Source organism: Ruegeria sp. YKSE079, assembly GCF_059612845.1.
Map to the genome: position 1 here is coordinate 1 of NZ_JBXWRJ010000030.1, position 48,583 is coordinate 48,583.

Annotated in this window: 52 protein-coding genes, 1 tRNA gene, 1 pseudogene and 1 riboswitch; of the genes and pseudogenes, 24 read left to right on the forward strand and 30 right to left on the reverse strand. The window is 60.6% G+C overall.

Going from position 1 to position 48,583, the window contains the following annotated elements; genetic code table 11:
- Nucleotides 1-451 precede the first annotated feature (451 nt).
- Nucleotides 452-733 (forward strand): hypothetical protein, encoded by a 282-nt coding sequence (locus AC2FMY_RS20380; RefSeq protein WP_496807966.1) that lies wholly within the window; start codon nt 452-454, stop codon nt 731-733.
- Between the two features lie 89 nt (nt 734-822).
- Entirely contained in the window at nt 823-1,455 is a 633-nt protein-coding gene (locus AC2FMY_RS20385; protein ID WP_496807967.1) for an exopolysaccharide biosynthesis protein, read from the forward strand.
- A gap of 33 nt (nt 1,456-1,488) precedes the next feature.
- Here the strand turns inward: AC2FMY_RS20385 and mgtE are convergent, their stop codons facing one another.
- The 3 genes from mgtE to AC2FMY_RS20400 form a co-directional block, all read right to left on the reverse strand.
- Nucleotides 1,489-2,862: a magnesium transporter gene (mgtE, locus tag AC2FMY_RS20390; protein WP_496747136.1), complete on the reverse strand. Its 1,374-nt coding sequence runs from the start codon at nt 2,860-2,862 to the stop codon at nt 1,489-1,491.
- Nucleotides 2,863-2,936: 74 nt separating this feature from the next.
- Nucleotides 2,937-3,302: an SPW repeat protein gene (locus AC2FMY_RS20395; RefSeq protein WP_480749029.1), complete on the reverse strand. Its 366-nt coding sequence runs from the start codon at nt 3,300-3,302 to the stop codon at nt 2,937-2,939.
- 26 nt (nt 3,303-3,328) lie between these two features.
- Nucleotides 3,329-3,577: an EF-hand domain-containing protein gene (locus tag AC2FMY_RS20400; protein WP_480749028.1), complete on the reverse strand. Its 249-nt coding sequence runs from the start codon at nt 3,575-3,577 to the stop codon at nt 3,329-3,331.
- Nucleotides 3,578-3,847: 270 nt separating this feature from the next.
- Here AC2FMY_RS20400 and AC2FMY_RS20405 point away from each other — a divergent pair, with 270 nt between their 5' ends.
- A complete protein-coding gene (locus AC2FMY_RS20405; protein ID WP_480749027.1) occupies nt 3,848-4,693 on the forward strand; it encodes a LysR family transcriptional regulator in 846 nt (281 codons plus the stop codon).
- 62 nt (nt 4,694-4,755) lie between these two features.
- Here the strand turns inward: AC2FMY_RS20405 and AC2FMY_RS20410 are convergent, their stop codons facing one another.
- From AC2FMY_RS20410 to AC2FMY_RS20440, 7 genes are all read right to left on the reverse strand, one after another.
- Nucleotides 4,756-5,124 (reverse strand): SET domain-containing protein-lysine N-methyltransferase, encoded by a 369-nt coding sequence (locus AC2FMY_RS20410; RefSeq protein ID WP_480749026.1) that lies wholly within the window; start codon nt 5,122-5,124, stop codon nt 4,756-4,758.
- A gap of 2 nt (nt 5,125-5,126) precedes the next feature.
- Nucleotides 5,127-7,388: a GNAT family N-acetyltransferase gene (locus AC2FMY_RS20415; protein ID WP_496807968.1), complete on the reverse strand. Its 2,262-nt coding sequence runs from the start codon at nt 7,386-7,388 to the stop codon at nt 5,127-5,129.
- A 1-nt stretch (nt 7,389) separates the two neighbouring features.
- Nucleotides 7,390-8,370 (reverse strand): D-alanine--D-alanine ligase family protein, encoded by a 981-nt coding sequence (locus AC2FMY_RS20420; protein WP_496807969.1) that lies wholly within the window; start codon nt 8,368-8,370, stop codon nt 7,390-7,392.
- Nucleotides 8,367-9,371, reverse strand: a complete 1,005-nt coding sequence (locus AC2FMY_RS20425; protein WP_496807970.1) for a D-alanine--D-alanine ligase family protein — start codon at nt 9,369-9,371, stop codon at nt 8,367-8,369. The genes AC2FMY_RS20420 and AC2FMY_RS20425 overlap by 4 nt, the downstream gene beginning before the upstream one ends.
- A complete protein-coding gene (locus AC2FMY_RS20430) occupies nt 9,365-10,663 on the reverse strand; it encodes a KamA family radical SAM protein (protein ID WP_496747127.1) in 1,299 nt (432 codons plus the stop codon). The genes AC2FMY_RS20425 and AC2FMY_RS20430 overlap by 7 nt, the downstream gene beginning before the upstream one ends.
- Nucleotides 10,664-10,794: 131 nt before the next feature.
- Nucleotides 10,795-11,757, reverse strand: a complete 963-nt coding sequence (locus AC2FMY_RS20435; protein WP_496747126.1) for a calcium/sodium antiporter — start codon at nt 11,755-11,757, stop codon at nt 10,795-10,797.
- Between the two features lie 133 nt (nt 11,758-11,890).
- Nucleotides 11,891-12,325: a CBS domain-containing protein gene (locus tag AC2FMY_RS20440; RefSeq protein ID WP_496807971.1), complete on the reverse strand. Its 435-nt coding sequence runs from the start codon at nt 12,323-12,325 to the stop codon at nt 11,891-11,893.
- A gap of 381 nt (nt 12,326-12,706) precedes the next feature.
- On the opposite strand from AC2FMY_RS20440, the gene AC2FMY_RS20445 reads away from it, so the two are divergent.
- On the forward strand, nt 12,707-13,258 hold the full coding sequence (locus tag AC2FMY_RS20445) for a dihydrofolate reductase family protein (RefSeq protein WP_496807972.1): 552 nt from the start codon (nt 12,707-12,709) through the stop codon (nt 13,256-13,258).
- Nucleotides 13,255-13,812: a TetR/AcrR family transcriptional regulator gene (locus tag AC2FMY_RS20450; RefSeq protein WP_480749018.1), complete on the forward strand. Its 558-nt coding sequence runs from the start codon at nt 13,255-13,257 to the stop codon at nt 13,810-13,812. The genes AC2FMY_RS20445 and AC2FMY_RS20450 overlap by 4 nt, the downstream gene beginning before the upstream one ends.
- A 33-nt stretch (nt 13,813-13,845) precedes the next feature.
- Here the strand turns inward: AC2FMY_RS20450 and dxs are convergent, their stop codons facing one another.
- Genes dxs through AC2FMY_RS20480 form a run of 6 tightly spaced genes read right to left on the reverse strand, consistent with a single transcriptional unit; the run spans nt 13,846 to nt 19,078 of the window.
- Nucleotides 13,846-15,774, reverse strand: coding sequence for a 1-deoxy-D-xylulose-5-phosphate synthase (gene dxs / locus AC2FMY_RS20455; protein WP_496807973.1), 1,929 nt, complete (start codon nt 15,772-15,774; stop codon nt 13,846-13,848).
- A 14-nt stretch (nt 15,775-15,788) separates the two neighbouring features.
- Entirely contained in the window at nt 15,789-16,655 is an 867-nt protein-coding gene (locus AC2FMY_RS20460) for a polyprenyl synthetase family protein (RefSeq protein WP_496807974.1), read from the reverse strand.
- A complete protein-coding gene (locus AC2FMY_RS20465) occupies nt 16,655-16,897 on the reverse strand; it encodes an exodeoxyribonuclease VII small subunit (protein ID WP_480749015.1) in 243 nt (80 codons plus the stop codon). Before AC2FMY_RS20465 ends, AC2FMY_RS20460 begins: the two co-directional genes overlap by 1 nt.
- Nucleotides 16,894-17,820 carry a histone deacetylase family protein gene (locus AC2FMY_RS20470; protein WP_496807975.1) on the reverse strand — a complete coding sequence of 309 codons (927 nt, stop codon included), beginning with the start codon at nt 17,818-17,820 and terminating at the stop codon, nt 16,894-16,896. The genes AC2FMY_RS20465 and AC2FMY_RS20470 overlap by 4 nt, the downstream gene beginning before the upstream one ends.
- Before the next feature lie 47 nt (nt 17,821-17,867).
- Nucleotides 17,868-18,569 (reverse strand): response regulator, encoded by a 702-nt coding sequence (locus AC2FMY_RS20475; protein WP_480749013.1) that lies wholly within the window; start codon nt 18,567-18,569, stop codon nt 17,868-17,870.
- Nucleotides 18,566-19,078, reverse strand: coding sequence for a MarR family winged helix-turn-helix transcriptional regulator (locus AC2FMY_RS20480; RefSeq protein ID WP_496747113.1), 513 nt, complete (start codon nt 19,076-19,078; stop codon nt 18,566-18,568). Before AC2FMY_RS20480 ends, AC2FMY_RS20475 begins: the two co-directional genes overlap by 4 nt.
- 156 nt (nt 19,079-19,234) lie before the next feature.
- Here AC2FMY_RS20480 and AC2FMY_RS20485 point away from each other — a divergent pair, with 156 nt between their 5' ends.
- Nucleotides 19,235-20,101 (forward strand): branched-chain amino acid aminotransferase, encoded by an 867-nt coding sequence (locus tag AC2FMY_RS20485; protein WP_480749011.1) that lies wholly within the window; start codon nt 19,235-19,237, stop codon nt 20,099-20,101.
- Between the two features lie 60 nt (nt 20,102-20,161).
- Here AC2FMY_RS20485 and AC2FMY_RS20490 read toward each other — a convergent pair whose 3' ends face one another.
- Entirely contained in the window at nt 20,162-21,307 is a 1,146-nt protein-coding gene (locus AC2FMY_RS20490) for a M24 family metallopeptidase (RefSeq protein ID WP_496747111.1), read from the reverse strand.
- Between the two features lie 208 nt (nt 21,308-21,515).
- On the opposite strand from AC2FMY_RS20490, the gene AC2FMY_RS20495 reads away from it, so the two are divergent.
- Entirely contained in the window at nt 21,516-22,466 is a 951-nt protein-coding gene (locus AC2FMY_RS20495) for an AraC family transcriptional regulator (RefSeq protein ID WP_480749075.1), read from the forward strand.
- Between the two features lie 109 nt (nt 22,467-22,575).
- A complete protein-coding gene (locus AC2FMY_RS20500; RefSeq protein ID WP_480749009.1) occupies nt 22,576-22,941 on the forward strand; it encodes an SPW repeat domain-containing protein in 366 nt (121 codons plus the stop codon).
- 61 nt (nt 22,942-23,002) lie between these two features.
- Here AC2FMY_RS20500 and AC2FMY_RS20505 read toward each other — a convergent pair whose 3' ends face one another.
- The 6 genes from AC2FMY_RS20505 to AC2FMY_RS20530 all read right to left on the reverse strand — a co-directional run bounded on the left by AC2FMY_RS20505 (nt 23,003) and on the right by AC2FMY_RS20530 (nt 27,303).
- Entirely contained in the window at nt 23,003-23,308 is a 306-nt protein-coding gene (locus tag AC2FMY_RS20505) for a hypothetical protein (protein WP_496747108.1), read from the reverse strand.
- A 33-nt stretch (nt 23,309-23,341) separates the two neighbouring features.
- Nucleotides 23,342-23,941, reverse strand: coding sequence for a cob(I)yrinic acid a,c-diamide adenosyltransferase (gene cobO, locus AC2FMY_RS20510; protein ID WP_496747106.1), 600 nt, complete (start codon nt 23,939-23,941; stop codon nt 23,342-23,344).
- A gap of 58 nt (nt 23,942-23,999) precedes the next feature.
- Nucleotides 24,000-24,935 (reverse strand): DMT family transporter, encoded by a 936-nt coding sequence (locus tag AC2FMY_RS20515; RefSeq protein WP_496747104.1) that lies wholly within the window; start codon nt 24,933-24,935, stop codon nt 24,000-24,002.
- Nucleotides 24,936-24,989: 54 nt separating this feature from the next.
- Nucleotides 24,990-25,652, reverse strand: coding sequence for an HD domain-containing protein (locus AC2FMY_RS20520; RefSeq protein WP_496747102.1), 663 nt, complete (start codon nt 25,650-25,652; stop codon nt 24,990-24,992).
- Nucleotides 25,636-26,736 carry a chorismate synthase gene (gene aroC / locus AC2FMY_RS20525; protein WP_496747100.1) on the reverse strand — a complete coding sequence of 367 codons (1,101 nt, stop codon included), beginning with the start codon at nt 26,734-26,736 and terminating at the stop codon, nt 25,636-25,638. The genes AC2FMY_RS20520 and aroC overlap by 17 nt, the downstream gene beginning before the upstream one ends.
- A 126-nt stretch (nt 26,737-26,862) precedes the next feature.
- The gene (locus AC2FMY_RS20530) at nt 26,863-27,303 is read right to left on the reverse strand and encodes a 6,7-dimethyl-8-ribityllumazine synthase (RefSeq protein ID WP_496747096.1); all 441 of its coding nucleotides are present in this window, start codon (nt 27,301-27,303) and stop codon (nt 26,863-26,865) included.
- Nucleotides 27,304-27,379: 76 nt separating this feature from the next.
- A riboswitch (FMN riboswitch) is annotated at nt 27,380-27,527 on the reverse strand.
- A 54-nt stretch (nt 27,528-27,581) separates the two neighbouring features.
- On the opposite strand from AC2FMY_RS20530, the gene AC2FMY_RS20535 reads away from it, so the two are divergent.
- Nucleotides 27,582-28,193 carry an FMN-binding negative transcriptional regulator gene (locus AC2FMY_RS20535; protein ID WP_496747091.1) on the forward strand — a complete coding sequence of 204 codons (612 nt, stop codon included), beginning with the start codon at nt 27,582-27,584 and terminating at the stop codon, nt 28,191-28,193.
- A gap of 19 nt (nt 28,194-28,212) precedes the next feature.
- Here the strand turns inward: AC2FMY_RS20535 and AC2FMY_RS20540 are convergent, their stop codons facing one another.
- Nucleotides 28,213-28,659, reverse strand: coding sequence for a c-type cytochrome (locus AC2FMY_RS20540; protein ID WP_480749001.1), 447 nt, complete (start codon nt 28,657-28,659; stop codon nt 28,213-28,215).
- A gap of 507 nt (nt 28,660-29,166) precedes the next feature.
- Here AC2FMY_RS20540 and petA point away from each other — a divergent pair.
- The 14 genes from petA to AC2FMY_RS20610 all read left to right on the forward strand — a co-directional run bounded on the left by petA (nt 29,167) and on the right by AC2FMY_RS20610 (nt 41,017).
- Nucleotides 29,167-29,727: a ubiquinol-cytochrome c reductase iron-sulfur subunit gene (petA, locus tag AC2FMY_RS20545; RefSeq protein ID WP_480749000.1), complete on the forward strand. Its 561-nt coding sequence runs from the start codon at nt 29,167-29,169 to the stop codon at nt 29,725-29,727.
- Nucleotides 29,728-29,739: 12 nt separating this feature from the next.
- Complete coding sequence (gene petB, locus AC2FMY_RS20550; protein WP_496748574.1) at nt 29,740-31,071, forward strand: cytochrome b; 1,332 nt, start codon at nt 29,740-29,742, stop codon at nt 31,069-31,071.
- 18 nt (nt 31,072-31,089) lie between these two features.
- The gene (locus AC2FMY_RS20555; RefSeq protein ID WP_480748998.1) at nt 31,090-31,881 is read left to right on the forward strand and encodes a cytochrome c1; all 792 of its coding nucleotides are present in this window, start codon (nt 31,090-31,092) and stop codon (nt 31,879-31,881) included.
- Nucleotides 31,882-32,082: 201 nt separating this feature from the next.
- A complete protein-coding gene (locus tag AC2FMY_RS20560; RefSeq protein WP_480748997.1) occupies nt 32,083-32,334 on the forward strand; it encodes a PepSY domain-containing protein in 252 nt (83 codons plus the stop codon).
- Between the two features lie 6 nt (nt 32,335-32,340).
- Entirely contained in the window at nt 32,341-32,916 is a 576-nt protein-coding gene (locus tag AC2FMY_RS20565; RefSeq protein WP_496807976.1) for a cytochrome b/b6 domain-containing protein, read from the forward strand.
- The gene (locus AC2FMY_RS20570; RefSeq protein WP_496807977.1) at nt 32,913-33,434 is read left to right on the forward strand and encodes a helix-turn-helix transcriptional regulator; all 522 of its coding nucleotides are present in this window, start codon (nt 32,913-32,915) and stop codon (nt 33,432-33,434) included. Before AC2FMY_RS20565 ends, AC2FMY_RS20570 begins: the two co-directional genes overlap by 4 nt.
- A 105-nt stretch (nt 33,435-33,539) precedes the next feature.
- Nucleotides 33,540-34,199: a TetR/AcrR family transcriptional regulator gene (locus AC2FMY_RS20575; RefSeq protein ID WP_496807978.1), complete on the forward strand. Its 660-nt coding sequence runs from the start codon at nt 33,540-33,542 to the stop codon at nt 34,197-34,199.
- The gene (locus AC2FMY_RS20580; RefSeq protein WP_496807979.1) at nt 34,196-35,500 is read left to right on the forward strand and encodes a phenylacetate--CoA ligase family protein; all 1,305 of its coding nucleotides are present in this window, start codon (nt 34,196-34,198) and stop codon (nt 35,498-35,500) included. The genes AC2FMY_RS20575 and AC2FMY_RS20580 overlap by 4 nt, the downstream gene beginning before the upstream one ends.
- The gene (locus AC2FMY_RS20585; protein ID WP_496807980.1) at nt 35,497-36,258 is read left to right on the forward strand and encodes an enoyl-CoA hydratase/isomerase family protein; all 762 of its coding nucleotides are present in this window, start codon (nt 35,497-35,499) and stop codon (nt 36,256-36,258) included. The genes AC2FMY_RS20580 and AC2FMY_RS20585 overlap by 4 nt, the downstream gene beginning before the upstream one ends.
- Before the next feature lie 113 nt (nt 36,259-36,371).
- Nucleotides 36,372-37,046, forward strand: a complete 675-nt coding sequence (locus tag AC2FMY_RS20590; protein WP_480748991.1) for a phosphatidylserine decarboxylase — start codon at nt 36,372-36,374, stop codon at nt 37,044-37,046.
- Between the two features lie 12 nt (nt 37,047-37,058).
- The gene (pssA, locus tag AC2FMY_RS20595; RefSeq protein WP_480748990.1) at nt 37,059-37,814 is read left to right on the forward strand and encodes a CDP-diacylglycerol--serine O-phosphatidyltransferase; all 756 of its coding nucleotides are present in this window, start codon (nt 37,059-37,061) and stop codon (nt 37,812-37,814) included.
- A 1-nt stretch (nt 37,815) separates the two neighbouring features.
- The gene (locus AC2FMY_RS20600; protein ID WP_496748603.1) at nt 37,816-38,457 is read left to right on the forward strand and encodes a class I SAM-dependent methyltransferase; all 642 of its coding nucleotides are present in this window, start codon (nt 37,816-37,818) and stop codon (nt 38,455-38,457) included.
- 104 nt (nt 38,458-38,561) lie between these two features.
- Complete coding sequence (locus tag AC2FMY_RS20605; RefSeq protein WP_496807981.1) at nt 38,562-39,176, forward strand: FecR domain-containing protein; 615 nt, start codon at nt 38,562-38,564, stop codon at nt 39,174-39,176.
- On the forward strand, nt 39,170-41,017 hold the full coding sequence (locus AC2FMY_RS20610) for a CHASE2 domain-containing protein (RefSeq protein WP_496807982.1): 1,848 nt from the start codon (nt 39,170-39,172) through the stop codon (nt 41,015-41,017). Before AC2FMY_RS20605 ends, AC2FMY_RS20610 begins: the two co-directional genes overlap by 7 nt.
- A gap of 82 nt (nt 41,018-41,099) precedes the next feature.
- Here the strand turns inward: AC2FMY_RS20610 and mtaB are convergent, their stop codons facing one another.
- Both mtaB and dapF read right to left on the reverse strand, forming a co-directional pair.
- Nucleotides 41,100-42,356 (reverse strand): tRNA (N(6)-L-threonylcarbamoyladenosine(37)-C(2))-methylthiotransferase MtaB, encoded by a 1,257-nt coding sequence (mtaB, locus tag AC2FMY_RS20615; RefSeq protein WP_496807983.1) that lies wholly within the window; start codon nt 42,354-42,356, stop codon nt 41,100-41,102.
- Nucleotides 42,353-43,195 carry a diaminopimelate epimerase gene (gene dapF, locus AC2FMY_RS20620; RefSeq protein ID WP_496748480.1) on the reverse strand — a complete coding sequence of 281 codons (843 nt, stop codon included), beginning with the start codon at nt 43,193-43,195 and terminating at the stop codon, nt 42,353-42,355. The genes mtaB and dapF overlap by 4 nt, the downstream gene beginning before the upstream one ends.
- A gap of 207 nt (nt 43,196-43,402) precedes the next feature.
- Between dapF and AC2FMY_RS20625 the strand changes: the two genes are divergently transcribed.
- Nucleotides 43,403-43,478 (forward strand) — tRNA-Lys (locus AC2FMY_RS20625).
- A 556-nt stretch (nt 43,479-44,034) separates the two neighbouring features.
- On the opposite strand, the gene gyrB is transcribed toward AC2FMY_RS20625, so the two are convergent.
- The 4 genes and pseudogenes from gyrB to AC2FMY_RS20645 form a co-directional block, all read right to left on the reverse strand.
- Nucleotides 44,035-46,452, reverse strand: a complete 2,418-nt coding sequence (gene gyrB / locus AC2FMY_RS20630; protein ID WP_480748959.1) for a DNA topoisomerase (ATP-hydrolyzing) subunit B — start codon at nt 46,450-46,452, stop codon at nt 44,035-44,037.
- Between the two features lie 132 nt (nt 46,453-46,584).
- Complete coding sequence (locus tag AC2FMY_RS20635; RefSeq protein ID WP_480748958.1) at nt 46,585-47,205, reverse strand: LysE family translocator; 621 nt, start codon at nt 47,203-47,205, stop codon at nt 46,585-46,587.
- Complete coding sequence (gene recF, locus AC2FMY_RS20640) at nt 47,202-48,302, reverse strand: DNA replication/repair protein RecF (protein ID WP_496745400.1); 1,101 nt, start codon at nt 48,300-48,302, stop codon at nt 47,202-47,204. Before recF ends, AC2FMY_RS20635 begins: the two co-directional genes overlap by 4 nt.
- Nucleotides 48,303-48,361: 59 nt before the next feature.
- Nucleotides 48,362-48,583 (reverse strand): annotated as a pseudogene (locus tag AC2FMY_RS20645) (DNA polymerase III subunit beta); the annotation flags it as partial.

The window sequence follows — 48,583 nt, forward strand, 5'->3', positions numbered from 1 at the left end:
TGATCGAATGGCCAGTTTTCTCGCCGCGTTGCGGCAGCCGAAAATTCAGCTACCGCAGAAACCCCCCGCGCTGCGAGCGCGTGCAGCATGAAAACACAATGGCCGGGTTGGCCTCTTTCGCGGCCATTAGATCGGTCGCAGCATTCTTGAGTTCAATGTTCAAAAGAACGGCAGCTTTCGCGAGCCCGGCAGAGAGCCGACGCAAACGCAGCGAAAGTCAGCTTCCCGCCCTGCAGTAAAAACACTGCGTCTCGCGCCAAGACTCTCTTTTCTTGAAAATAGACCAGCACGCATTCACAACGCGTTTAAATATTCTCTGATCCGCGCCGTCTGGCCTCTTGTGATGGCCGGGCGCCGCTCCATATCTGGTGGGTCGGGTGCGAGGCTCCGCCCGGCTGCCGCAAGCGCGAACACGCGCGCCCAGGGCTTCCTCCTCTGACGGAAGCAATACATGCGCTCATTTCTTGCATTTGTCGTCGCCGGTTCGCTGGCGGCCCCCGCCGTGGCGGACGAAACCGAGGGACTAATCCTGAGTTTCGACCGGGTCGATCGAATTCTTGTCATGACGGACCTGACGGTCTGGGAATTGCCTGAGACGGTCGAAACCCCGGCGGATCTTGGGCGGGGCGACCGCATCCAGATCGAATACGCCACCGCCGGCGAAGACGGCCTGACCGCCATCACCGCGATCGACCGGCTGGCCGTGGCTGTCGTGAAGGATTCGGACGGCTGAGGCCGATTTTGACCCGTGCGCAGATTTTCCGCCGGCCATGGGGCAAGCCCCGGCGGGGGAACGGCGGTGCCGGATATGGTGCAGAGTGAATGCCCAGGCTTGAGACGGTCGAAGCGCTGTTGGTGCGCCGCCCCGGTCGGCGTTTGTCGGAGGTGCTGCGCGATCTCGATGCCGGCGAGGGGCCGCGCATTTCGGTCGGGGATATCGTAAGCGCCCTGCGCGACCGGAGTTTCGCGCCGCTGATGGTCATCTTTGCGGCGCCGAACGTGTTGTTGTTCATCCCCGGTTCGTCGGTCTTTACTGCCGTGCCCCTGATGTTTCTGGGAATTCAGCTGGTTCTCGGGCGTCCTGACGTGTGGCTGCCGCGATTCGTGGCCGACCGTTCGATCGAGCGGGCCGCGTTTGGCCGCATCGTCGCGGTATCGGTTCCCTATGTCGAGCGGATCGAACGCCTTGCCAAACCCCGGTGGTGGCCGACCTCGTACCTTGTTGCGGAACGGGTGATCGGGGTTGCGACGCTGGCCCTGTCGGTGTTCCTGTTCCTGCCCATTCCGTTCGCCAACGGGTTACCCGCGCTGTCGATCATCATGCTGGCGCTGGGTCTGAGCGAACGCGACGGCTATTGGTTCATGTGCGGTTTGCTGTTGAGCGCGGTTACAAGCGTATTTGTGGTGGGGATCGTTTCGGTTGGTGCGCTGGCGGTTCTGGGGCTTGTCATGTGAGGCAGGTGCCTGATGCGGCATTTCCCGGATGGGTCATCCGATCAGCCAGGGCATCATGACCGTTGCCAGGCTGAGAACGAAGAAGAACCCCGCCATGTCGGTGATCGTGGTCAGCAGCGGCCCGCTGGCAACGGCCGGATCCTGCCCGATGCGTTTGAGAAGCAAAGGCACGACACCGCCGATCGAGACGGCCAGCATCGTGTTCAGCGCCAGCGCCAGGCCTATGACCAGCCCCAGCGCGGGGACGCCCTTCCAGATCCAGGCAACGATGCCGATGAGGACGCCAAGGGCGATGCCGTTGATGACGCCCACCGATATTTCCTTGAGCCAGACCCGGAAAACGTCGATCGGCCTGATCAGGCCAAGGCTCAGCTCGCGCATGGTGACGGCGACGGCCTGATTGCCGGAACAGCCGCTCATGTCGGACACCATCGGCAGAAAGACCGCCAGTGCGATGACGGCTGCCAGAGTCGATTCATAGGCGGCGATGACGCTGGCCGCGATTATGTTGAGCACGATGTTGGCCGAGAGCCATGCCAGCCTGCGCCGGGATCTGAGCCATACGGGCATCGAGCGCAGCTCGTCTCCGACGACGCCCTGACGTTTGAGGCTTTCGGTCTCGGCGCGTTCCAGCATCGCCTCTGCCACGGCAGAGCGGGACACCACGCCGACCAGCGTGCCGTTTTCGTCGACCGCAGGCAGGCCGAGAAAGGAATGCAGGTCGAACAGGTCTTCCAGAACATCGAGCCGGGTTTCGACCGAAACTGATATCGGCGGGATCATGATGGATTGCAGCGTGGCGCTGCGTTTGGCAGTCAACAGGCCGCGCAATGACACGACGCCGGTCAGTTTGCCGTTGGCATCGGTGACATAGGGGTGCTGGCCGCGATAGCGTTCGAACTCGTCTTCTGCGGCGACGATATCGCGAAGGACCTTGCCCACCGTGTCGGCCTCGAGAAAGCAGAAGGCCTCGGCCATCATCAGGCCACCGGCGGTATCGTCTTCGTATTCCGCAAGGCGGCGTATGTCGGCGGCGTCGTCTTCGTCCAGCTCGGACAGGATCGCTTCGGCGTCTTCGGTATCGAGCTCGCCGATCACATCGGCCTGAATATCGCTGTCGAGAACGTCGAGAATTTCGGCCGCGCGTTCGGGTTCAAGGCTTTCGACGAGATCGACCGCCAGCTCGTTCGGTGCCTGCTCGACGAGCTCGGCCGCAAGCTCGACCGGAACAAGCGTGAGGACGCTGTGGCGGATTTCGCTTGGCAGCAAAAGCAATTCACGCAGCCCCTCACTGCGAGATCGCTGACGCAGCAAATCAGTCACCAGATCGGTATCGCCGTTCGCTGCGGCAGCTCCAATGTCGGGGCCAAGCGCTTGGTCGGGAGTTTCCAGTTCGTCCGTTTCCATGTCGGGTACTTTGTGTTTATTGGATAGATCGGCGCGAACTCAGGATACGGGGCGGCAGCCCGCCCCGCAATTATTCAGGCATAGCTTCGCCTGTGGCGGGCCGTCAAAAGTTCGGCTATCGCAACCGATACGATGGCAACCCCGGCAATGCCGGCATTGGTCGTTGCAACGGTCATGTCCGCAAAGCCGAAGATCCATGGGTCGATCACGGTTATGATGCCCAAGGCCATGCCAAGGCCGATGCGGACCCAGTGGTGGTATCGGGTGTTCAAACCGGCGACGACAAGGGCAAGAAAGCCCATGGACATCGTCGCGAGCGTGGCCTGATCGGATGTCCCGGCAGACAGGCTGGCCGCGTTGAACAGGACGAACGGGGACAACAGCAACCAGATGCCTGCGGCCGTCAGGAACTGACCAAGAAAATGAGTTGTTTGGCGCATGGGGTGATCACTCCACCGATCCGGCGTTACAGGTTGGTTTTTGGATCGGGCAGGATTTCGGCACCGATCGCCGCCAGGAATTCTTCGTCGTTGATGAATCCATCCTCATCCAGGTCGATCTCTCCGAACAGCTCTTCGGTGACATCGGGATAGAACGTTTGCAGTTCCGCAAAAGAGGCCATGCCATCGCCATCGGTGTCAATTTCCGCTGGCATTGCGAAGCCTGACGTTGCCATCAGCGCCGCGAGCAAGGCGCCAATCGAAACTCGGCCCATTGTATTCTCCATGTGCTGGGACGCCCCAAGATGACGATCCCCGGTAAAGTCCAAGTCGGTAGCGAGGGTTTCGGTGCGGGAGTCAGCCTGTCGGCATGAGCACCCGACACCGTCACGGCGGAACCAAGTTGATCCAGTGGCAGAAGGTATGGATCGCGTTCCGGAGATGTGACGGCCCCCAACCGCTACGGTGCATATATGGCTGCTGCGCATCCCTTTGAAAAACGAATTTATATTGACGCATCTATCGGATAGGCAAATAGATAGGGAATGGATATCGAGTTGGCGCGCACCTTTCTGGCGGTAGTCGAGACCGGCAGTTTCTTTGATGCTGCCAACAAGGTTCATGTGACGCAATCGACCGTGAGCATGCGCATTCGATCATTGGAAGATCAGCTTGGCCGACCGGTCTTTGACCGCGGCAAATCCGGTGCGACACTGACCCCTGCCGGGCGACGGTTTCAGAGGCATGCGCAGACGCTGGTTCGGACCTGGTCACAGGCGCGGCTTGACGCTTCGCTTCCCGAGGCGTTCGACATGTCGCTGGAAATCGGTGCGGTTCCGAGCCTTTGGCACAAGCTGCTGGTCGGGGCGCTGCCGGTGTTGATGAAGCGGTTTCCCAACGTTGCGATCAACGCGATCTCGGAACGGTCCGAGACACTTGCGCGGCAGATCGAGGATGGCAGCCTGGATCTTGCCGTGACCTATCGACCACGAAACAACGCCGAACTGAACGCCATTCAGCTTTTCGAGGACGAGTTCGTTCTGGTCAGCAGCAATCCCGATCCGACAGCGGACCCGTTGGGCGATGGGTACGTGCTGATCGACTGGGGGCCGGAATTCCGCGCCGATCACCTGTTGAACTTTCCCCACCTGTCAAAGCCCGCCTTGCAACTGGGCATCGGGACGCTTGGGCTGGAATACCTCAAGACAGTGCCGGCATCTGGGTATTTCCCGCATCACGTGGTGGCCCCGGAAATTGCGCAGGGGTGGTTGCGGCTGGTAGAGGACATGCCCCGGTTCGGCTATGCCTCTTACGCGCTCACCAGCGAAACCGACGGCATTCCCGCCGAGGCGGCGCGTCTGCTTCAGAGTTTTGCGAAGTCGCAAATCTAAAGGTGACGCAGAGTGCACCAATCCATTTCGCGGGCGCTTGGGCCTGACGGATTGATGCGCTGTCAGATCGGATCGAACCAGACCGGGCAGGCATATCGGCGGGTCAATTCGGTGCCTGCAGGAATCGCCTGTGTGGCGCGCAGCGTGACAGTCCAACCGATGCGGCGTTCGAAAGCGGCTGCCGTTTGCGTGTTTGGACTATCCGCGTGGTTGACCAGAGTGGACAGGCCGAGCACCAGAAGCCCGCCTTTGGCATCGCCGGGATGAGCGAAGTGGTAATCATCCAGCGACGTCTGGGCGATGGTGTCAACGGTATGCGCGTCGAGTTCCAGCGCCGGGGCTTTTTCCAGAACCTCGCCAGCCATCAGCGGGGCCGCCGCGAAAACGCCCAGCCCCTTTCCCGGCACGGGCCGGATGGACAGCTTTGACATCGTCACGACTCCAATGCCTTGGTGTAAATCGCCTTGCCGTCCCCCTTGCGGTAGAAGTCGGTCAGTTCGGCGGCCAGCTGATAGTTCTGCCGCAGATAGAAGGCGCGGGTTGCCGCGTAGGCCGGGCTGGAGGAGGTGTCGATATAGACCCGCCGCCCGCCAGCATGCGAGATGGCGGCTTCGACCCGGTGCAGGAGTTCGGCACCCAGGCCCTGGCCCTGAAGTTCAGGCGACACCGCGATCCAGTAGAGATCCCAGCTTGTGTCCGATCCGGGGATCTGACCGTAACAGGCGTATCCTTCCAGACGGTCGCCCCTGGACGCCAGAATGAAGTGATAGCCGGAAGCCAGCCCGCGTTCGATCCGTTCCTGCGCAAGTTCTTCGGCAATCGCAATCTCTTCGGCAGAGAACCGTTCGGTCGTGGCGACCAGCGCGCGGATTTTTTCCGGGTCTTCGGGCCGGACGGCGCTGCGCCACTGTCGGCGTGTGGCCTCTGACATGGGCCGTTGCGGTACCTTTGGTGCGCGCCGCGCGGTTTCCAGACCGCTTGCGAAACCTTCGAAAAAGGCGCGGGCATTGGCGCCCAGCGTGCGGATGCGATAACCGCCTTCCTGCACCAGAACGGTGGGGTATCCGGAGGTGGCGATCCGCGCGCCGATGCGGCGGAAATCCTCGGGCCGGTTCGACCATGTGCCGGTGGGGTCGCCGCGCCCGGTGTCGAAGCCGAGCGAAAGGACAAGGTATTCCGGTGCAAACGCCCCGATACGGTTCAGCGCGCGTTCCAGCGCCGCAAGATAGTCGGCGGGTGAAACGGTTTCGGGCAGCGGTATGTTGAGATTGTATCCCGCGCCCGGGCCGCGCCCGGTTTCGTCGCGAAAGCCGGTGAAATAGGGATAGGCAAAGCTGGGATCGCCGTGGATCGACACGGTCAGGACATCGGCACGGTCATAGAAGATATCCTGCTGGCCGTTGCCGTGGTGATAGTCGATGTCGAGGATCGCGACCTTGCCGTAGCGGGACAGGAAATTGGCCACGATGGCGCCGTTGCAAAGATAGCAGAAGCCGCCAAATGTCTTGCGCTCGGCATGGTGGCCCGGCGGGCGCACCAGCGCATAGGCCGCGGGCGAGCCGGACAGAACCGCCTCGGCCGCCGTCAGCGCGCAGTCTACGGCGCGGCGTGCGGCGGGCCAGGCGTTGCGGTTGATCGGCGTGAAGGTGTCGATGCACCAGTATCCTGCAAGTACCGAACGTTCCTTTGGCGGGCGCGTGGCGTTGCGCACCGGGAAGACGTAGGGATAGACCGAGGTTTTTTCCGGCGCCTCGGCGCAGGCGCTTTTGAGATAGGCGACAAGCCCGGCGTCGTGCACCCCCCGTATCCAGCGGTCGGGAAAGTGCTGGGCTTCATGGCGCACGAACAGGCCCGTTGCGTCGAGATCGTCGAGAATGGTCTGAATGCGGACCGGGCTTTCCACATAGCCGCGTTCGCGCACATGGTGGATGTCGTGGCGGTCGTTGACGATCAGCGGAATGGATCGGCGCAGGTCCGGCGGCGTTCGGGCTGAGATGGTCTTGCCATAGTGTGCGGGGCGGAGGGCAAAGCGACCGTCCTCGATCGAGGTGACCACATGTTCGATGTACTCGGGCGGGCACAGGCTGCCGTATTTCCGTTCGAGGATCGCGCGCACGATGCCTTGCAGTTGCGTTGCGTCCGGCAGATCGTGACGCCCAAGCCCGTCAAAGACCAGATGCGGCATGTCGGTGTCGTTTGGCGAAAGCGGGGTTTCATAGCCTGTGCCGGTGATCGGGCGGGCGCCGAAGCGTTCGTAGAATTTCAGCCGCGCGGCGTTCTGTTCGCGGATTTCCGGATCGGGGCTGAGGTCGGGGTCATCCGGGAGGCATTCGAAATAGAGACCCTTTGCACCAAGCGCCGCTGCTTCGAGCCGCACGCGTTCGTACAGCGCGCCGCCCGCGCCGCGCCCGGGTTTTGCCCCGGGTGACGTGGCGAGCATGTCGAGAAAGGCAAAAGCAAGCTCGGGATCATAGAGCATGACGGCGGCGGCGCGAACGTGTGACCGGGCGTCTTCGGCCACAAGCAGTTCCGCGACGAACCTGTGGGTATAGGGATCTTCGAGCCGGTCGGGCAATGCGTCGATGTCGCCGGGCGCCATGCCCGGGAACTGCGCGCGCAGGATTGCCTGCGCCTCGGTGACGGCGGTCCGGTTGCTGGGGGCCCGTGCGTCGGGAACCTTTCTGATCCGGAACATGTCAGGCCGCCAATTCGGTTTTGCGCAGACCGGCAGAGGCGATCTGCCCGATCAGGTCCTCGAAGCTGAGCCCGGCCTGCGCAGCGGCGGCCACGAAGCCCGCGTCGGGGGCGAGACAGGGGTTGGTGTTGACCTCGAGAATCCAGGGTCGGCCGCTTGCGTCGATGCGGAAATCGACCCGCGCATATCCCGACAGGCCGAACAGATCCCAGCAGGCGCGCGCAAGGCGTTTCAGTTCGGTCAGCAGCGCTTGGTCCCGGGGTGGGAACTCGAACCGTCGCGGGGTGTTGTTATAGGCATGCGTGTCCTCGACCCATTTGGCGTCGTAATCGACGATGCGGTGTTTGCCGGGGCCGTAGCCCAGAAACTGCGTTTCGGCGGGCGGCAGCACACGGGGGCCATCGTCCATGTCCAGCAGCGACAGGGCGAATTCGCGACCGTCGACATAGGTTTCGGCAAAATGGGGATCACCCGTGCGCGCGGTCTTTTCGGCGATTGCCCCAGCGGCCTGTTTGCCCGGCATCACCGAGGACTGATCAATGCCGACCGAGGCGTGTTCGGTGATCGATTTGACGATCACCTGAGGCGTGCGGGCCAGCGAAACGCCGTTGACGCTCCAATCCGGTGTGGGCAACCCGGCCTCGCGCAACCGCTCTTTCTGCATGACCTTTGACTGGCATGTCCAGGAGGCCTCTGCCCCGCATCCGGTGAAGGACAGGCCACGGGCCTGTAAAGCCTGGGGGATGGCGGCCGCCGGCGCTGCATATCCGCCGACGGCCTCGACCAGATTGAAGACCAGATCGGGCCGCTCGGCGGCCAGCTGATCCAGGACGGCCTCGCCTTCGTTCAGCGTGATCAGCCGCGACCGCGCGCCCAAATCGGCCAGTGCGTCCATCACCGCTATTGCGGTCTGGACAGTGTCAAGCTCGTCGGGGGTGTTCCCCGTCGCCCCGTGAATAACGGGGATATCAAAACCATTCATGATGCGACGCGCTGCGCCTCTGTCAGTTGCCCTGTGCGGGTCAGTGCCGCCGCGACGATTCCGGTAACCAGGTCGTCATAGGTGAGGCCAGACTTGGCCGACAGCATCGGCAGGTCCGAGTGGGTCGGGTGCATGCCGGCGAGCGTGTTGACCTCGAGGAAATGAGGCCAGCCAGCCGCGTCGGATCGCAGATCGACGCGGGCCGCATCGCGGCATTGCAAGGCGCGATAGGCGGCAAGGGCGACCTGCCCCGCCTCGATCGCCTCGGCGTCATCGGCCAGTTCGTAATGCACGTGCTGTTCCCAGTGTTCCTTGTTGTGAAAACTGTAGATCTGATCGCCCGACCGGTCGCGCAGCATAACCTCCATCACGGCGATGACGCGGGCCTCGGCACCATTGCCGAGAATGCCCACGGTGAATTCGCGCCCGGGCAGGTAGGTTTCGGCCAGAACGGGCTGTTCGAACCGGGCAATCAGGTTCTGCGCCACAAGCTCGGCGGATTTTGCATCGCCGACCTTTGAGGCGTTTTCGCAGCCCTTGCCGGTGCCTTCGGCGAGCGGCTTGAGAAACAGCGGGTACGGCAGTTCAGAGTCTACTGCGTCGGAGGCGGTTTCGAACACCGCGAATGGTGCGGTGGGCAGACCGGCATCGCGGACGACCCGCTTTGCCATTGCCTTGTCGAGGCCCAGCGCCTGCGTCAGCGGATCGGAAAAGGTGTAGGGCACACCATATGCTTCGAGCAGGGCAGGAACCTGCGCCTCGCGCGAGCGGCCCGAGACACCCTCGGCAATGTTGAATACGAGGTCCCAGCGGTCTCCGGCCACGAGGCGCGAGGCCAGCGCCCGGATGTTGCCGATGCGGTCGGTCCGGTACCCGGCCCGCGCCAGCGCAATTTCGATGGCCGCAACCGTTTCGGGGCTGTCGAATTCGGCCAGTGCCTCGTCCGACAGGCCTGCGTCGGCATAGTCATCCCTCAGATCATAGGTCAGGCCGATCAGCATGATGGGGATTCCCTGGATGGAAGCGGGCTCTGGTCCGGATCGTGGTAGCGGTAGTGGTGCCCTTCGAAGTTGCGCAGGATCAGGTCATCGCCGTCGCGGCCCACGATGTAGTCCGGCAAAAGCGGAATCTTGCCGCCGCCGCCGGGGGCGTCGATGACGAATTGCGGCACGGCATAGCCTGTTGTGTGACCGCGCAGACCTTCGATGATCTCAAGGCCTTTTGCGACCGGGGTGCGGAAATGGGCCGAGCCGGTAATCGGGTCACATTGGTAGAGGTAATAGGGTTTCACCCGCCGCTTGAGCAGACCGTGATTGAGCGATTTCATCGTCTCGACATTGTCGTTGATGCCTTTCAGAAGCACGGTTTGAGAGCCGAGCGGAATGCCGGCATCGGCCAGCCGCGCATAGGCTTCGGTCGCTTCGGGGGACAGTTCCTTTGGGTGCGTCGCGTGGATCGACATCCACAGGGGGTGGTGCTTTTTCAGGACGCGGATCAGAGTGCGCGTAATCCGCATCGGCAGCACGGTCGGAACCTTGGTGCCCATGCGCACAAACTCGACATGCGGGATGGCGTGCAGACGGCCCAGAAGATGGTCGAGCTTTTCATCCGACAGGGTCAGCGGATCGCCGCCCGAGAGCAGAACGTCGCGGATCTGGGGGTGGGCTTCGATATAGGCGAAGGCCTGTTCCCACTGGCGGGTCGAGAACTGGTACTCGCCGCCCGCCTGGCCGACCATGCGCGAGCGTGTGCAATAGCGGCAATAGGTCGAGCAGGTGCCGGTGGTCAGGAACAGAACCCTGTCGGGATATCGGTGCACGAGACCGGGAACCGATGTGTCGTGATCCTCGCCCAAGGGATCGTCCGCCTCGCCGGGCGTGCGCAGGTATTCCTGACCCACTGGGATATGCGTGCGGCGCAATGGTTCGGACGGGTCGTCGTGCCCCATGAGGCTGGCATAATAGGGTGTGATGCCGACCGGCAGTCCGCCGACATGGCGACCCAGCGCTTCGCGTTCGTCCGGGCCGAGTTGGAAGATCCGCTCAAGCTGGGCGGTTGACCGGATTCGCGCCCGCATCTGCCAGCGCCAGTCGTTCCAATCCGCCGTCGTGGTGTCGGGGAAGAACCGCTTGCGGAATTCTGCGGTGACTTTGCCAATCGGAAACCGTGGCGCGCGCAGAGACGGGCGGCCGGGTATTGAAATCGATTGGTTGGGTTCAAAAGGGAAGAAGGTTGATCCGGCGAGATGCCCGAGATCTGGAGGCTCCGATACAGGAGCGGGTTCTTGATCCATTCGGATAAGGTTCCGGTGCCGAGAGAGCCGTCGCGCGCCAATCGTCGTTTCTGTCGCTGCACTCGGACGCTGCGAAAATGCGCTCGGTTGCGTTTCATTTCAAGAGGCTTCTTTTCTCTTTTTGAGGACGGTCAAATTGTGTGCGCCATGGCCAGAAGTGCGGCCAGATATGCACCGTATCCGAGCACCAGCAGGGCGCCCTCGTACCGCCGGATCGACCAGCCGGTGACGGCGACCGCGATGAGCGCGGCGGTTGCCGCCAGCATCACCCAGATGTCGAATTCAGCGATCTCTGCGGGGACCGGAATCGGTGCCACAAGGGCCGTTACACCCAAAATGCAGAGGATATTGAAGATGTTGCTGCCGACGATGTTGCCGAGCGCCACATCGCCCTGACCCCGGCGCGCCGCGATGGCCGATGTTGCAAGTTCGGGCAGCGATGTGCCGACCGCCACGATGGTCAGGCCGATCACCGTTTCGGACACACCGGCAAGGCGCGCCAGATCAATGGCGCTGTCCACCAGCAAGCGTGCGCCGAAGATCGTCAGCGCCAGACCGGCGACAAAGCTGCCGATCATCGACAGGAGGTGTGTGGGCGGTGTTGGTGCAAGATCGGCCTCGGCCTTGTGCAGGGCGGCCGAGTCGGAGCCGTTGCCGCGTTCCAGCAAATAGGTGAGGACAAGGTAGGTGATGAGCGCCAGAACGAAGACGAGCCCAATCCAGCGCGGGATGGCCCCTGCCAGAACCACCGCCAGGCAGGCGAGGCTTGCCAGCACCACGACGACACCATCGCGCCGGAATGCCGCGGCGTTGACGTGGATCGGAAGCAGAAGCGCCGCGATGCCGAGGATCAGCAGGATGTTGGCGATGTTGCTGCCTACGACGTTTCCGACGGCGATGCCCGGCGCTCCCTTTATCATGGCCTGCAGGCTGGTCACGAGTTCAGGTGTCGAGGTGCCGAACCCCACGAGGGTGAGACCGATGAGAATCGGCGAGATATTCAGGTGTCGTGCAATCCCCACGGCACCACGGACAAGCGCCTCGCCCCCGGCCACGAGAAGGAAAAGGCCCAGTATCAGGGTCACATATGTCATTGCGAGCCGTCCATCTTGGAGTGGTGTGTGTTGGGGCCGGGAAAAAGGCCTTTGAGGTTCAGTCTATTCTTCCTGGACCAATCCGGCAGGACAGCCCCTCGCAACGTCTGATTGCATTGTCCGAGGTATCGCATCAAACGCGTCCCGCCATATAGGCGCGCATGGATTTCGCGTCGGCTTCGCTGTCTTCGAGTTGTTGCCGGATCACGTCGAGAATGTTGATCAGGCCACACAGCTTTCCATTCCGTGTCACCGGAAGATGACGAATATGGTGTCGGGTCATCAAAAGGTGGATTTCGGCGATGGATGCCGAGACATCGCATGTTTTCACGTCCCTGGTCATCACCCGGCTCACCGGCATGTCGATGACCCTGGCGCCGAAGTGATGCAGGCCTCGGGTGATATCGGCGGTGGTCAGGATGCCGTCGATCTGCTGGCCATCGAACGTGGCGATCAAGGCCGAGATCTCATCCTTTTCCAAATGCAAAAGGGCGCCTTTGACGGGCGAGTTGGGGTCGATACGCGGCACGAAGAAACCTTTTCGCGCCAGAATGGATTTTACCGACATGACGTTCTCTATCAGTCAGATGCACGCCGGAGGGCGCGGTTCCCAGGGCTAACGACATCCGTCGCTGCGCCGTGCAAGGCGGGCAGGCGTGTCGTCATGCTTCGGAGAAAGTGAGGCGTGCTCAGTCCATCAACTGGTACCGCAACGGAGCTGTCCGGCCATCTCGCGTCAGGACACAGATCGGTATGTCGCAATCGGCGTTCAAGTGGCGGGACACAAAATAAAAGATCAAGCCGCGAAAGTACGTTGGTCTGTCTTGAGCCGGTTTTGACGAATGCTGTAAGCGAGGCAAATGTCCATATTCCCTGGCAAAGCATCGCATCAGATGGGTCTTGTCGAAAATTTTTCTCTATTAATTATATGATATATAATTAATACCTGATGGAGAATTCCATGCCTACCGGACATATCATGATGGCAATGAGCCTTGACGGCTTTGTGGCAAGAAAAGATCACAGCCTCGATTGGTTGACGAAACAGCCGACATCCAATGAAGACCACGGATTCAATGAGTTTATGGACAGTGTCGATGTTCTTGTCATGGGTTCCGGGTCGCTGAGAACTGTCCTGGGATTTGGCGAGTGGCCCTATGAAAAGCCAGTCGTTGTCCTTAGCCGTTCCATGACAAGTCGGGAATTGCCTGAACATCTGCAGAGCAAAGTCGAATTCACAACGAAGAGGCCGCAGGAGTTATGGGAGACCTTACGCCAACGCGGCCACAAGCGTGTATATGGCGATGGTGGCGCGATCATTCAGTCCTTTCTCAGGGCCGGGTTCGTGCAAGACATGAAGATTGCCATGGTTCCAATTCTGCTGGGGGATGGCATCCGTATTTTCGGCGAAACTGACGGTGACGTTGACCTTGAGCTGATCTCGGCCACGCCATTTCCGTCCGGCCTTGTCGAGCTGGTCTACAAAGTGAAGGGCGCATGACGAAATCGTCTGCGGTCGGACGGCCGCCAAAATCAACCCAGCGTCTGTCAAAACAGCTTGTGTTGCAAACCGCGTTACCCATTGTGCAAAAGCAAGGAGCAGATGCACTCTCGTTTCGCTTGCTGGCCGAAAAGCTGAAGGTCACGCCGATGGCTGTGACCTATCATTCCGGCAGCAAGCATGCGTTGCTGGCAGATTTGGTTGGTTTGGCCTTTGAGAACACGCTGCAGGACGTATCGGGAGAGAGTCCGACAGCGAAGGCGCGCAACATATTGAGAGCATACTTCCAACGTGCCTTGCTGAATGCCAACCTGTTGCGGGCCATTCTCGAAGATGTTTCTCTCATGAGCGAGGATCTCATACAGATCACAAACGAGTTGCGAGGCTGCACTCGGGAACTCGACAATGGTGACAAGAATGATGTGCTCTTGCACCTTCTCATCGACTACACACACGGTTTTGTTCTCTCAGCGTCCAGCGGAGAAAAAAACACTTTGTCAATCGACGACTTTTTGCGCGGCGTCGATTGGGTCTTGGCGAAAGCGACAGGTTGAGCAACTGAAAAATCGGTGCGGGGGGCAGAGGCCCTAGGCGCGTTTCCCGGTGATCTGGGCGACGCCGAGAACGTCAAGAACCCTGGCCTCGATATGTTCGGCGTTCATGCCCGCGACGGTGTACATGTCGGCGGGGCTGGCCTGATCGATGAATGTGTCGGGCAGGACCATCGAGCGGAACTTCAGACCGGTGTCAAAGATGCGCTCTTCGGCCAGAAGCTGCGCCACGTGGCTGCCGAAGCCGCCGATGGCGCCTTCTTCGATGGTGATCAGCGCCTCGTGCGAGGTGGCGAGGTCCAGGATCAGGCTCTGATCAAGGGGTTTGGCGAAACGGGCGTCGGCGATCGTCGGAGTGATGCCGCGCGCCGACAGAGCCTCGGCGGCTTTTTGGACCTCGGCCAGACGGGTGCCGAAGGACAGGAGCGCCACACGCGCACCTTGCTGGATCAGACGGCCCTTGCCGATTTCCAGCACCTCGCCACGCTCGGGCAGGTCCACACCCACACCTTCGCCGCGCGGATAGCGGAAGGCGATGGGGCCGTCGTCATGGGCGGCGGCGGTGGCGACCATGTGCACCAGCTCTGCCTCGTCCGCGGCGGCCATGACCACCATGCCGGGCAGGTTGGCGAGATAGGCGATATCGAACGACCCCGCGTGAGTGGCGCCGTCGGCCCCTACCAGACCGGCCCGGTCGATGGCGAAGCGCACCGGCAGGCGCTGAATCGCGACGTCATGCACAACCTGATCGTAGCCGCGTTGCAGGAAGGTGGAATACATCGCGCAGAAGGGCTTCATGCCGCCGGCGGCCAGCGCTGCGGAGAAGGTGACGCCGTGCTGCTCGGCGATGCCCACGTCGAAACAGCGCGAGGGATAGCGTTCGGCAAAAAGGTTCAGCCCGGTGCCGTCCGGCATTGCGGCAGTGACGGCGACGATCTTGTCGTCGCGCGCGGCCTCGGCCACCAGGGTCTTGCCAAAGATCGAAGTGTAGGAGGGCGCGTTCGAAGGCGCCTTTTTCTGTTCACCTGTGACGACGTCGAACTTCGCCGTTGCGTGGCCGCGATCCCGGGCGGCTTCGGCCGGGGCATAGCCCTTGCCCTTTTTGGTCAGCACGTGGATCAGGATCGGGCCGGTCGCGCGCGCCTTGACGGTGCGCAGGACCGGCAGCAACTGGTGCATATCATGGCCGTCGATGGGGCCGAGATAGGAAAAGCCCAGTTCCTCGAACAGGGTGCCGCCGACGGCCATGCCCTTGAGCATTTCCTTGGCACGCTTGGCGCCTTCGCGGAAGGGTTCTGGCAAAAGCGAAACCGCGCCCTTGGCGGCGGCCTTGAGTTCCTGGAACGGTTCTTCGGCGTAGAGGCGCGAGAGATAGTTGGAAAACGCACCGACCGGCGGTGCGATGCTCATCTCGTTGTCGTTGAGGATGACAATCAGGCGCTTGTTCAGGTGGCCTGCGTTGTTCATCGCCTCGAATGCCATGCCGGCGGACATCGAACCGTCGCCGATAATGGCAATGGCATCGCCCAAGCCTTCGGGGATTGCGCCGCCCAGATCGCGGGCGACGGCGAACCCCAGAGCGGCGCTGATCGAGGTCGAACTATGCGCTGCGCCAAACGGGTCATAGGGGCTTTCGCTGCGCTTGGTGAAGCCGCTGAGCCCGTCTTTCTGGCGCAGGGTGCGGATGCGGTCGCGCCGTTCGGTCAGGATCTTGTGCGGATAGCACTGATGGCTGACGTCCCAGATGATCTTGTCACGCGGTGCGTCGAACACCGCATGCAGCGCCACGGTCAGTTCCACCACGCCAAGGCCCGCGCCCAGATGGCCGCCGGTCACCGAAACGGCCGAGACGGTTTCCGCCCGCAATTCGCCCGCAAGCTGGGTCAGTTGCGCGTCCGAGAACTGCTTGAGATCCGCAGGGCGGTTCACAAGGTCCAACAGCGGGGTTTTCGGGCGATCTGACATGGCGTCCTTTGCGGTTAGCTGTCCCGGGCAATAACGAAACGGGCGGCCTCCTTCAAGGTATTGGCCCGCGTGCCGTAAATTTCCAACGCGGTGCAGGCGGCCTCTACCAGTTCCAGCGCGCGCGATCGCGCCCCATCGAGCCCAAGAAGCGAGACGAAAGTGGCCTTGCCTGCATCCGCATCCTTCTGCAGGCGCTTTCCGGCCTTTTTGGCGTCACCCTCGACATCCAAGATGTCATCGGCGATCTGAAAAGCAAGACCAAGCGCCTGCGCGTATTGGAGCAATGGGGCCGTGCCCTGCCCGGCCAGCCGCGCCCCGGCGCAGGCGGACCATTCGATCAACGCACCGGTTTTGCCGGCCTGCAAGCGGGTGATCTGATCCAATGTCAGGGGCCGGTCGGCGGATTCGGCGGCGATGTCCAGCGCCTGCCCCAGCACCATGCCCTGCGCGCCGCTGGCCCGTGCCAGCGTCAGCGCCAGTTCGGCGCGGGTGTCCGCGGGGCCAGTTTCGGACCGGGTACACAGCTCAAAGGCCAGCGTCTGCAGGGCGTCGCCGGCCAGCACGGCGGTACCCTGATTCCATTTCACATGCACCGTCGGCTTGCCGCGCCGCAGATCGTCGTTGTCCATACAGGGCAGGTCGTCATGAACCAGCGAATAGGCATGCAGCGCCTCGATAGCCGTTGCGGGCCAGATCGCGCGGTCGGGTCCGACATCATGCAGGCGAGCGCTTTCCAGCACGAGAAACCCGCGCAGCCGTTTGCCGCCCTGCGTGGCATAGGCCATGGCCTGGGTCACATCGATCGGGTCGAGCGCGCCCAGAACCAGATCGAAGTGGTCCTGAATCAGCGCGGCGTCCTGCGCCAGCCTTTCCTGAAACATCAAAGGCCTTCGACGGGTGTTGTCCCTGTGGGCTGGCCGCTGGCGTCCAGCGTGATGGCGGCGACCTTCTCCTCGGCGCGCTTGAGCTCGTCCTCGCAGCGCTTTTTCAACGCCGCACCGCGTTCATAGAGCGCGATCGACTGATCCAGCGCCACATCGCCGCGTTCAAGCTGGCCGACGACGGCCTCCAGCTCTTTCATCGCCTGTTCGAACGTCATCTGGTCAACGGGTGTATCGGTCATGTCGCGGCCTTCATCAGTTCTTCCACATGCGCCCGGGTTGCGGCGCTTAGCGCGTTCAGATCATACCCGCCTTCGAGAGTCGAGACGATACGGCCCTGACACACGTCTTTGGCAATCTTGCACAACTCGGCGGTGATCCACGCGAAATCGGCGGTGGACCAGTTGAGATTGGCAAGCGGGTCGTCCTGATGCGCGTCGAATCCGGCCGAGATAATGATCAGTTCGGGCTTGAACGCGTGCAGACGTGGAAAGGCCTGCCCCTGATATGCCGCGCGCATCTCGGCGCCGCCGGTTCCGGGGGCCAATGGCATGTTGAGGATCTGCCCATGCGCGCCATCCTCGTCGGGGCGGCCGGAGCCGGGCCAGAGCGGCATCTGCTGGCTGGTGATCACCAATGCGCGCGGCTCGTCCCACAGAAGGTCCTGTGTGCCGTTGCCGTGGTGGACGTCGAAATCCACCACCGCGACGCGGGACAACCCGTGGTGATCCAGGGCGTGTTTGGCCGCCAGCGCCGCATTGCCGAACAGGCAGAACCCCATCGCGGTCTCGGTTTCCGCATGGTGTCCCGGCGGGCGGATGGCGCAAAAGGCGTTGGGGGTTTCGCCGCCCAGAACCATGTCGACCGCGCGCACCACAGCACCCGCCGCGCGATAGGCGGCATCGACCGAGCCGGGCGACATGAACGTATCGGCGTCGATCTGGGCAAAGCCGTCGGCAGGCCGGGTGGCGCGGATCGCGCGGACATGGCTTTCGGGATGGACGCGCAGCAGATCGTCGTCCGCGGCCAATGGCGCTGTCACACGGTTGAGATCCAGCGGTTCGAGTGCGTGCAGGATGTGTTCCAGCCGCGCGACCCGTTCGGGATGACCTGCAGGTGTGACATGCCCAAGGCAGTCAGCATGGGTGATCAGGGTGGTTTTCATCATGATCCCTTGTTCGAGCGGCCCGGAACAGAGCCTGGTTCAGCTGATCAATCCGGGGCGAGCATGTACCCGGCTCCGCGCACCGTTTGCAGGTATCGCGGTTGTTTCGGATCGGATTCGATCTTGCGGCGCAGCCGGGTGATCTGGACGTCGACGGCCCGTTCCTGTGCCTGGCCCTTGTCGCGACCCAGATCCTCGACCAGCTTGGCGCGGCTGATCGCTTCGCCGGGTTGGGCCGAGAAAATCCGCATCAGCTGGCTTTCGGTGGCGGTCAGACGCACCGGGTCTTCGCCCTGCCACATCTCGCCGCGTTCGATGTCGTAACGGATCGGCCCAAGATGCAGGATTTTCGGCGCGGCGTCCTGTGCCGAGGTTTCGGGCATGCGCCGCAGGATCGCATTGATGCGCAGCAGCAATTCCTTGGGTTCGAACGGCTTGGCAAGATAGTCGTCGGCCCCCGCTTCGAGCCCGGCAATGCGGTGTTCGGTTTCGCCGCGCGCGGTCAGCAACAGGATCGGCGTCGTATGGGTTTCGCGCAGGGCGCGCGTCAGGCTGACGCCATCCTCGCCGGGCATCATCACGTCCATGACGATCAGGTCGAAGTCCAGCCCGGTCAGCACCCGGCGGGCATGCGCGGCATCGCGGGCCGACGTAACCAGAAAGCCGTGCCTCATCAGGAATTTCTTCAGCAAGTCGCGAATGCGTTCGTCATCGTCGATGATCAGAAGATGGGCATCCATGTTGCTCATGAGGTCGTATCCCGCAGTTTGGTATAGGCACCACGCATATCAGTATCCATCATCGCTTCAAGTACCTTGCGAAACCCGGCCACGGCTTCGGGGCCGGCATCCTTGTAGGCTGCGCGCATCCTGGCGCGCTGGGCGTCGGAGAGTTTCGCCTCGAGCGCACGTCCCGCATCGGTGAGGAAAAGGTGGCGCTCGCGCTTGTCCACCGTCCCCACGCGGCTTTCGACCAGACCATCGGCAATAAGCGTGCGCAGCACCCGGTTGAGGGACTGTTTGGTGACGCCCAGGATGGCCAGCAGGTTGTTCACGGTCGTTCCCGGCGCGCGGTTGATGAAGTGGACCGCCCGGTGATGGGCGCGGCCATAAGCCATTTCGGCAAGAATGCGGTCCGGATCGGCGGTAAAGCCGCGATAGGCAAAAAACATTGCCTCGATCCCCTGCCGCAACTGCTCGTCGGTCAGAAACAGCAGGCTTTCGCCACCAAAGGCCGATGCGGCGCGGGTTTCGGACATGATATGCCTCGTTTGTTGCTTGGACCGACTTTAAGTCAGTCTTGTTGACATTCCAAGGGTGAACAGGTATCGAATCGCAGCTTTTGCGCAACAAAGTGTCCGGTTCGGACCTAATTGACGCAATAAATGGAAAACTGCCGTTCTGGAGGTCTTGGCATGGCGAGTTATGATGATCGTGATGGTGTCATCTGGATGGATGGTGAAATGGTGCCGTGGCGCGATGCCAGGGTACATATCCTGACCCACGCCATGCACTATGCCTCGTCCGTGTTCGAGGGCGAGCGCGCCTATAACGGCAAGATATTCAAAAGCCGGGCGCATTCCGAACGGCTGGTCGCCAGCGCCGAGGCTCTGGATATGCCGATGCCTTATACCGTCGATCAGATCGAGGCCGCCAAGGCAGAGACACTGAAGGCCTCGGGCCTGCAGGACGCCTATGTGCGGGCGCTGGTCTGGCGCGGTTCGGGCGAGGATATGGGCGTGGCTTCGGCCCGCAACCCGGTGCGCATGGCCATCGCGGTCTGGGGTTGGGGCGCATACTATGGCGACGCCAAGATGAAGGGCGCCAAGCTGGACATCGCGGAATGGAAACGCCCGAGCCCGGAAACCATTCCGGTTCATGCCAAGGCGGCGGGCCTTTACATGATCTGCACCATCTCAAAGCACAAGGCCGAGGCCAAGGGCTGTTCCGATGCGCTGTTCATGGACTATCGCGGCTATGTCGCCGAGGCGACCGGCGCCAACGTGTTCTTTGTCAAGGATGGCGAAGTGCACACACCGCTGCCGGATTGCTTCCTCAACGGGATCACCCGCCAAACCGTGGTGCAGATGCTCAAGGACAAGGGCCTCACCGTGCACGAGCGTCACATCATGCCCGAGGAAATGGCGGATTTCGAACAGTGCTGGCTGACCGGCACCGCCGCCGAGGTCACGCCGGTGGGGCAGATCGGGGAATATACCTTTGAGGTCGGTGACCTGACCCGCGATATCGCGGAATCCTACGAGAAGCTGGTGCGTTCGTAGTTGATCGAGACTGCGGCCCCCGCGTAAATGCGGGGCCCGTGCCCGGCGTTTGATGCGATTTCACAAGATCACATCAGCCAGCGCCTTTGAGTGGAATGTGACGGGTTCGTAGCCGTCCTCGGTGATGATAAAGCTGTCGCCGACCTGCGCGCGGAAGGTGTCAACGGACACTGACCCGTCAACCGCAAATACCATGCCCGGTTGCAAAACGGTTTTGTCCCCGGTCACCAGCTGCGGTTTTTCGAGAAAACTGAACCCCGTTGCCCGCCCGCAGCGGAAAGGATAGTCGAATCCGGCCCCCTGAATGACCTCGGCATAGGCGCGGTGCACCTCCTCGGCCAATATTCCCGGCCTCAATTCATTCAAGGCGGCCTGTTGGCTGGCGACGGCAATCTCGTAGATTCCGGCCTGTGACGCGTCTGCAATTTCGCCGATCCAGAAGGTCCGGTCAAAGCCCAGCTTGAAGCGGTGGAAATTCGTCATGCCGCAGAAACACAGGAATACGGGCTCTCCCCGTTTCATGATCCGGGTCGATGCCCGTTGGTGCGTTCTGGTGATCGTGTCGCCAGAGGCCATGATCTGGAGAAAATGTGTGTTGGGCGACATTGGCGTATCAGCATAGTGGTCGGACAGGATCTGTGCTGCCTTGCGGGTTCCCGCGCGCCCGGTTGCCAGCGCGACCTCGTATTCGGGAACACCGTCGCCGATTGCGTCGCGGCCGGCCTCCATCATCGCCATGGCGACCTGACCGGCATGGCGCGCAAGTTGCAACTCGGACGCTGATTTGATCATCCGCATGTCATCGAGGATGGGCGAGACGTCTCGTAACCGGGATGATTCCACAAGCGTATCGACATAGCGCCTGACCATCGGCGGCATCCGGTCCGGCTCGATCGCCACCGACCCGGCGGCTTTCAGGATGGCGGGCAGTTCCTGTCGCCATTCCTCCCCCGCGCCGTCGTTCCAGGCTGCAATCCTGTCAACCTGCGCAACCTTTATGGCCATGACTTCGTCGATCGTGGGAGTGATCAGCAGGCTGTCGCCGTCTTTTGGAATCACCAGGATCGTCGGTCGCCCGAATTCCATGTGCAGGTAGTCATAGTATCCGGTCAGGTAATAGACATTGTCTTCGTCCGTGACCAAGGCGGTGTCGATCCCCTGCCGGATCAGGCGGTCGCGGAATTCGGTCATTCTGTCGTGACTCATTCGATGATCCCCTGCCGGTGGCTGAATGACTGTTGTATGAAGTCGGTAGAGTGTAATGGGCAGGAATCGCAGCTGGCAATGGGTTGCGGGGCCGGGCGTGCATAACTGCGGTTTGCTGGTCGTGACGCAACATAAACCCATCGTTCAAAATACATTGCAGTTCGTTCAGGCATATGGACGAAGGGCAAAATACGACTACGTTCGCATCATGTTAGACCTTCTCAGCGATATCCTGACCCGCCTGTCCCTGCGTGGAACCCTGTATTTCCGCACGTCGTTCACACCGCCGTTCGGGATCAAGGTGCCGAGTTACCAGAACGTGGCCCGGTTTCATTTTGTGCAGCGGGGCGAGTTGAAGGTGTATGTCCCATCAACCGCCGAGACGCTGCGGCTGAGGCAGGGGGACCTGATCCTGATCCCGCATGGGGCGGCGCATGCGCTGCTGTGCAACGAAGTCAAGCCGATCGACGCCCTGCCGCTGGATCAGGTTCTGGAGCAAGCCGGGTACAAGGGCGACGGCGTTCTGATTTATGGCGGCGCGGACGAAGAGCGCGATACGCAGTTGATCTGCGGCCATTTCTCGTTTTCCGCTGCGCCGGGGGGGAAGGGATCAGGTCACATGCTGATCGACCGGCTGCCACCCTATATCCTGATCGAAAATTATGGCGAGGAGGCCGGCGCCTGGATCGAGGCGACATTGCGCATGATCGGGTCGGAAGTGAATGGAGCCCGGATCGGTGGCGACCTGATCGCGCTAAAGCTTTCGGAAGTGCTGTTTGCCCAGGCCATCCGGGCGCATCTGGAACATCAAAGCCCAAACTATTCCGCACTGGCCGGGTTTGCCGATCAGCGAATATCGCGGGCGCTGACGGCGTTTCACCGCGCCCCCGCGCGCGATTGGAGCGTCGAGACGCTTGCACGTGAGGCCGGGATGTCGCGAACAGCCTTTGCCCAGCTTTTTGCGCTGAAGATGGGAACGACCCCGATGCAGTACCTGACGGAATGGCGCATGCAGATCGCCTGTCACGGGTTGGTCGAGAACCGCTGGAACGTCGCGGATGCGGCCGCCGAGGCGGGCTATAGCTCCGAGGCGGCGTTTTCGCGCGTGTTCAAGAAACAAATCGGCGTATCACCGGCGGCCTATAAGGCGATGCATTGATACGCTCTGACTTTGTACGAATGGCAAGATCATCTGTACGCTCAAGGCTCAATCGTTCGAGAAAGATCCCTTATCTTTGCTTCACATCGATCAGAGAAAGGAAAATCTCATGTCCATTCGTTTCGTTACCCGCAATATTCATGCCTATCTCGACTATCCGGTTGCTTTCGCGCTGATGGGGCTGCCGTTCCTGCTGGGACTGGGGCAGTCCAACCCGATAGCGCTGTGGCTGTCGGTTGTCACCGGCATGGCGGCCTTTGTGCTGACGGTCCTGACCGACCACCATCTGGGGATTTGGCGGGTTCTGCCGTACAAGTTCCATCTGGCGGTGGACCTGCTGGTCGGCATCACCTTTTTGTTCGCGCCCAGCCTGTTCGGTTTCTCCGGCCTCGACGCTTCCTTTTATTGGCTGAACGGGATCGCGGTCGTAGCGGTGATTTCGCTGAGCGCGCCAGAAGAGAGCGTTGCGGCCTGACGGCGCGACCCATGCAGAAGAAAAAGCCGTGGCAACCAAGGCCACGGCTTTTTCGCGGGTGCTATCGGCCCCGGAAAAACAGGACCCAAACGGCGCACCCCATCACGACCAGCCCGGCAAATGCAACGAGGGATATGGCGGCCAGAAACAGGCGCGGGCGTTTGTCCCGCTCGATCACGTCGAACTGAAACCTGATCCTGCCGTTGGCCAGCGCATCGGCGACCATCGCCAGGGCAAAGGTGCCAAGCGATGCCGTGCTCAACCCGCCCCAGAGGTTTTTCGACGCCTCTGAGCTGCTGGCGCCCAGCAGCAGGCCGAAGAGGACAAACGACACACCTGACAGGATCATCAGACGGTTTGCGGTCATTTGCGCCTCCTCCATTGAATGGTTGCGGCTGGCTTAGAAATCGATACCCCTTTGTGCCTTGATCCCGGCATCGAACGGGTGCTTTTCCACGGTCATTTCAGTAACCAGATCGGCATAGTCCCTGAGCGCCTGCGGTGCGTCGCGGCCCGTCAGGAACACGCTGGTTTTCCCGGACCGCGCCTCAAGTCCTTCGATGACTGCATCCACCGTCAGGTATTCATAGCGTAGCGCAATGTTGATCTCGTCCAGCACCACCAGATCGTATCCGCCGCTTTCCATCAGTTCGCGGGCCTTGCCAAAGGCCGCCGTCGCCGCGGCGATGTCGCGTTCGCGGTCCTGGGTATCCCAGGTGAAGCCTTCGCCCATTGTGTGCCAGGTGACCAGCCCGTGTTCCTCGAAGAACCGGCGCTCGCCTGTTTTCCATTTGCCCTTGATGAACTGGACGACGGCCACTTTTTTGCCCCAGCCCAGCGCGCGGATGACGACACCGAAAGCGGCCGAGGATTTGCCTTTGCCCTTGCCGGTGTTGATCAGCACCAACCCGCGATCGGGGTCGACCGCTTCGGACACTTTCTTGCGGTGCTGGGCTTGCACCTGTTGCATCTTTTCCTTGTGGTCCTGTGCGTCGCTCATCGGAGAATCCTTGTTCATTGTCGGGGTCAACCTAGGGAAAGTGAGCGAAAGGTAAAGGTCAGGCTTTGGGATCGGTGACCGCACGCACTTTGCCGCGCTCCAGCCCAAGTTGGTGCTCGCGCCAGATCACCAGCACGTTTCCGGCAATGACCAATGCCGCGCCCGACAGCATGACCAGCGTTGGCAACTCGTCGAACCAGACGTAGCCGACGAAGATGGCGAACAGCATGCTGGTATAGTCATAAGGGGCCAGCATCGAGGCCTGACCGAAACGAAAGGATGACGTAACCAGGATCTGCGCCACACCGCCCACCAGCCCGGTCAGGATCAGAAGCGCGGCCTGATCCAAGGTCGGCATTGTCCATCCGAAAAAGGCGGTCAGCGCAGACAGAACCGACGCGGTGGCCGAGAAATAAAACACGATGGCTGCGGGGTGATCGACCTGCACAAGCTGGCGAAGGTGGATCTGTACGAACCCGCGGGCGATGGTCGCGCCCAGAACACAAAGCGCGCCGATGGTGGCAGAGGCCTGCAGGTCACTGCCGCCAAGGCGGGGCCAGAGCATGATGAGAACACCCAAGAGACCAATTGCAACCGCGCCGATGCGGATCATCCGGATAGTTTCGCCCAGCATCAGGGCGGCCAGTATCAGGGTGAAGATGGGCGTGGCATAGCCGATGGCGGTCACCTCGGGCAGCGGCAACAGGCTGAGTCCGGTGAAAGTCAGGCCCATGGCGGTGGTGCCCAGAACGCCGCGCCAGAAATGCCCCATCGGTCTTTTCGCGACAAATCCCTGTTTCAGCTCCCCGCGCACGATCAGCCATACGACGATCACCGGAATGGCGAAAAGCGAACGAAAGAACACCATCTCGCCCGGCGGAAAAGTGTCTGACAGCGCCTTGACCAGTGCCGACATCAACGTGAACAGAAACAGGGCACTCAGCTTGAGCGTCACGGCAAGTACAGGTCGATGCGATGTTAAGGGGGTCGCCATGCGCGCGACCCTGCGCCTTTGCCGGGCAAAGATCAATAATGGAAAATCCCGGTCCTATTCGGCGGTCCAGTCCGCGGGCAGGGCGCGGCCGATTTCCTCGGCGAACGACTCGAGAAACCGCAACATGCGTTGGACACGTTGGCGCGCGATCTGTTCGCCGCCTTTGGTCAGCATGTCCGCTGGCAGGCTCAGCAATTTGATCTTCCAGTGATCGACCGAATACCGCAGGTCGTCCAGGGGGCGATTTTCGGCAAAGGGATCGGCGGGATCATAAAGGGCGCGACCCAGTGAACCGGCGACGGAAAAGTTGCGCGCGATGCCAATGGCGCCCAGTGCATCCAGCCGGTCGGCGTCACGCAGGATGCGGGCTTCGGCCGACTGCGGTGCGATTCCGGCGGAGAAACTGTGCGCGGCGATGGCGTGTTTCGTGGCCTCGATTTCAGGCGTGGAAAAGCCCAGACCGGCGAGGATAGGCGCGGCGGCCTCGGCCGAGCGGCGAGAGGCAAGGTGCCGATCGGGATTGTTCTTGGGCAGATTGACCAGATCATGCAGATAGCAGGCCGCCAGCAGGATACGCTGGTCGGTCTGCCCATCGGCAATGGCGCTGGCATTGACCCAGACCCGGTCGAGGTGCGCCAGATCGTGCGCCGGGTCGGAAGCCATCAGATCGCGGGCGATGTCGCGCAGCCGGGTGCGCAGCTCAGCCAATGTGGCCACGATTTTCACCGATCTGGCCGCGATGCAGCAAAAGGTGGTCGAGGATCACGCACGCCATCATCGCTTCGCCGACCGGCACTGCGCGGATGCCGACGCAGGGGTCGTGGCGGCCCTTGGTGATGATCTCGGTCTCTTCGCCGGATTTTGTGATGGTCTTGCGGGTGGTCAGGATCGAGCTGGTCGGCTTGACCGCGAAACGCACGACAATGTCCTGTCCGGTCGAGATGCCGCCCAGGATGCCGCCTGCGTGGTTTGAACTGTATTGCGGGCCATCCTGACCCATGAAGATCTCGTCGGCATTGGCTTCACCGGTCAGTTCAGCAGCGGCCATGCCTTCGCCGATCTCGACGCCTTTGACAGCGTTGATCGACATCATCGCGGCCGCAAGATCAGTGTCTAACTTGGCATAAATCGGCGCCCCAAGCCCTGCCGGGACACCGCGTGCCACAACCTCGACCACGGCCCCGACAGAATTGCCGGATTTGCGCAGGTCATCCAGATAGGCGGCCCAGTCCCCGGCCGCCGTCGCGTCGGGTGTCCAGAACGGGTTCTGTTCGATCTGGGCCCAGTCGAATTTGGAGCGATCAATCCTGTGCGGACCGATCTGGGTCATGTAGCCGGTGATCTGCACATTCGGCGCGATCTGCCTGATGGCCTCGCGCGCCAGTCCACCTGCGGCCACGCGCGACGCAGTTTCCCGGGCTGAACTGCGCCCGCCGCCACGATAGTCGCGGATGCCGTATTTCTGCCAATAGGTGATATCGGCGTGGCCCGGGCGGAACTTGTCCATGATGTCGCCGTAGTCTTTCGAGCGCTGATCGGTGTTTTCGATCATCAGTTGCACCGGTGTGCCGGTGGTCTGGCCTTCGAACACGCCCGAAAGGATCTTGACCTGATCCGGCTCGCGTCGCTGCGTGGTGAATTTGTTCTGTCCCGGTTTGCGCTTGTCCAGCCAGTGCTGGATCATCGCTTCGTCTATTGTGACCCCCGGCGGGCAACCGTCGACAGTGGCGCCCAAGGCGGGCCCATGGCTTTCACCCCAGGTGGTGACGCGGAAAAGATGGCCAAAGCTGTTCATTGACATGGGGCGTGCTCCTTTGCGGATCGTGATTAGCGGGCAAGGCCCCCGGCCTCAAGCGGATTTGGCCGTTGACGGGTTTAACGCCGCCCTGCGGGCGGCGCATTTTGAGTATTTTCGAAAGGATGAAGATCAGGCAGCCTGCGCGACTTTCGCACGGGTTTCCGAGATCATCAGCGCGGCCTGAGCCGCTTCGCGCCCTTTTTGTACGAAATGGTCGCGGTAGATCGAATTGTGATGATCGGTTTCCTGATATTGGTGCGGGGTCAGCGAGACCGACAGGACGGGAACCCCTGTATCAAGCCCGGCGCGCATCAGGCCATCGACCACGGCTTGTGCGACGAAGTCGTGGCGATAGATGCCGCCATCAACGACAAAGGCAGCGCAGGCGACGGCGGCATAACGCCCGGTCTGGGCCAGATCACGGGCCAGCAGGGGCATCTCGAACGCGCCGGGAACATCGAAGACATCGACTTGTTCTGCGGGGACGAGTTCAAGAAACCCGTCGAGCGCGCGGTCAACAATGTCGGAATGCCAGTTGGCTTTGACGAAGGCATAGCGGGTGTGTGTCATCGTAATCTCCATAGGTTAGACACGTCACCCAAGGCGATCACGAACGGACGAGCACACGCGGGGGCGTGGCCTGGCCGTGCGTTCTCTTTCATCCGGACTGTAACCGTCGGCTCTGGCATTTCACCAGATCTGCTGACACCCCGAAAGCCGGGGCCGCTCGCGGGCTTACGGGCCATGGCCCGCATACCGCCGGTGGGGAATTCCACCCCGCCCTGAGAACGAGGCGGACCTTGCCAAGAACCGGCTGCCGCTGCAAGAGATTTGACAGGAGGATTTTTATGCATCCAAATCCAGCTTTCCGCGCCGAGGACCGCGCGCGTCATGTTGAATTCGCCCGCGACCGGGCGTTCGGCGTTCTGGCACTCTCTGCGGGCGAGGCCCCGTTATTAAGTCATGTCCCGTTTCTGCTGTCCGAAGACGGTTCACTGGCTGACCTGCATCTTGTGCGCTCGAACCCCATAGTGCGGGTTCTGCGCGAGACGCAGCACGCGAAAATCGCGGTGCAGGGGCCGGATGCTTATATCTCGCCCGATTGGTACGGTGTCGAAGATCAGGTTCCGACGTGGAACTACGTTGCCGTGCACCTGACCGGAAAGCTTGAACTGCGCCCGCAGGACGAGCTACGTGGCTTGCTTGACCGCCAATCTGCATTCTATGAGAAGCGGCTGCTGCCCAAAGCCCCATGGGGCACAGGGAAAATGTCCAGTGAAGCGCTGAACAGGATGATGCGCATGATCGTACCGTGCCGCATGCGCGTTGAAGATATTCAGGGCACCTGGAAGCTTGGTCAGAACAAACCCGAAGGTGCGCGAAATGCGGCCGCTGATCAGGTTTCCAGTGGCTTTGGCAGTGAAACCGCCCGGCTGGCCGCCTTGATGCACAAGGCTTAGCCAGCATCAGGCGCCGGGTTTACTGGGGGCTGAAGGTCGCCAGATAGGCAGTGATGTCTTCGGCCCCGGATTTGAGCTTGACGCTCATGTTCGGGCGGGCAGTTTCATCGTTCAGGAATTCCTGAATGAAACCAATGGGGTCGGCGGCATAGGCGGTGATGTTCTCTTCGGTCCAGACGAGGCCTTCTTGGCCGGCGCGGATCATGTCGTCGGTGAACATGCCGATGGGCAAGCGCTCGCTGCCATTGAGGTAGTCGTATTCGGTTCCGGCGACCCGACCGATGACCCCGTACAGGTTCGGGCCGGTGATCCCGCCTTTGACCAGCACCTTGCCGTCCTTGATGATTGCGTGGCAGGAGGAACAGCGGCTGTAAAGTTGTTCGCCTTTTGCCGGATCTCCGGCGGCATGGGCCGTCGCCGTAGAGGCGGTTGCAAGAATAAGGGCCGCAAAAATCGTTTTAATCACGCCCAACCTCCATCCTGAATATGCGTCCACCGGGACATAGCGTGGTTCTCGCAATAGGTGCAATAGCAGGAATGTGGCCATTTTGAGGAATAAAATTTCTATATAAAATAGATGTTTAATTGGAACATGCACAACCAAAGGGGTAGTTGATGGATTTCACCAGACTGAGCCGGACAGACCGTGAGCGAAGCTTCCCTGCGATGAAGTTGCATCAGGGCTGGAAGCCACCGGCTGTATGGTGAGCATAACGCGACAAAAGCGAATCGCCTGGGGCACGGATTTTCGGTATTCCGCCAAATACGGGCGCGTTTTCATGATTTTGCCGCCCCGATCTTGAAATTTGTGTCCGCATTGCGACATGAAAGGGCTGATGCGGGGTCCTGCGCGCCTATGACCGCTGGACGAACCGTTTTCTCCCGGATAGATACGCGCGATGAGACGCCGCTTTGTTGCGGTGCTGATGCATGTTTGCCCGTCCGCCGGGCGTTGGAATTCGGAGAAAACCTCGTGTCCCACGCAGAAGATCACGAAGGCACCCGCAGAGATTTCCTCTACTACGCCACGGCTGGCGCAGGTGCTGTAACCGCAGGGGCTGCCGTCTGGCCGCTCGTCAATCAGATGAACCCGTCGGCCGACGTTCAGGCGCTGTCCTCGATCCGCGTGGATATCAGTGGCGTCGAAGAAGGCACCCAGATCACCGTGAAGTGGCTGGGCAAACCGGTCTTCATCCGCCGCCGGACACCCGAGGAAATCGAAGAGGCGCGTTCGGTCGACCTGGCAGAACTGCCGGACAACAACGATCGCAACGCCAACAAGCCCGGCCTTGACGCGGCGGACGAAAACCGTTCGTTGGACGAGAGTGGCGAATGGCTGGTGATGATGGGCGTGTGTACGCACCTTGGTTGTGTGCCGCTGGGTGATGGCGCAGGCGACTATCATGGTTGGTTCTGCCCTTGTCACGGTTCGCACTACGACACGTCTGGCCGCATCCGCAAAGGGCCCGCGCCCGAGAACCTGCCGGTTCCGGTGGCCGAGTTCGTCGAACCTACCGTTATCAAGCTGGGATAAGGAAACGCGCTCATGTCCGGAATTCCGCACGACCATTACGAACCGAAGACAGGCGCGGAAAAGTGGCTGCACAGCCGCCTGCCCATCGTCGGTCTGCTTTACGACACCATCATGATCCCCACCCCGAAGAACCTGAACTGGTGGTGGATCTGGGGAATTGTTCTGGCTTTCTGCCTGGCACTGCAGATCATCACTGGCATCGTGCTGGTGATGCATTACACCCCGCAGGTCGATCTGGCCTTTGCCAGCATCGAGCACATCATGCGCAACGTGAACGGCGGCCATATGCTGCGGTATCTGCACATGAACGGGGCGTCGCTGTTCTTTGTCGCCGTTTATATCCACATCTTCCGCGGTCTTTTCTATGGCTCGTACAAGGCCCCGCGCGAGATCACGTGGATCATCGGCATGCTGATCTATCTGTGCATGATGGGCACTGCATTCATGGGTTACGTTCTTCCCTGGGGACAGATGTCGTTCTGGGGCGCAACCGTGATCACCGGCCTGTTCGGCGCGATCCCGTTCATCGGCGAAAGCATCCAGACCTGGCTGTTGGGCGGACCCGCCGTGGACAACGCCACGCTGAACCGCTTCTTCTCGCTGCACTACCTGCTGCCGTTCGTCATTGCGGCGCTGGTCGTGGTGCATATCTGGGCCTTCCACACCACCGGCAACAACAACCCCACGGGCGTTGATGTTCGCAAAGGGTCGAAAGCCGAGGCCGAGAAGGACACGCTGCCGTTCTGGCCCTATTTCGTGATCAAGGACTTCTTTGCCCTGGCGGTTGTTCTGGTTGTCTTCTGGGCCATCGTCGGCTTCATGCCGAACTATCTGGGCCACCCCGACAACTATATCGAAGCCAACCCGCTTGTGACGCCCGCGCATATCGTGCCGGAATGGTACTTCCTGCCGTTCTATGCAATCCTGCGCGCCTTTACCGGCGAGGTCTGGGTTGTTCAGTTCGCCAGCTTCATCACCGGTGGCATCATTGACGCCAAGTTCTTTGGCGTGATGGCGATGTTCGGCGCGATCCTGGCCATGGCGCTGGCGCCGTGGCTGGACACCTCGTCGGTGCGTTCGGGCAAGTACCGTCCGATGTTCAAGTGGTGGTTCTACCTGCTGATCATCGACTTCATGGCCCTGATGTGGCTGGGCGCGATGCCTGCAGAAGAACCCTATGCATCCTTCTCGCTGATCGCGTCGGCCTATTGGTTCGCCTATTTCTTCGTGATCCTGCCGATCCTGGGCGTTATCGAAAAGCCCGAGCCGCAGCCGGAAACCATCGAAGAAGACTTCAACGCGCACTATGGCAAGGCTGACGCCGACGCCACACCCGCCGAGTAAGAAGAGGGACAGAAAACCATGTTCAAGAAACTTGCAATCGGCGCCGCTGTTGCTCTGGCGTTTGTTCCTGCCGCATCATTCGCGGCAGGTGGCGGCGAACAGCATATCGAGGATTTCCAGTTCTCGTTCGAAGGCCCGTTCGGCACCTATGATCAGCACCAGCTGCAACGCGGCCTGCAGATCTATACCGAGGTCTGCTCGGCCTGCCACGGCCTGCAATATGTTCCCCTGCGCACACTGGCCGATGAGGGCGGTGTCGGGTTCACAATGGATCAGGTTCGCGCCTATGCGGCTGACAACTTCACTGTTTACGATCCGGAACTCGACGAGGACGTGCCGGCCAAGCCCGTTGACCATTTCCCGGCCAACACGGCGGCTGGCGCGCCTGATCTGAGTCTTATGGCCAAGGCGCGCGCCGGTTTCCATGGCCCCTACGGCCTGGGCATCAACCAGCTGTTCAAGGGCATGGGCGGCGCGGAATACATCGCCTCGCTGCTGCATGGCTATACCGGCCATGAAAAGGAAGAGGCCGGCACCATCCTGTACGAAAATACCGCCTTCCCCGGCGGCTGGATTTCGATGGCGCCACCGCTGTTCGACGAGCAGGTCGAGTTTGCCGATGGCCACGAGAACACCGTCGAGGCCATGGCACAGGACGTCGCCGCATTCCTGATGTGGACGGCAGAACCCAAGATGATGGCCCGCAAGCAGGCCGGATTCGTGGGTGTGATCTTCCTGACCATCCTTTCGGTGCTGTTGTACCTGACCAACAAGCGCCTTTGGGCGCCGGTTAAGGGCAAGAGACACTGATCCCTGACAAACACGTCTGAAGTCAAAACCCCCGCGCGTCGCGCGGGGGTTTTTTGTTGGGACAGGTTCGGTTTTCAAACGTCAGCGCGCGCTTAGATCCCCGTGTTTAAGCCCGAACCCAATGGTTCGATCGGGGCGAGCGGCACAGGTTGGCCTTGCTGGCGGGCAGTCCGCCACGGGATCTGAAAACGGAGAAATATCATGAGATATCTGTCGATCATTGCGGGCCTGCTTGTTGCTTCGCCGGTTCTGGCGCTTGACCTTGCTCCCGGTGCAGAGGTGGGAAAAACCGAAGCTGAAGTGCGCACAAGCCTGACCGATATGGGGTTCGATGTGCGCAAGATCGAAATGGAAGACGGAAAGATCGAAGCCTATGTCGTGAAGGGTAAGGAACTTGCCGAAGTGTATGTCGATCCGGCAAGCGGCAAGATTTCCAAGGTCGAGCAGGAGTGAAGCCGGATGGCTAGTCATGCTGAAACAGAGCGCGGGCACCTGAGTGCCCGCAGCTATCGGGTGTGGGATCCGCTGGTGCGGCTTGTTCACTGGACTGTCGTTCTTGGTGTCGTGTTGAACGGGATGATTGTCGATGATGAGGGGAAAGCGCATGAACTCATTGGATATGCGGTTCTGGCGGTTGTTCTTGTCAGGCTGCTCTGGGGCGTCACAGGTCCGGCTTCGGCCCGGTTTTCTGCTTTTGTCCCTTACCCGCGGGCCGTGTTGAACCATGCAAAGGAGACATGGGCGGGGGACCGGGTCGTGCACTTGTCCCACAATCCGCTGGGTGCTCTGATGGCCTATAATATCTGGCTGACCCTGCTGGTGATTTGCGGCACGGGCGTCATGATGGGCTCGATCCGGTTTTTTGGTGTGGAGTGGGTTGAAGAGGTGCACGAACTGGCGTTCAACTGGCTGATGTTGTCCGTGGTGATCCATGTTGGCGGAGTGGTTCTGGATCAAAGGCGGACAGGCGTAGGTTTGGTGAAAGCAATGATTACGGGACGCAAGGACATTCCCGACGGTTGGTCGGTCAAATGATCAAAAGGGTCATTCAGACCCTGAGGTCCGGCGACGCTGACGCGCGCCGGGCCGCGCTAATGGCGGCGATGATCGTGATCCAGTCGCTATGTGCGTTGTTCTTTATCGTCGATGTCATTCTGGACGTACGCGAGCCTGCCGGGGAGGGTGGAGGGCATCTTGTCCTGGAAAGCTTTGTCGCAGTCGTGCTGTGTGCAGGCATCCTGTTCTTCATGTTCGAACTGCGCGCGCTGCTTGCAAAGATGACCCGCGTTACCACCGGTCTGAAGGCGGCGCGTGGCGAGATGGCGGAAGTCATCGAAGGCTTTTTTGCGCAATGGGGCCTGACACAGGCCGAAAGGGATGTCGCCTTGCTGATCCTGAAAGGGTTGGACAACGATTCCATCGCGCGCATTCGCGGTCGGGCGGCGGGAACCGTACGGGCGCAATCGACTTCTATCTATGCCAAGGCTGGGGTGGATGGGCGAGCTCAGTTGCTGAGTCTCTTTATGGAGGAGCTTTTGTCCGACTCCGTGTAGCGCGGGCGATGGTCGCCTTCACCGCCGAAGGCCAGCGCAGACTATTCAGGCTCTTGACTCGAATCATTTATGATACTGATGTCAGTTTCATAAAATGGAGGTACAATGATCCCTGCCAATGGAATATCTGGTCCGAAAACCGACCCGTTTGAGACATGGTTATCCATCGGCCGGGAGCGCATGCGCAAGGGCGAGCGTACCCGGCTTGATCTTCTCATTTCCGGCACGACCTTCCTTGCCGACAACACACTTGATTTGCTGACCGTGTCGACCGTTTGCCAGCAAGCGGGCGTCGCGCATGGTACGTTTTATCTGTACTTCAAAGATCGAAACGACCTGGCGGGCCACCTGCTGAGCAAGTTCGTGGACTATCTGCAAGTTCAGATGCGGGCCGCAGCCAGACAAGATGGCGACCCGATCCGCAATACCACGGCAGGTTATTTCGAGCTATTCAAGGCCAATGCAGGCTTGATGAAATGCCTTGTCATGGGCATCGACGCTTTTCCCGAAGCCAGGGCAGCTTTTCAGCGACTCAACAACGAGTGGGCGAGAACCGTTGTGCGTGCGTATCTGAAAAAACACCGGGGCAGTAGACCTGCCGAAGATGAACTGATGCGGCGCGCTTACGCGCTTGGCGGAATGGTCGATCAGTATCTGACAGCACTGTTCGTAACCAAAGATCCCTGGGTGGGGTCGATCTCGAAAGACCCGGACACCGTTGTCGACACTCTTACAACGCTTTGGACGAAAGGCATGGGCGAATGAGCTTGCTGCACGACGGGCACTTGGTGCCCCTCAATGAGTTATCACTGCACAGGCAGGAATCGTGGGAACGACAAAGCGACTATGTCGCAAGAAACTCGGCTTTCTATCAACGGATTTGGAACGGCAAGCGCCCTCCTAAACGACTGGAAGATCTTGCGGAGCTGCCGTTCTCGGACAAGGCGGGGCTGAGACTGGCGCAACCGGCATCGCCCCCGTTCGGGGATTACCTTGCTGCCCCGGCGGAGAAAGTCGCCAGACTGCATCGTACATCCGGCACGACCGGCCAGGCCATGAACCTTGCCATGAGCGAAAGGGATTGCGAAACAACGGAAATCGTTGGAGGTCGCGCACAGTCCCTTGCCGGGCTGAAGCCGGGGATAACCGTTGTTCACTGCCTGAACTATCAGATGTGGATGGGAGGACTGACCGACCATCTGACGCTGGAGCGCACGGGCGCAACGGTCGTTCCTTTTGGTGTTGGATCGACCGAACTGCTGATCAACACCATATTGGAAACCGGGATCACTGCCATCTCGTGCACCCCGTCTTATCCCGCTGTTTTGGAGCGCGTGATTGCCGACAAGTTTCCGTCCTTGAAGCCTGGTGATCTTGGCCTGAAACTCGGGCTGTTTGGCGGCGAGCCCGGCATTGACGATCCGGAATTTCGCCGGCGCCTAAGCAATATCTGGGGTTTGCAGCCAAGAAACGCGAATTACGGCGTCTCTGACGTGTTTTGCAATTTCGCCTCTGAATGCTCTCATGACACCTCATTGCATTTCGTGGCGCATGATGTCCTGCATGCCGAACTGATCGACCCTGACAACGGGGAACCCAGGGAAATGCTCTCTGGCAACGAAGGAGAACTGGTTCTCACCCATCTCAGCCGTGAATGCCAACCCCTGGTGCGCTTTCGGACCGGCGATATCATCCGCATTGACAATACGGACCCGTGCCGGTGCGGCTGCACCGGCTTTCGGTTCCGGGTGATTGGCCGTTCCGACGACATGGTGGTGGTCCGGGGGCTGAACATGTTCCCGTCCATGGTCGCAGCCGTCATCACCGGATTCGACGAACTGTCGGGTGATTATCGGATCATGCTGGATGTTCCGCCGCCTTATGACGTCTTGCCCGTGCATGTCGAGTTGGCAGCCGACGGTCGGGATGACGGAACCCTAGCGCGGCGGATCGCGGAGAGGTTCAAGAAAAAGCTCGGGGCGACGATACGGGTGAGAATTCTACCCTACGCGACGTTTCCGCGAACCGAAGGAAAAACAAGGCGGGTCATAAGGAGCCATGAATGACAACTTTCACCTATGAAACCATCCGCTCGGATTTGACCGCAGATGGTGTGCGCACGATTTCCCTGAACAGACCGCATGCAATGAACGCGATGAATCGCCTTTTGATCGATGAAGTCACGCTGGCGTTCGACGATGCGAACCGCGACCCCGCGACACGGGCGATCATTTTCACCGGCGAGGGAAGGGCGTTTTGCGCGGGCGATGACCGGCACGAACATGTGCATCCGGAGACCGAGGAAGAAGCGCGCGCAGTTGTGGATGCCATACAGCGCGCGACCGTGGCAATCGTGCTTGGCGCCAAGCCGGTTGTCGGCGCCATCAACGGCTGGGCCGTCGGGGGGGGCTTTGAATGGGCGATCAATTGCGACTTTCCGATCTGGGCGGAAAGCGCGCGGGGGTTTTTTCCCGAGGTGTCGCTCAACCTGTTTGTGACCGGTGCCGTGACCTCGATTCTGCCTGCGCTTGTCGGGCCGGTAAAAGCGCGCGAGATGCTGTTTCTGGGACAGCGTTACGCGGCGGCCGAACTCAAGGAAATCGGCGTTGCGTGGAAGGTCGTGCCTGATGACGGTCTGCTGGCCGAGGCGGAAGCGGTCGCGAAACAACTGGCTGCCCTGCCTCAGCTTTCCACACGTGCAATGAAACGTGTCTTGAATCAGGCAACAGCGGGCGGAATTCACCGGGCACTGGAGCTGGAAACCGAGGCGACCGTTGCCGGGTTTCTGGACCCGGAAACCACCCGGCTGCTCAAGGATTTCTGATCGGGCGTAGTCGAAAGCCAGTGTCGAACACACCGTGTCATATCGACCTCTCTTGCGTTCGGGGCCAATCTACCTATGAAGGTCCCGACAAATGAGCTGAGGGAAAGACCGCGATGCGAATGCGTGACACGTTCATCAAGCCGATGCATCCCGAAGGCATCCGGTTTGTCGCGATCTTTGCGGCGATAACTGTCGGCCTGTTTTTCCTGTCCGACGTCCTGGGCTGGATCGGTGTCGGCCTGACGGTCTGGTGTTACTACTTTTTTCGCGATCCTGAACGCGTGCCGCCGTTGGGTGAAGGATTGGTTGTCAGCCCGGCAGACGGCGTGGTTTCGCTGATCGAAAAGGCGGTGCCGCCAAAGGAACTGGGTATGCCCGACATGCCCCTGACGCGTGTCAGCGTTTTCATGAGCGTGTTCAATTGCCATGTGAACCGAACACCCATCGACGGCGAAATCGTCGCTGTCGCCTATCGCCCCGGCAAGTTTTTCAACGCGTCGCTGGACAAGGCCAGCGCCGATAACGAACGCAACAGTCTGCGTATCCGCATGCGGAACGGTCAGGACCTGGCGGTTGTCCAGATCGCGGGCCTTGTGGCCCGTCGGATCGTATGCTTTGTAAATCCAGGTGACGCGATGCAAACCGGTGAGCGGTTTGGCCTGATCCGGTTTGGGTCCCGGCTGGATGTCTATCTGCCTGATGATGTGGATCCGCTGGTGCGCGTGGGGCAAACGATGATCGCCGGAGAAACCGTTCTTGCCGAATTGAGCGCGCCGGATGAACAATAGGCGGCTGGATCAGTGACAGAACCTTCCAAACATGATGAGACCGGGTTTGCGCTGATCCATTTGCTGCCGAACGCGCTGACCATTCTGGCCATTTGTGCAGGCTTGTCGGCAATCAGGTTCGGCGTACAGGGCAATTACGTGCTTTCGGTACAGCTGGTTATCGCGGCCTGTGTTCTGGATGGGCTGGACGGGCGCATCGCCCGCCTGGTCAACGGTGGCAGCAAGCTGGGTGCCGAGCTGGATTCGCTTGCGGATTTCCTGAACTTCGGGGTGGCGCCGCCGCTTATCCTATATTTCTGGGCTTTGCAGGATATCCGAAGTCTGGCCTGGATCGCCGTTCTGTTCTTTGCGGTGTGTTGTGTCATGCGTCTGGCGCGCTTCAATGTGACCAGCAAGTCCGAGACCTGCGACCACGACAAAGCCTATTTCGAAGGAGTGCCATCACCGGCAGGGGCGCTTTTGGTCATGCTGCCCATGTACCTCTCTTTTGCCTTTGCTGACAGGCCGGTGCTGCCCGGCTATCTGATCTGCATTTATATGGTGTTTATCGGACTGCTGCTGATCAGCCGCATTCCGACCTGGTCATTCAAGACCACCCGAATCTCCCGCGGGAACGTGAAGTATTTTCTGATCGGCATCGCTATTGCAGGATCTGCGCTGCTGACCTTTGCCTGGATCACTTTGATCGCGCTGTGTGTGGGATATGTGGTGATGGTTGCCAAAGCGTGGTTCGGAAGTGAAAAACATTCAAACCATCAGGGAATTTGAAATGGATATTCAAGCTGTGCAATCCTCTTATGCGCGCTGGGCACCGGTTTACGACAAGACATTCGGTGTCATCACCAATGCCGGACGGCGGCGCGCGACCGAGTATGTAAACGGCCGCTCCGGGTCGGTTCTGGAGGTTGGGGTGGGTACCGGCCTTTCGCTGGAACACTATGCTCCCGAGCTTCAGGTGATCGGTATAGATTTCAGCGAGGACATGCTGAAGAAAGCCCGGAAAAAAGTAAGCGCCATGCGACTGACCAATGTCGCAGAGCTGCGTCAGATGGATGCCCGGACACTCGATTTCCCCGACAACCACTTCGACACGGTTGTGGCGATGCATGTGCTTTCCGTCGTTCCGGAACCGGAAAGAGTGATGGCGGAAATCGCGCGGGTCTGTAAACCGGGCGGAAAAGTGGTTATCACCAATCATTTCCAAAGAGAGCAGGGTTTGCTTGCATCGCTTGAAAAGGCAATTGCGCCGCTTGCCAACACGATCGGCTGGCATTCCGATTTCGAGATCGAAACCGTGCTGAAAGAGGCGGCATTGACCCTCGAAGAACAAACGCCCCTGCCCCCATTTGGTATGATGACTTTTGTGGTTCTGGAAAAATCAGAGATGTCGCCGTCAGCTTTGCAGGCCTAGTCCCTTCACGCCCGCAGGCCTTGGGCGGGTGAAACGTTCTGGTTGTTGACCTATGGCTGGCGACCGTTCATCCTGAATGGGTTCCCCTGCGCAGAGAGGCCACAATGACTTGTCGGAACCTGCTGCGAACCTTATTCGCAAGCCTCTGGATCGGGCTGGCCCTTCCCGCCGGTGCCCAGACGCCCGGCGCGTGTGTTGTTACCCGTGTGGAAGGGGGTGCGGAGGTCTCTGCCCGCGGTGCAGGCGTACAGGCCGCGGTGACGGGCCTTGGGTTGGGTCGCAATGCCAAATTGCGCACCGAGGCCGGAGCCCGTGTCACCCTGCGCTGTTTCGGCGGGCTTGATGTCGTTGTCGGCCCCGAAAGCGAGGTCGATGTGCTTGGCCTTCTGGAGGGGGGCACGAAACCGTTGGGATTTCGGCTGATCGACGGGCTAGCCGGGTTCCTGTTCTCATCTCAGGACGGAAACGGCGTTCAGATTCGCACGCCGTCCGCCGTTGCCGCCGTGCGTTCGACGCAATGGGCGATGCAGGTTGAGCGCCGCGCAAGCGCAGTATTTGCACGCGAGGGAACGGTATTCGTCTTTGCCAATGGTGGCGAAGCGCGCCTCGGCCCCGGTGACGGCATTGACGTGACTTCCTCCGGCGAAATGGGGCAAGTCACACGGTGGGGGCAGGCGCGCATCGACCGGTTCGACGCATTGCTTGGTCCCGATTGGTAACGCGCGACAGGTTCCGGCGCACACGCCGCGTCGCCGCAGTGGTGGTGATGCTGGCAACTTTGGGCATTGCCCTTTGGCATCCCGGCAGCCGAAGCGCGTTCTGGCAGGGGATCGAAGGGCAATTCCTTGATGCCCGCTTCCTTTGGCGCGGTCCGATTGCGCCGCCTGAAGGTGTTGCAATTGTTGCCTTCGATGATGCCGCTGTTTCCCGGATCGGGACCTTCCCTCCGCCTCGCAAAACGCTTGCTGCCGCCGTGTCGGATGCCGCGCGGGCCGGGGCGAAGGTTATTGCATTGGACTTCCTGCTGATCGAGCCGCGCGAGGATGATCAAGCCCTTGCCGGTGCCTTGACCGGAGTTGATGCCGTTCTGGGCGTTGCAGAGGCGTCTTCGGATGCTCCGCTCCTCGAACTTGATGGGGAAGGCTTTTCGGTTGTCGTCGCCACGGATCATCGCAATCCTCTGCCTGCACTGGGTCCGACAGAGGCGTTGCGCGGTACAACCTCTCTCGGCCATGTCATTCTGCGCCACGACACAGATGGAGCTGTCCGCCGAATTGACGCGGCGCATCCCCTGGCAACGCAAGATGGTATCGTTTGGTATCCTGCGCTTGCTATGGCGGCCCTGACCGATGCAGGTAACGATCTTGATCTGCAACTGTGGTTGTCTGCTACCGGAGGGAAGCTGACGGCCGGAGAATCCACCATTCCGCTGGACATGCTGGGTGCGATACCACTCAAGTTCTACGGGCCGGGGGGCACTTTCCAGACCTTTTCCGTCACAGAGGTTCAGGACGCAGACCTTGAGGGCAAGATCGTGTTCCTCGGGGCAACCGCGACCGGATTCGGAGACCGGCACGCCACATCGTTCGACGCGGCCTTCCCCGGCGCCGAGCTGCATGCGACGCTTGCCGCGAACATGCTTGAAAAGCGCCTGTTGCGACGTGACGCGGTTGCGTGGTTCTGGGATATCGCACTTGCGCTCGTGGCGAGTACCTTGGGGTTCATCGTGGCCGGAGTGAGCCGACCCTGGCTTGCCCTGTCGGGAACCGCTGCCGTGACAGTTGCACTGGCGGCCGTGTTGCAGGCCGCGTTCATCGCGGGATGGTGGCTGGATGTGACAACTGTGCTGCTTTCGCTGTTGCTCGGGGTCGGATTCGGCGCCGGGTTGCGGCTTTTGGAACATCGCCGTCGCGCGGCGAACCTCGCTCTCTATCATTCACCGCTGTTGGTGGAACGGCTTGCAAGCGCCGCCGATCCCCAGTTCGAAACAGCGGCGCGGCCAGCCGTCGTTCTGTTTGTCGATGTTGAGAATTTTACTGGCTATTCAGAACAGCTGGGCCCCGAAGGCACTGCACAGTTCCTGCGAGTTTTTCATGGCCTGGTCGAACAGACGGTGGAGCCCTTGGGCGGGGTCATTGCGCATTTCGCCGGTGATGGCGCAATGGTTGTCTTTGGTCTGCCGAAACCTCGACCCGATGACGCAACGCAGGCTTTGCGGTTCATCGAAGATTTGTATGAAAGCGTTGGAAGGGCGGCTGACTGGCCTGGCCTCGGTCTGCGGGTGGGTGGCCACGCTGGCCCCGTTCAGACCGGAGTGGTCGGTGGACGGCATCACAGACAGCTGACCGTAAGCGGTGACGTGGTCAACACCGCCAGCCGATTGCAGGATTTTGCCAAATCCTACGGTGCGGCCATAGCCCTGTCCGAGGCGCTCGTGCAATCCGAACCGGAAGCACTGGCTCGGGCTGGCAAGCTGGGTCTCAGCCCGTCCGGCCGGCACAAGTTGCGCGGTCGCCAAGAACCGATCCTTGTCTGGACCGACCAGCCAACCAAAAGCTGACGAAGCATATTCGTACTCAGCACGGTTAGGACAGCGATCCTTGGACCAGCTGTGGGGAAAACTGACCAGCCTTGAGGTGCGTTCAGGCGATGAGCCGGCTATCCGACACACCGCTGATCGTCGCGGTGACGATCTGACCTTCGGATTGCGGGTGGCTCAGGCGGACCTCGGTGAATTGTTCCGTCCGGCCCATGACCGGGGTTTCCATCAAAATGCGATGGGTTTTTCCGATCTGCGCTGCGACGTGCTTTTGGACCTGCGCATCGCCCGTCGCACGCAACCGTGCAGCGCGGTCCTTGATGACCTTGCCGTTGACTTGCTGCGGAATGCGCGCCGCTGGCGTGCCGTCACGTCTGGAATAGGGAAAGACGTGCAGCCAGGTCAGGTCGCAGTCGATCACCAGTTTCAACGAATTTTCGAAATGGGCCTCGGTCTCGGTCGGGAAACCGGCGATGATGTCGGCGCCGAATGTCATCTCGGGGCGCAGCTTGCGGGCCTCTTCGGCAAAGCGGATCGCATCATCGCGCAGGTGGCGCCGCTTCATTCGTTTGAGGATCAGGTCGTCGCCATGCTGCAGGCTGAGGTGCAAATGCGGCATCAGGCGCGGTTCGGTCGCGATGGCCTGCATCAGGTTCTCATCCACCTCGATCGAGTCGATCGAACTGATCCGCAGACGCGGCAGATCGGGCACCAACTTGAGGATACGCATCACCAGATCGCCCAGCTTGGGTTGAGCGGGCAGGTCAGCGCCCCACGAAGTCAGATCGACTCCGGTCAGCACCACCTCGTTGTAGCCGCGATCCACCAGCCGCTTGATCTGGTCCACCACGACGCCGGCTGGGACGCTGCGTGAATTGCCCCGACCATAGGGAATGATGCAGAAAGTGCAGCGGTGGTCACACCCATTCTGGACCTGTACATAGGCCCGCGAGCGCGTGCCAAAACCGTCGATCAGATGACCGGCGGTTTCAGTGACCGACATGATGTCATCGACCTGCACCGCCTCGGTCCGACCGATGAAATCGGCGGCCATGCCCTTCCAGGTTTCGGGGCGCATCTTTTCGGTGTTGCCGATCACCGCGTCGACCTCGGTCATGGCGGCAAAAGTCTCTGGCTCGGTCTGGGCGGCGCAACCGGTTACGATCAGGCGCGCCTGAGGGTTTTCCCGCCGCAGCTTGCGAATTTCCTGTCGCGCCTTGCGCACCGCTTCGGCTGTGACCGCACATGTGTTGACGATCACCGCATCCGCAAGCCCCGCCTGCTGCGAAAGCTCTTTCATCGCTTCGGTTTCATAGGCGTTCAGGCGGCAGCCGAGCGTTGTGAATTTGGGCGGGTTCATTTCAGCCCGTCCAGGAATTCAGGCGTCATCGTGCCCGAGTACACATGGCAGGTCGGCCCGGTCATCCAGACCCCGTCTTCGCGCCACTCGATCCAAAGCGTGCCGCCATCCAGATCAACCCGCACCTTGCGCCCCGTCAGTCCGCGCCGCGCCGCCGCGACGGCGGTCGCGCAGGAAGAAGAACCGGACGCCAGCGTAATGCCGACGCCCCGCTCCCACACGCGCATACGGATATGGTCGGGGCCAACGATCTGGGCCACCTGAACATTTGTCCGCTGCGGATAAAGCGGGTGATATTCATAACGCGAGCCGAATTCGGTCAACGGAATCGCCTCGGCATCCTCGACGAAGAAGGTACAATGTGGATTGCCCATACCTGTGGCGACCGGCCCGCCTTCGATCGGCAGCTCCAACGTGTCCACGTCTTCGGCCAGTGGAATATCCTGCCAGTCCAGCTGAGGCTGTCCCATGTTCACCGAAGTCAGCCCGTCGCCTACGTCCCTTGCGCGCAGCTCGCCGCGGTCGGTGGTCAGCACCAACTCGGTCTTGCCGGTCTCGGTCATCAAGTGGCGTGCGACGCAACGGGTCGCGTTTCCGCAGGCGGCCGAGGTCGTGCCGTCGGCGTTGTAAAAGACCAGATGCGCATCGCCCTTGCCGTTCTGGATCACGGCCAATTGGTCAAAGCCGACCCCGAACTGGCGATGCGCGATCCCTTGCGCCGCAGCCGGGGTGATTCCGATTTCATGCGCTCGCGCATCAACAATGACAAAGTCATTGCCCAGCCCGTGCATCTTCATGAATGGTAATCCGGTATGTGTCTGATCCTGCATGGCGGGCATATAGCGCTGCTGTAGTGATGAATCCAGCCTGTCGCGATATTTCGCCAAAAAAGGGCTTGACCCCCTCGCGCCACCTCCCTAATTAGGCCGCCTATCGGGTCGCCGGATGGTTCTGAACCAAAGGGGGCGCGCGGTGCAAATAAGGCCTTGAACCTGACCGGTAAAATGCCTTACAGAGCGCCACGGATCGAAAAGATCCAAAAGAGTGGGCCGTTAGCTCAGTTGGTAGAGCAACTGACTTTTAATCAGTGGGTCGCAGGTTCGAATCCTGCACGGCTCACCACTTTTAATAGTAAAACAAAGAGTTCCGCCTCCGGGCTGTTGGCTTGGCAGGCCGTGTGATCGAATTTCACGGAAGAATGTGCTGCAAGGGATTTTGTTTTCTTGTGTTTCATAATTGGGACCAACAATTGACCGTCGATCAATTGTTCATAGGCGCGACCCCTTCCGTCGGAACCAATCCTGCTAACAATCAATTCTAGCAAACCTGTTGATTGGCAGGGAAAATACGACCCCGCCAAAACTCACCAAGACATGCCCCATGTCGCTTTTCATTCAGAGAATCTCCGCATTCCTCGAAATACTCCACCTGGACACGGTGCCCTGTCGTGGCCAGGGCATTTCGTGATCCGCGAGCTTGAAAAGTGTGTCGAGAACAAGAGCCCGATATCGCCGGATACTGGGAATGAACATATCGCGCGAGGAACTGTTCGCTCTCATCTGGTAGAAGCCGACCATCGAGGTCGCGCATGATATCAAAAACCCACAGCGCAAAACTATGGGCAAACTACGCAAACTTATAAGGTGCGCGACGTGTTATGCACAGACCTACAATAAGCTCAGAAATCCAAATTCTCCACGCTAAGTGCGTTTTGCTGAATGAATTCGCGGCGGGGTTCGACTACATCGCCCATCAGTTTGGTGAACAGATCATCAGCTTCGACCATGTCGTTAACCCGGACCTGCAGCAATGTGCGCGCGTCGGGGTCGAGCGTGGTCTCCCACAGTTGATCCGGGTTCATTTCGCCCAGACCTTTGTAACGCTGCAGCGACAGGCCCTTTTCGCCCTCATCCAAAATCGCCTTGAGCAGCGACAGCGGCCCGTGAATCGCCTGCGAGCGGTCGCGGCGGATCAAGGTGGCGGGAGTGTTATAGATCTCTTGAAGGCTTTGAGTGAAGCTGCCTGTCTTGCGCGCCTCGCCCGAGCGCAGCATCGGACCATCAAGCGTACGCACCTCTTCGACGCCGCGCAGAATGCGGGCCAGACGGATGCCGTGATCCTGAGTTATCCGGCCCTGCCAGCCGCGCTCGTATTCCAGTGCGATCAGATCCAGACGAGCGGCAACCTTGTCGGCCACGCCCTGCAGGTCCGCATCCACCGCGCCGGGCACAAAAGCGCCGGCAACGGCAGCCTGTTCAAGAATATGGCGCGGATAATGCGTCGGGAACGCATCCAGAACGCGTTTCAACTGGCGCGCCTCGTCCACAACACGGGTCAGGTCTTGACCGATGATTTCTTCGCCGGTGCCCAGTTTCAGCACCGCGCCCTCGACACCCTGATGGATAAGATAGTCATCCAGCGCTGCCTGATCCTTGAGGTAAACCTCGGACTTGCCGCGCGATACTTTATAAAGCGGCGGCTGCGCGATATAAAGATAACCACCCTCGATCAGTTCCGGCATCTGGCGATAGAAGAAGGTCAAAAGCAGCGTGCGGATATGCGCACCGTCCACGTCCGCGTCGGTCATGATGACGATCTTGTGGTAGCGCAGCTTGCCGATGTTGAACTCGTCCCGTCCGATGCCGGTGCCCAGCGCCATCACGAGGTTGCCGATTTCCTGACTGCCGAGCATCCGATCAAACCGCGCGCGTTCCACGTTCAGGATCTTGCCGCGCAGGGGCAGCACCGCCTGCGTACGCCGGTCGCGGCCCGTTTGTGCCGAGCCACCGGCCGAGTCCCCCTCGACCAGGAACACTTCGGTTTTCGCCGGGTCTTTTTCCGAACAATCTTTGAGCTTCCCTGCCAGATAGTTGACATCCATCGCCGTTTTGCGCCGGGTCAGTTCCCGCGCCTTACGCGCGGCTTCGCGGGCCAGTGCCGCCTCGATGATCTTGCCGACGATCTGCTTGGCTTCGTTCGGGTTCTCTTCGAACCACTCGGCCAGTTTCTCGTTCACCAGGTTCTCGACCGCCGGGCGCACCTCGGAGGAGACCAGCTTGTCCTTGGTCTGGGACGAAAATTTCGGATCAGGCACTTTGACCGACAGAACACAGGTTAGCCCCTCGCGCGCGTCATCGCCGGTGAAGTTGATCTTTTCCCGCTTCGCGATGCCGCTCGACTGGGCATAGTTGTTGATGGTCCGGGTCAGAGCGCCGCGAAATCCCGCCACATGGGTGCCGCCGTCACGCTGCGGGATGTTGTTGGTAAAGGGCAGCACCGTCTCGTGATAGCTGTCGTTCCACCACATCGCGATCTCGACGCCGATATCATCGCGCTCGCCCTTGAAATAGATCGGGGCGGGCATGACCGGGGATTTGGACCGGTCCAGGTATTTGACGAATTCGCGCACGCCGCCCTCATAGAACAGCTCGGTCTCGATCCGCTCGGCCGGGCGCTCGTCGATCAGGATGATGCGCACGCCCGAGTTCAGGAAGGCCAGTTCGCGCAGACGCTTTTCCAGCGTCTCGAACGAGTATTCCAGGTTCGAAAACGTCGAGGTCGAAGCCAGGAACCGCACCTCGGTTCCGGTCCGGTCGCCGCAGTCGCCAACGACTTTCAGGTGCTCGGTCGTCTCACCGCCCTCGAATTTCGCGAAATGCTCCTTGCCCTTGCGCCAGATGCGCAGTTCCAGCCAATCGGATAGTGCGTTCACCACAGAAACACCCACACCATGCAGACCGCCTGAAACCTTGTAGGAATTCGAGTCGAATTTGCCGCCAGCATGCAGTTGGGTCATGATGACCTCGGCTGCGGAAACGCCTTCTTCGGCGTGAATGTCCACCGGAATGCCGCGCCCGTTATCGGCCACGGATACGCTGGAATCGGCGTGGATTTTCACGGTGACATGGTCGGCGTGTCCGGCCAGCGCTTCGTCAATTCCGTTGTCCACCACCTCATAGACCATGTGATGCAGGCCCGAACCGTCATCGGTGTCGCCGATATACATGCCCGGCCGTTTGCGGACGGCCTCCAACCCTTTGAGAACCTTAATGGAATCCGCGCCGTATTCCTGCTGCGCCTGTGCGTCTTGGGACATGCCGTCTGTACCTATATTATTTTGGTAACTTATACGTTTTCTGGTGGGGATTGTCACGCGCTCCCACCAGATTTTGTGCATCGCAACCGTTTTTTGCACACAGCAATTCGGCGCGCGTTTCAGGCTGCATTTTCAGGTAAACGGAATGACCAGACCGACCGCGACAAGCATCGCGCCAGCGGTCAGATTCATTCGCCTCAACGCGGTCGGAGAGGCAAGAAGACGCCGCACCCGGTCAATGAACGCCGCCAGCATCAGATTGCCGAATAACGGCACCAACTGAGACACCAGAACAATGGCGGCAATATCGGGAAGCGTGACGGCGGAGAGGTCAAAAAAGCCGGGTAGAATGCCCATGTAAAACAGCACGGCCTTGGGATTGCCAAGGATCACGACCAGCCCCGCCAGAAACCCCGCCCACTTGCCGGGGCGGGTCATCCGGCTGTCGGCGTGCAAGGTCTGGCCGGCCTTGCGGATCGTCGCGATGCCCAGCCAGACAAACACCAGCACCGCAACGCCTTTCAACACGACCGCCAGTTGCACCGACGCCGCCGTGATCCAACTGACTCCGGCGATGGCCAGCACCGGCCACAGCATGTCGCCCACCACAACGCCCAGCGTCAGAGGCCACGCGGCCTGAAACCCGCCTGTCAGCGTGCGCGCGGTCAATGCCAGCCAGACCGGCCCCGGCGTCAGGAACAGAACGAAAACCGCACTGGCATAAAGCAGCAGATCCACCGTTGAGAGTGTCATGTCTGCAAAACCTCCGACACGCCTTCATGATCGTGAACCTCGATCATCTGCGCCCGCGCGCCCAGTTCTGCGAACAGTTCCGGTTCGGTCCCGGTCATCCAGGCCTGTGCCCCAAGGGCGCAAATCTCGTCATAAAGCGCCGCGCGACGCTCCGCGTCCAGATGGGCGGAAACCTCGTCCAGCAACACGATCGGGGGTGCGCCGACCAGGTCCGACAAGGCGCGTGCGTTGGACAGGATCAGCGACACCAGCAGGGCCTTTTGCTCTCCGGTCGAACAATCCTTGGCCGGAACCCCCTTGGCAGCAAATACGCCATAAAGATCGGTGCGATGCGGCCCGACCAGCGTGCGCCCGGCGGCCAGATCGCGAAACCGGCTTTCTGTAAGAGCGTCCCGCAGATCCGCAACCGTATCCGGCATTGCTCCTTCGGTTTGCACCAGCTCCAGTTCGGCCGAGGGAAACGTTGTTTCGGCCTGTGTCTGTGCGGTGCGGATGTGATCCAGCGCCGCAATCCGCGCCTGATGGATGCGGTGCCCGGCTTCGGCCATCTGGTCTTCCAGCGCACGGTACCAATGCGGGTCCCGCACGTTTTCCTTCAACAGTCGGTTCCGTTCACGCATGGACTTTTCATAAGCCAATACAGACTCGGCGTGATCGGGGTCAAAACTCAGCGTCAGCCGGTCCAGAAACCTTCGCCGCCCATCGGCCGCTTCGATCCAAAGACGGTCCATCGACGGGATCAGCCACACAACGCGCGCCAGCCTGCCCAGTTCGATCTGGCTGGCGGACTTGCCATCAATCCGAACCTGCCGCGCCGCGCCGCCCTCGGACCATGTTTCGACTTCGTATTGCCGCCCCTGCCGTTGCAACAGACCGGACAGTTTCCATCCCGGGGCCTCTGGTCTCCGCACCATCTCGGCGGCACTCGCTCGCCGCAGCCCGCGACCCGGCGAAAACAGCGATACCGCTTCCAGAATGTTGGTCTTGCCGGCCCCATTCGCCCCATGGATCGCCACCGGGCGTCCGTCAAGTGTCAACCGCGCCAGCTTGTGCGAGCGAAAATGCGAGACCGTAAGTTCGGTCAGGGCCAATCCCATGACCCCTCCCTTCATCTTTTCAAAAAAACTCCCGCCGGAGGCATCGCGCTTCAGCGCGATCAGACGCGCATCGGCATGACGACATAGACTGCGCTATGGTCGTTGCCTTCACGCATCAGCGTCGGATCTCCGGCCGAGTTGAACAGGAACACGGCGTTTTCGCGGTCCACCTGGCTGGCAATCTCCAGCAGGTATTTTGCGTTGAACCCGATCTCCAGCCGTTCGTCTCCATAGGCGACGGCCAGTTCTTCCTCTGCCGCGCCGCTGTCAGGGGCATTGAC

Coding starts and splice junctions, on each gene's coding strand:
- AC2FMY_RS20555 (WP_480748998.1), top strand. CDS start 31,090: ATGTTCAAGAAACTTGCAATCGGCGCCGCTGTTGCTCTGGCGTTTGTT.
- AC2FMY_RS20475 (WP_480749013.1), bottom strand. CDS start 18,569: ATGAGCAACATGGATGCCCATCTTCTGATCATCGACGATGACGAACGC.
- AC2FMY_RS20605 (WP_496807981.1), top strand. CDS start 38,562: ATGACTTGTCGGAACCTGCTGCGAACCTTATTCGCAAGCCTCTGGATC.
- AC2FMY_RS20410 (WP_480749026.1), bottom strand. CDS start 5,124: ATGTCAAAGCTGTCCATCCGGCCCGTGCCGGGAAAGGGGCTGGGCGTT.
- AC2FMY_RS20470 (WP_496807975.1), bottom strand. CDS start 17,820: ATGAAAACCACCCTGATCACCCATGCTGACTGCCTTGGGCATGTCACA.
- AC2FMY_RS20465 (WP_480749015.1), bottom strand. CDS start 16,897: ATGACCGATACACCCGTTGACCAGATGACGTTCGAACAGGCGATGAAA.
- AC2FMY_RS20420 (WP_496807969.1), bottom strand. CDS start 8,370: ATGAATGGTTTTGATATCCCCGTTATTCACGGGGCGACGGGGAACACC.
- AC2FMY_RS20580 (WP_496807979.1), top strand. CDS start 34,196: ATGAGCTTGCTGCACGACGGGCACTTGGTGCCCCTCAATGAGTTATCA.
- AC2FMY_RS20445 (WP_496807972.1), top strand. CDS start 12,707: ATGGAGAATTCCATGCCTACCGGACATATCATGATGGCAATGAGCCTT.
- AC2FMY_RS20635 (WP_480748958.1), bottom strand. CDS start 47,205: ATGACACTCTCAACGGTGGATCTGCTGCTTTATGCCAGTGCGGTTTTC.
- dxs (WP_496807973.1), bottom strand. CDS start 15,774: ATGTCAGATCGCCCGAAAACCCCGCTGTTGGACCTTGTGAACCGCCCT.
- AC2FMY_RS20570 (WP_496807977.1), top strand. CDS start 32,913: ATGATCAAAAGGGTCATTCAGACCCTGAGGTCCGGCGACGCTGACGCG.
- AC2FMY_RS20435 (WP_496747126.1), bottom strand. CDS start 11,757: ATGACATATGTGACCCTGATACTGGGCCTTTTCCTTCTCGTGGCCGGG.
- AC2FMY_RS20600 (WP_496748603.1), top strand. CDS start 37,816: ATGGATATTCAAGCTGTGCAATCCTCTTATGCGCGCTGGGCACCGGTT.
- AC2FMY_RS20590 (WP_480748991.1), top strand. CDS start 36,372: ATGCGAATGCGTGACACGTTCATCAAGCCGATGCATCCCGAAGGCATC.
- AC2FMY_RS20380 (WP_496807966.1), top strand. CDS start 452: ATGCGCTCATTTCTTGCATTTGTCGTCGCCGGTTCGCTGGCGGCCCCC.
- AC2FMY_RS20530 (WP_496747096.1), bottom strand. CDS start 27,303: ATGACACACACCCGCTATGCCTTCGTCAAAGCCAACTGGCATTCCGAC.
- AC2FMY_RS20425 (WP_496807970.1), bottom strand. CDS start 9,371: ATGCTGATCGGCCTGACCTATGATCTGAGGGATGACTATGCCGACGCA.
- AC2FMY_RS20485 (WP_480749011.1), top strand. CDS start 19,235: ATGGCGAGTTATGATGATCGTGATGGTGTCATCTGGATGGATGGTGAA.
- petB (WP_496748574.1), top strand. CDS start 29,740: ATGTCCGGAATTCCGCACGACCATTACGAACCGAAGACAGGCGCGGAA.
- AC2FMY_RS20565 (WP_496807976.1), top strand. CDS start 32,341: ATGGCTAGTCATGCTGAAACAGAGCGCGGGCACCTGAGTGCCCGCAGC.
- AC2FMY_RS20500 (WP_480749009.1), top strand. CDS start 22,576: ATGTCCATTCGTTTCGTTACCCGCAATATTCATGCCTATCTCGACTAT.
- dapF (WP_496748480.1), bottom strand. CDS start 43,195: ATGCCCGCCATGCAGGATCAGACACATACCGGATTACCATTCATGAAG.
- AC2FMY_RS20440 (WP_496807971.1), bottom strand. CDS start 12,325: ATGTCGGTAAAATCCATTCTGGCGCGAAAAGGTTTCTTCGTGCCGCGT.
- aroC (WP_496747100.1), bottom strand. CDS start 26,736: ATGTCAATGAACAGCTTTGGCCATCTTTTCCGCGTCACCACCTGGGGT.
- AC2FMY_RS20415 (WP_496807968.1), bottom strand. CDS start 7,388: ATGTTCCGGATCAGAAAGGTTCCCGACGCACGGGCCCCCAGCAACCGG.
- AC2FMY_RS20585 (WP_496807980.1), top strand. CDS start 35,497: ATGACAACTTTCACCTATGAAACCATCCGCTCGGATTTGACCGCAGAT.
- AC2FMY_RS20560 (WP_480748997.1), top strand. CDS start 32,083: ATGAGATATCTGTCGATCATTGCGGGCCTGCTTGTTGCTTCGCCGGTT.
- recF (WP_496745400.1), bottom strand. CDS start 48,302: ATGGGATTGGCCCTGACCGAACTTACGGTCTCGCATTTTCGCTCGCAC.
- AC2FMY_RS20385 (WP_496807967.1), top strand. CDS start 823: ATGCCCAGGCTTGAGACGGTCGAAGCGCTGTTGGTGCGCCGCCCCGGT.
- AC2FMY_RS20400 (WP_480749028.1), bottom strand. CDS start 3,577: ATGGGCCGAGTTTCGATTGGCGCCTTGCTCGCGGCGCTGATGGCAACG.
- mtaB (WP_496807983.1), bottom strand. CDS start 42,356: ATGAACCCGCCCAAATTCACAACGCTCGGCTGCCGCCTGAACGCCTAT.
- mgtE (WP_496747136.1), bottom strand. CDS start 2,862: ATGGAAACGGACGAACTGGAAACTCCCGACCAAGCGCTTGGCCCCGAC.
- AC2FMY_RS20395 (WP_480749029.1), bottom strand. CDS start 3,302: ATGCGCCAAACAACTCATTTTCTTGGTCAGTTCCTGACGGCCGCAGGC.
- gyrB (WP_480748959.1), bottom strand. CDS start 46,452: ATGTCCCAAGACGCACAGGCGCAGCAGGAATACGGCGCGGATTCCATT.
- AC2FMY_RS20505 (WP_496747108.1), bottom strand. CDS start 23,308: ATGACCGCAAACCGTCTGATGATCCTGTCAGGTGTGTCGTTTGTCCTC.
- AC2FMY_RS20515 (WP_496747104.1), bottom strand. CDS start 24,935: ATGGCGACCCCCTTAACATCGCATCGACCTGTACTTGCCGTGACGCTC.
- AC2FMY_RS20490 (WP_496747111.1), bottom strand. CDS start 21,307: ATGAGTCACGACAGAATGACCGAATTCCGCGACCGCCTGATCCGGCAG.
- AC2FMY_RS20450 (WP_480749018.1), top strand. CDS start 13,255: ATGACGAAATCGTCTGCGGTCGGACGGCCGCCAAAATCAACCCAGCGT.
- cobO (WP_496747106.1), bottom strand. CDS start 23,941: ATGAGCGACGCACAGGACCACAAGGAAAAGATGCAACAGGTGCAAGCC.
- AC2FMY_RS20430 (WP_496747127.1), bottom strand. CDS start 10,663: ATGGATCAAGAACCCGCTCCTGTATCGGAGCCTCCAGATCTCGGGCAT.
- AC2FMY_RS20535 (WP_496747091.1), top strand. CDS start 27,582: ATGCATCCAAATCCAGCTTTCCGCGCCGAGGACCGCGCGCGTCATGTT.
- AC2FMY_RS20405 (WP_480749027.1), top strand. CDS start 3,848: ATGGATATCGAGTTGGCGCGCACCTTTCTGGCGGTAGTCGAGACCGGC.
- AC2FMY_RS20495 (WP_480749075.1), top strand. CDS start 21,516: ATGTTAGACCTTCTCAGCGATATCCTGACCCGCCTGTCCCTGCGTGGA.
- AC2FMY_RS20460 (WP_496807974.1), bottom strand. CDS start 16,655: ATGTTTCAGGAAAGGCTGGCGCAGGACGCCGCGCTGATTCAGGACCAC.
- AC2FMY_RS20575 (WP_496807978.1), top strand. CDS start 33,540: ATGATCCCTGCCAATGGAATATCTGGTCCGAAAACCGACCCGTTTGAG.
- AC2FMY_RS20480 (WP_496747113.1), bottom strand. CDS start 19,078: ATGTCCGAAACCCGCGCCGCATCGGCCTTTGGTGGCGAAAGCCTGCTG.